Origin of the sequence: Corynebacterium sp. ES2730-CONJ, assembly GCF_024834055.1 — a bacterium.
Taxonomy (GTDB): Bacteria; Actinomycetota; Actinomycetes; order Mycobacteriales; family Mycobacteriaceae; genus Corynebacterium.
Genome location: NZ_JANUXZ010000001.1, coordinates 1 through 57,671 on the forward strand (window position 1 = coordinate 1; position 57,671 = coordinate 57,671).

Sequence of the window (57,671 nt, forward strand, 5' to 3'; positions counted from 1 at the left end):
GTCGGTGGTTATTGCGTCAGGGGTACGCCCGGTCCCATTCCGAACCCGGAAGCTAAGCCTGGTAGCGCTGATGGTACTGCAAACGGGAGTTTGTGGGAGAGTAAGTCACCGCCGACCTAAAACTTAACAGTGAACAATAGAAAGCGTGACGTGTTGAATGCTAAGGAATAGCCCTTAATATTCAATACGTCACGCTTTTTGTATGTAGAAAATGGATATCATGACTCAACACAATGACTCTTCAAGAAACTCCCGGAGGCCCGGATCTGGTCGACAAGACAACGGCCATCGCAGTGGAGCGCCGCGTCGGAGCACTCCGCAGCGCAGATGGTCACGCGACGAAGAGGGGCGAGGTAGGCCCCGTGACGAGGATAGGCGCGGTCGAGACGACGAACGCCGCCGGAGTAATGACCGTCGAGACCGCGGCGGTGATAGGCACAGCGAGGATGATAGGCGTGGTGGCGGCGATCGTCGTCACGCTAATCGCGCAGGCGCCTCTCGCCCTGAGAAGCGGAGTTTTCACGCGCAGCGCCCCGGCTATCGCGAGGAGCGCATTAATAAGCGCATCAATGAGCCGCAGATCCCCAGCGACCTTGACACGTCCGTTCTGGACCCAATGATTGTGCAAGATCTCAAGGTGCTATCGAAAGATAACGCAGATGCTGTGGCCAAGCACTTGGTTATGGCCGTCACATGGCTCGCAGATGACCCCAAATTGGCGCTATCTCACGCCCGCGCAGCTAAAGATCGGGCGGGTCGAATCGCGGTCGTGCGGGAAACCTGCGGCATAGTTGCCTATCATGCCGGCGAGTGGAAGGAAGCCCTGTCTGAGCTTCGTGCGGCACGACGGATGTCAGCCGGACCCGGATTGGTCGCAGTTATGGCAGATTGCGAGCGCGGACTGGGGCGTCCAGCTAAAGCAATTGAGCTGGCACGCGAGGAGCATGAGGGGTTGGATCGGGCTTCCCAGATTGAGCTCGCCATCGTGGTAGCCGGAGCTCGTAGCGATCTCGGTCAGATTGATTCTGCTGTCACAACCTTGCAACAGGAAAATCCCGATCCGCGACAGATCGACCCTGCCTATGCCCGTCTGTCCTATGCCTATGCCGATGCTTTAGCTCAGGTGGGACGTACCGAGGAAGCGATAGAGTGGTTCAGCCACGCCGATAAACAAGATGTCGATCGTCTTCTCGATGCCGATGAGAGATTGCGAGAGCTATCCTAGTAATATAGTGCGCATGACGAAATGCGCCCTCGATCATTACGACAGCCTACTGCTCGACCTGGACGGAACCGTCTGGGAGGGCGGTAGGCTTCTCCCTTATGTTGAGAATGTGATCAACGAGACCACAGTGCCGGTTATGTATATTACGAACAACGCCTCCAGGCACCCCAGTACGGTTGCCTCCCTGCTTTCTAAGATGGGTGTTCCCACGGGTACGGAGCAGATTCTTACCTCCGCCCAAGCAGCGGTGGAGATGGCGGCTGATCACCTACAACCTGGTGATTCCGTTTATGTGTTGGGAACGGATTCCTTCAAGGACTTGGCCACCACAGCTGGATATATAGTTGTCGATTCCGCCGACGATAACCCTAAAGCCGTCCTGCACGGCCACAATCCTCAAACTGGTTGGGCTCAATTATCCGAAGCGGCCTTAGCAATCGCACAGGGCGCTAAGTATTTTGCTTCCAATTTGGACTCGACCCTCCCCATGGAGCGGGGGCTGATGGTGGGTAATGGATCGATGATCCAAGCCGTCGTTCACGCGACTGGCATCGCTCCCACGTCCGCGGGCAAGCCGGAGCCTGCTATGTTCTATTCCGCCGCGGCCAAGCTCTCATCTAAGCGTCCTTTGGGCGTAGGCGATCGCCTCAATACCGATATCGCTGGCGGAGTGGCTGCGGGTTTTGACACTCTCCACGTACTTACTGGCGTCTCTAAACATTTCGCACTTCTGCGAGCACCTCAGCACGAGCGCCCTACATATATCGCTCGGGATTTCAGCGACGTCCGGCAACCGCTGGAAACGCTGAAGCCAGGGGCGCAAGGCGGTTTCGTGGCCCATTGGGACGGTGATCATATCGTGCTGTCCGGTGGAGATTCTGAGTCGCGTCCTGATCAAGCGTTGCGTACTGTCCTTCAACTCGCCTGGCACCAAGAGTCAGCCTTCTCTGGAAGTATAAGTGTCAAGGGTGAGAGCGCAGCCAAGGCAGTGGATCAGTGGCAATAGCGAAGATGCCAAAACCCGGTCCGGAGAGCACCTCAATCGACCCCAATGAACTCAAGCGCACGGTTGTCGACGTTTTGGCTCGTCCTACTGCTAGCCTAGATGATGAGTACGAAGTCTTAAACGCCGCCCATGAATTACTTCATCGGGCCTTGCAATAAGGGGGCGAGAACTCGTGGCCGTAAACAGAAAACGTTTAGATGCAGAGCTCGTCCGGAGGAAAATCGCTCGATCGCGCGAGCATGCCGTCGACATGATTCGCGAACAGCGCGTCTTTGTGGCGGGAATACTCGCACTCAAACCGGCAACTCAGGTCGACCCCGATATCTCGATTCGAGTCGTCGGCAGTCAGTTGGATACCTGGGCTTCGCGCGGAGCCCATAAGCTGCTCGGGGCATTAGAAGCTTTCGAGCCTTTAGGCCTCGATCTTAAAGGGAAAAAGGTTCTCGACGCTGGAGCCTCCACCGGAGGGTTCACCGACGTGGTGCTGCGTCGGGGCGCCGCCGAAGTTGTGGCCTGCGACGTAGGGTACGGACAACTCGTGTGGCGCTTGCAAAATGACGCTCGCGTGCGAGTTTTAGATCGCACGAATATTCGACACCTCACACCCGAGATGTGTGGAGGTCTCTGCGAGGCAATGGTAGGAGATCTTTCTTTTATTTCCCTCACTCTCACACTACCCCCCATTATTGAGTGCTTAACTATGGGCGCAGATTTACTTCCTATGGTCAAGCCCCAATTTGAGGTCGGTAAAGAACGACTAGGGAACGGCGGCGTAGTGCGCAGTAGAGAGCTGCGAGCAGAGGTTACCCGCGATATCGCGTTATTTGCTCAAAGTGTAGGGTGCTCGGTAAACGCCGTCGTGGCATCGCCACTACCTGGACCATCAGGAAATGTAGAGTATTTCTTGTGGCTACGCAAAGATGGAGCCGCACACCTGCGATCGGAAGACGAGATAACAACGATGGTTCAGCAAGCCGTATTAGAGGGGCCACAGTGACCCACCAGCCCACTAGTGTACTCCTCGTACCCCACGCCGGCCGTGCCGCCAATATCAACTCTGCTGCTGTTGCAGCGCGTATGATGCGTGAGGCAGGAATAGCTGTCAGGATTCTCATTAACCCCGAGAATAAAACCATTGCCAGTCACCCTGTTCTCAGGAAATTTCCCAGTGTTACTCACGGTCCCGGCGCTGTGGAAGGCATTGACCTCGTCTTCGTTACGGGTGGCGATGGCACGTTCTTGCGGGCTGCTGATCTCGCTTATTTCGCTCAATTGCCAGTTCTAGGCATCAATTTAGGCCATATCGGCTTCCTCGCAGAGTGGGAAAAAGACTCGCTAGAAGAAGCAGTCCTAAGGGTCATCTCCGGAGATTACCGGATTGAAGAGCGAATGACCCTCAATATCTCGGCTCTGGGCCCGGCAGGTGAACCTCTCGGTTCCGGCTGGGCTCTTAATGAGCTCAGCGTTGAGAACCAAACTCGAACTGGGGTACTCGACGCCATCCTTGATATTGACGGGCGGCCGGTTAGTTCTTATGGCTGCGATGGAATCATCGTTTCTACCCCCACTGGTTCAACCGCCTATGCATTTTCAGCCGGTGGCCCAGTGCTTTGGCCGGAACTTGATGCCATCCTTGTTGTACCCAATAACGCCCACGCGCTATTCACAAAACCACTGGTGGTGGCCCCAGGGTCGACGGTCGCAATTGAATCGAGTGCATCAAGCCATCCCGCCTACGCCGTGATGGACGGATTCCGCACCATTGAATTACCCCCGGGATTCCGTGTTGAAATCAGACGCGGTCAACAAGGCATCCAGTGGGTACGGTTGGATGATCGTCCCTTTACCGATCGTTTAGTGAGCAAGTTGAAGCTACCCACTCAAGGGTGGCGTGGCCCCATTCAAACACGATGATCATAATCGCATATATGTGCGAATTCTCGGTAGGATAGTTATATGCTCGCGGATATCAGTATTGAAAATCTCGGTGTCATTCCCAAAGCCTCAGTGGAGCTAAGCTCAGGGCTCACCGTTCTCACCGGAGAAACAGGAGCTGGCAAGACTATGCTCGTTACCGGCCTGCGCCTGCTCACGGGTGGTCGAGCCGATGCGAGCCGAGTGCGTACCGGTTCCAAGCAGGCTGCGGTAGAAGGACATTTCAGCCTCGCTGGGATTGAAGAGTCTATCTGCGAGCAGGCTCAGCGCGTGGTTGACACAGCTGGAGGGACAAGCGATGAAAATGGCGAATTTATAGTAACCCGAACAGTGAGCGCTGCTGGTCGTTCTCGAGCATATCTAGGAGGCCGAGCAGTTCCAGCTGCCAATATTTCGGATTTTAGCGCTAATATCCTCACCATTCATGGCCAAAACGACCAATTAAGACTGCTTGCTCCCGAACGACAGCTCGAGGCGATCGACAGGTTAGATCCAGCCATCCAGAAGGCGGCCGACGAGTATGCTGAAAAGTACAAACAATGGTCCCGTCTCAAAGCGGATCTTAAAATGCGCACTGAGTCGCGGCGCGAATTAGCTCAAGAGGCTGATCGGCTCGACTTTGCTATTGAAGAGATCAGAGCCATTGATCCGAGCCCTCATGAAGATCAAGACATTCTCGAGAAAATTAGGCGTTTACAAGACGTAGACGAACTCAGAGAGCATACTGTTGGGGCACTGTCAGCGATCGACGGCTCTGGAGAATTCTCCCAGTTTGATACTGAGGAAGTCCAAGGTGCCTCGGATCTGCTCGGGCGAGCGCACACATATTTGAATTCCAGTTCTGATCCAGTTCTTAACGAATTGGGGTCGAGGTTGCGGGATATGACAGGCTCGCTGAGCGATATCTCGGCGGAGTTAGGTTCGTACCTGAGTGCTCTACCAACCGACGACCAGGAGTTGGACAATCTGCTGAAGCGTCAGCAGGATTTAAAAGCACTGACCCGAAAATATGCGCCCGACATTACCGGAGTGCTGAAATGGTTGGCTAAAGCGGAAGCGAAGCGTCAGACTATCAATATTTCCCCTGACGCCTTAGACGCGCTCAGAGAAGACACCCGTATTGCCGAGCAAAAGATGCTGGAGGCAGCGAAAAAGCTGTCCCACAAGCGCGTAAAGGCAGCTGCAACTTTAAGCAAGCAGGTAAGCAATGAGCTCCACGGTCTAGCCATGTCTAAGGCGGTTTTCAGTGTGCAGATGAGGCGTATAGAACCAGGCAAGACGGGGATCGATGAGGCGGAATTTTTACTTGCAGCTAATAGCGCGGCCGAACCCCGCCCCTTGGCGTCGTCAGCCTCGGGTGGTGAACTATCTCGCGTCATGCTGGCTCTTGAAGTCATCCTGGCAGCGAGCTCGCACGGTACCACATTAGTTTTCGACGAGGTCGATGCCGGAGTCGGAGGTCGTGCTGCAGTCGAGATTGGCCGTCGACTCGCCCGCTTGGCTACCCATCACCAAGTGATCGTCGTGACTCACCTACCCCAGGTAGCAGCCTATGCTGACACCCATATCCACGTGTCGAAAGAAGTAGGCGAGGCCTCAATTGTCTCCGGTATTTCCTCCCTCGATCATAATCAGCGTATAGAAGAACTGGCGCGAATGCTCGCGGGACTTGAAGATACCGCCACTGGGCGTGCCCATGCTCGTGAGCTACTCGAAAAGGCCCAAGATGAAGTGCGCATGATGCGCTAGAGAAGCATCAAGGGAATTTTTAGGACTTTTTGCTGCGTGGCTCACCCTATTGGGCATCGAAAAGAGCAAAGATTGAGCGCATGGGTTTATTCTCTCATTCCTCAGACCTTCCCGGACTCCAGGGAGCTACACGCGATCTATCCATCCACGGCAAGGGTTTTAAGCGCTTGCGTGAGGGTGATATCGCGGTTATCGATGTCGCTGATATCTCTCGCAGCTTGGCGCAGCGTCTCATCGATGTGAAACCAGCTGCGGTTATCAATTCCCAGCGTTTCAGTACAGGCGCGATTCCTAACTTCGGCCCGCAGTTATTGCTCGACAGCGGAATTATGCTGGTGGAAGCTACTGGAGCCGGAATCTGGGAGAATCTTAAAGATGGCAAGAAGGCACGTCTCACCGATGACGGCAAATTATATTACGGTGAGCGGCTCATCGCAGCCGGCGTTCCTATGACTATGACTGCAGCTAGTGTGCTTTTCGCCGATGCGCAGCAGAATTTGCTGGACTCTATGAATGCCTACTTTGGTAATACCATCGAATTTATCAATTCCGAATCCCCTTTGCTGATTGATGGTTTGGGTATACCCGAGGTGGGGCGCGAGATGTGGGGGCGAAAAGCTCTCGTTGTCAGCCCTGGCATAGGGGCCGCAGAGCAACTAGCTAGCCTGAAGTTCTTTATCCGAGAATATGAGCCGGTTATTATCGCTGTCGATCAAGCCGCGGATATTTTGGTCAACCATGGATATACCCCGGAATATATAGTTGGCGATCCACTGGTCGTGGGTAACGAGGCGCTGCGCTGCGGAGCGCGGGTTATTTTGCCAGCTGATCCTGACGGGCATGCAGTTGGTCTAGAGCGGATACAAGACCTCGGTATCGGTGCAATGACCTTCCCCTCCGCTGTGGATAGCTCTACTGATCTCGCTCTTCTTCTGGCCGATTATCACGGCGCAGAGCTCGTGGTGAGCGCCGGTTCCTCGTTTAGTCTTGATGGGCTTTTTGCCCAAGCTGCCAGCGCCAATCCCGCTCAGTTATTAACGCGCGCCAAATTGGGACCCAAGCTTGTCGACGCTACGGCGATATCGAGTCTGTACTCGGTCAGTGGTGGCTCGCGTTTGGGCTGGTTGTGGGCTCTGCTGGCGTTTCTCGTTTTCGCAGCTACTGTCATTGTGATCGCAGGATTCGGCGGTGATGCGTCCTTTACGGATAATCTCGTAAACACATGGAATAATATCGCCCTTTCCTTCCAAAACCTCGTGAAAGGACAGTAGAGATGAAAACTGGTCGCGGACACGCTGTTTTAACTGGTATCTGGTTGGGTCTTGCAGGCGGAGTCTGCCTGGGTACCTATATATTGGCCCCCCATCTCCCAGCAGGCAGTGCAATACGGGTAGGTTCCATTGCAGCCGAACGGGATGCTGCACGTGAGGATGTCGCTATAGCTCAGGCTCAATCGAAGAGTGCCGATGCCATTATCGACAATATCTCAGCCGCAGCGGTGCGAGAAGCACTTATTGATCGCGGAGTCCTGATACTAGCTACTGCCGAAGCCGATAAAGCCGATGTGGAAGCAATGCGCGCCCTGCTGGATCAGGCCGGAGCTGGTAATTCTGGCACAATCTATTTCACCGAGAAATTCTTTGATCAAGCTGGAGCTGACAGTTTAAAAAACACCGTAACTCTCACTCTTCCCGCTGGTGCTCAACTGAGTGTCGATAAACTTGATCCCGGCACCCATGCAGGGGAGTCCTTGGGATCGACTCTGATGTTCGAGCCCGTTAGGGAGGGAACTGAGGAGCAGAAGCCTCAAGCAAGCCCGGAGGAACGCGCGATCGTCTTGGGTGCGCTTAAGGAGGCCGGTTTTATTAATTATGAGGACGGCAGCATCTCACCAGCGCACGTCGCTGTCCTCCTAACGGGGGATAATCCTGGCTCTACCGATGATAATTTCACGGTGACTACTCAGGCGGCTTTTGCCGAAGCTATTGATGCCCGTGCGGGAGGTCTGGTTGTGGCTGGCCGGGTGCACGCTGCGAGCGACACTGGTTTAATTGGGGTTCTAAGGTCTAATCCGAGCACGCGCTCTGCAGTCTCAACGGTCGATTCCATCGACCGAACATGGGCCAAGATCGCGACTGTCCTAGCGCTGAAGGAGCAGCTGCGTGGTTCCTCTGGCGCATATGGTGCAGCCGCTAGTGCCGACGCAGCTTCACCAGCACCGCGCATAGGATAATGACTGCACATCAGTTTACAGTGGTGGGCTCCGAACTACTGGTTGAAGCCCCTATCATCGCGGTGCGCCGCGATCAAGTCATGATGCCAGGTGACACACTCGCTTATCGTGAGGTCGTTGAGCACTTCGGCGCAGTAGCAGTGGTTGCGCTCGACAATGACCGCGTTCTCCTCATAAAGCAGTACCGCCGAGCGGTCGATCAGCGCCTATGGGAACTACCAGCTGGACTGTTAGATATCGCAGGGGAAGATCCCCTTGAGGGGGCACGTCGCGAACTAGCTGAAGAAGCGGGTCTGTCAGCAAACCGGTGGGGGCTACTCTGTGATACGGTGACCAGCCCCGGCTTTTGCGATGAGGCGGTGCGCATCTATCAAGCTGAGGAGCTCAGTCTCGTATCTCAACCTGTAGCCCACGACGAAGAGGCCGATATGAGCGTTCTGTGGGTTGATCTTAACGAGGCTATTGAGATGATTATGAAAGGCGAGATCGTCAATTCAATAGCTATAGTAGGGCTCATGACGGCGTGGCGACTGCGCAGTACTGGTCAGGCCTTAAGATCTGAGACGAGCGAATTTTCGCTACGCCCAGTGAAACTGGCGCAGCGTCGGCAAGCTATGGGCCTGACCGGTGATATGAAAAAGAAAGACGCACAAGGTGACCACTAATGCTGAGGCCGCTCAGCAGTGGTTGAGTTATCTAACAGTTGAGCGAGGTCTGAGTGCACACACTCTCAGCAACTACCGCCGCGATGTGGATCGCTATCTAGGGTGGCTGAGCGCGGCACAGCGCCGTGATCTTAGCGAGGTTACCACCGCCGATATCGAAGCTTATATCTACGATTTGCGCAGCGGAGCGATTGCGAAGCCACTAGCTGCTGCGTCTGTTGCGCGAGCGTTGGCAGTGGTGCGGGGTTTGCACAAGTTTTGTTTTCTCGAAGGTTTACTCGAGTCCGATGTGGCGGCGGAAGTCTCGCCGCCTGCTCAAGGACGTCACCTGCCTGATACACTCTCCATCGCCGAGGTTGAGTCTCTCATTGAAGCTATTCCACACAGCGAATACGCCTCCATATACGACCTTCGCGATCGCGCACTCGTGGAATTGCTCTACGCAACGGGTGCCCGTATTAGTGAGGTTGTTGCACTTTCGGTTGACGATATCTCCGAATCTACTGGGATGCTGAAACTAAAAGGCAAAGGCAGTAAGGAACGCATCGTCCCTATCGGAAGGATGGCACGCGAGGCGATTGAGCACTACCTCATCAGGGCGCGACCGGCTTTGGTCCGGGGCAGCGGCCCTGCTCTCTTTCTCAATAAACGCGGAGGTACCTTATCTCGGCAGTCGGCATGGGCGATCTTGAAACACGCCGCGAATCGGGCTGGAATTGACAAAGATATTTCGCCGCATACCCTACGGCATAGTTTCGCGACCCATATGTTGCAGTCAGGGGCGGATATTCGAGTGGTGCAAGAACTCTTGGGACACTCCTCGGTCACTACTACCCAGATCTATACTCATGTCACTGTGGAGGACTTACGGCGAGTGTGGAGCAGCTCTCACCCACGGTCGACTGCACAGAAGAAAAGTCTCAAGTAATACTTTATGGTGGCAAAACACCTTCTGCAATCGCTAAAATAACCACCATGTGATTTATCATATAGGAAGAAAGCGCAGTAATCGGTGGGCAGACGTAGAAGGATGTATTGATGGCTGATAATGGTCTTTTCCAGACCCCGGACCGCACGGTCGGTCTCACCGGACGCCCATTACGCCATATTCCAGAACCGGCCGCGCTCGACAAGCACGGCCCAGCTACTATTATCTCGATGTGTAACCAAAAGGGTGGCGTGGGAAAAACGACCTCCACCATCAATCTCGGCGCTTGTCTTGCTGAGGCGGGACGTCGAGTACTCTTAGTCGATCTCGACCCGCAAGGAGCGCTATCCGCGGGTCTGGGGGTCCCTCACGATGAGTTGGATCTCACCGTGTATAATCTTTTGGTAGATCACAGCGTCAGCATCCACGGCGCTATTCATTCAACTGGGGTACCCGGTCTTGATCTAGTGCCCGCAAATATTGATCTCTCTGCTGCTGAAATTCAGTTGGTCAACGAGGTTGGCCGCGAGCAAACCCTAGCTCGTGCGCTCAGGCCGGTCATGAAAGATTACGACTATATTCTCCTTGATTGTCAGCCCTCCCTAGGATTACTGACTGTCAATGCCTTGGCCTGTTCCCACGGGGTCATCATTCCCATGGAGTGCGAGTATTTTTCCCTCCGCGGTCTAGCTTTATTAACTGACACTGTGGAAAAAGTTCGTGATCGTCTCAATTTCGATCTGGATATTGTTGGTATCTTGGTCACAATGTTTGATCGGCGCACCACCCATGCGAGAGAAGTGATGTCGCGAGTGGTGGAAGTATTTGACGACAAGGTATTTGACACGGTGATTACTCGCACGGTGCGCTTCCCTGAGACATCTGTTGCTGGAGAACCGATCACCACGTGGGCTCCATCGTCGGCTGGCGCTGCCCAATACCGCCAATTGGCTCGTGAGGTTATCGAGCGCACACACGGTTAAATGCCTACAATTCCGCATCGTGCGGTGCAGCCTGAGATTACTGGCTTCCGCATAGTGTTAAATAACTTCGAAGGCCCCTTTGATTTGCTTCTGCAGCTCATTAGCGCCAAGAAGATGGATATTACCGATATCGCTTTGGCCACAGTGACAGATGATTTTGTAGAGTACACCAAGCAGCTCGGTGAATTTTCTGGTCTCGATGAGGTCACCGAATTTCTAGTTGTTGCGGCGACCCTCCTGGATCTCAAGGCAGCTCGACTACTGCCGCGTGGTCAGGTGGAAGAAGATATTGAATACCTCGAGCTTAGAGATCTTTTATTTGCTCGCTTACTGCAATATCAGGCCTATCAGAAGGTAGCCGAAGAATTGCGGCAGTGGCAGCGCCAAGCCCAGTTGTCTTATCCCCATGCCCTGAGTATGGATCCTCAATTCGTCGATCTCTTAGCACCAGTCAACCTAGGTCATACGAGGGAGAGCTTCGCGGAGTTCGCGGCAAGTGTATTCCGGCCGAAACCTGCTGAGGAGGTCGCTACAGCGCATATTCACCATGTGAGCGTTTCAGTACCTGAGCAAGCAGGCACGGTTCTTCAGATCTTGCACGAGTATGGCCCACACCAGTGGGTTAACTTTTCTACTTTTGCCGATTCCCGCAGCATCATAGTGGTGGGTAGGTTTCTTGCGCTTTTGGAGTTGTACAAGGCACGTGCCATCCTCATGGAGCAGGACGAGCCGCTAGAAGATCTGCGGATTTCCTGGACTGGGCTGGATGTTGATCCCGCAGTGGTGGCGGCCAGTACGTGGGAATGAGCAGCGACATTGATTCAGGCGTGCAGACAGTTACTATAAGAGGGGTACAGGAAAGAGGGGCTACGATAATGCCAGCACTTGTGGTTTCGGGCCTAGCTTCTGGGGTAGGCAAAACAACGGCAGCAGCCGCTATCGTTAAGGTACTCAAGGACCGCGGCGAAGACGTTATACCTGCAAAGGTTGCCGCGTTGAGCGCTTGGACCCCCGATATTGGCACCATTGAGAGACTCACCGGGATTAAAGGCAAAGATTTTTCCCAAGACCCCGATCCCATCGCCTCAGTGCGCGAACTAATCGATGCTGGTAAGACTGTGGTGGTCGAGGGCTCCGGTGGCCTCGATGTTGAGCTCTTTGGGGCAAAGACCATTGCCCATATCGCTGCGGATCTTAATGCCCCGCTCATCGTAGTTTCCGGAATGGATGAGCAGGCCGTAAAGATAGCTTTGCGGGCCGTCGATTTTGCTACCGCTTGTGGCGCTACGGTGGGTGGTCTTTTGGGTGGCAAACTTCCCCTTGGGGCTGATTTGAAGACGCGCCTGATTCTGATGGATGCTGTGGCGCGTACGGGTGTGCCTTTTTTGGGGAGTCTGCAGGACGGAATCGGGTCTTTAGGGCCCGACGCTTTCGCGGAGGCTACCCGGACTATTTACTTGCCGAGTGACTTTTAGGTTGAGAACGCGTTGCGACTAATGTCAGAGCGCCGACGACCAGACCTGTGACTGCGCAGCCTAAGAAGTAGCGAATCTCTGCCTCAGCACTGCTGGGGTCGTAGAATCGCGAAATTGTCCCCGCCAAGGCGGTGCCTATAGCAAGGGTAAGGAAAAAGAGCGCTGAGAACTGAGTGCGAAAAGCATTGGGTGCGTGAGCTGCGGTCGCGGCCATCCCTATTGGTCCGCAGAAAAGTTCACCCATAGCTGCGATCCAGATAGCAAAGACCACGGCGATGAGAGGGGTGCTATTTGCCGTACCACCCGCATGAGGTATGAAAACCAAAAAACTCAGAGCTGTGATCATGACTCCGATGGATAGTTTATTGGCAGAGGAGGGAGCTCGGTTACCGAGTCGGGCGAATATATAGGTCACAGGAGCGGAGAAGACGATAACAAATAGTGGGTTGAGCGATTGGGTCCACGCTGCTGGCACTATGAACCCAAGGAAGCTGCGATTGAGTCGAATATCGGAGTACACTGCGAGAACCCCATAAGTTTGGTTCATCATCGCCCAGAAGCACACCGAGGCTATAAAAATTGGAACGAACCTCCACACCTGTGTGCGCTCAGATTCGCTTACCTGAGCTGAGCGCAGGACGGTAACAAAGAGAACCACGGCCACTGAGGCAGTAGCTGCAAGCAGAAGCACAGCAAGGTGGTGTGGATTGATACTTCCTCGTGAAGCCAGTCCGACGAGGACGGCGAGAAGAGCTAGAGCTCCAGCTATAACTGGAAGCGCGGTGCGAAGAGAGTAGGGTTGAGCGGGGTACATTACCTTTGTGCGTGCAGCGTTATTGAGACGAGTGAGCATGAGAGTGCGCAGGAGAAGGTAGATCCCCATACCAATAAACATAAGAAGAGCCGCTGCCAAGAAGCCAAGGTGGAATCCCCATGTCAGCGCGAGCCATCCCGTTAGGAGAGGACCGAGAACCGCTGCGACTTGAATACCGAGATAAAAAAATTGAAAACCTACCTCGCGATCCGAGTCTGAGTCAGAACTGTATACAGCGCCCAGGATGGTGATAGCGGCGGTTTTGAGCAATCCAGAACCTAAGGCGATAAGACTTAACCCGAGGGCGAGTCCTAGTACTGGGTGGATGAGGGATAGTATAAGGTGTCCCAGGCACAATATGGTTGCTCCGCCTAGGAGAGTTTTTTCGGGACCGAGTAGATGATCGGATATCCATCCGCCCGCAAAGGTACAGAGATAGACCAAAGCCCCGTAGGCGCCTATGAGCGCAGTCGCGTGCGCCTTGTCTATGCCTAGTCCTCCCTCACCGGCCGAGTAGTACAGGTAGTAGGCGAGGATAGCTTGCATGCCGTAGAAGCTGAAACGCTCCCAGGCTTCAATGCTGACCACACTCACGGTGGCTAGGGGATGACGCGGACTCGTTCTTGAACGCTGTTTAATCGAGGTCATAGTTGAAATTATCCACAATCAGCAAGCCTTAGGTGGCATATTCGCTCTTATTCTTGAACGGTGTTTAAGATAGGTTGCAGTCAAGGAATCGAGGAAATATGAACCTACCCACTGTTGCGCACCTCATCGAGAAGGACCAACGCCATCTCTGGCACCCCTATAGTTCGAGTCCCGCACCCATAGACCCATATATCGTGAGCTCAGCCGCGGGAACGATCATTTCCCTGGCAACGGGGGAGCAGCTCATTGATGCCATGAGCTCGTGGTGGGCCGTAGCCCACGGACATAACCACCCCAGACTCGTCAGCGCAGCCACTACCCAAATCTCTCGGATGAGCCACGTCATGTTCGGAGGTCTCAGTCACGAACCAGCTATCGACTGCGCCGCCAGCTTGGTGAAACTCCTATCTCGTTCGTGCCCTTTAAAAGACCCGGGTCTCGAAAAGGTATTCTTCTGCGATTCTGGTTCGGTCGCTGTGGAAGTAGCCATGAAAATGGCATTGCAATATCAGCGCGGTAAAAACCACCCAGAGCGCCATCGTTTCCTCACATGGCGCCGCGGTTACCACGGGGACACCTTTGCGGCGATGTCAGTATGTGATCCCGATAATGGCATGCATTCCATGTGGAAGAGGATCATCGCCGAGCATATATTCGCACCGCCACCACCACCGCGCGGCTCAGACTCACAGGAGATAGCCGAGTATCTCGACAAACTAGAGTCGCTGCTCGATAATTCGGTGGCTGGAATCATCATCGAGCCCAGGGTGCAAGGCGCAGGAGGCATGCGTTTTCATGACGACGAGGTTGTCCATGGTGTCCGAAAAATTTGCGACCGCCACGAGCTCGTCATGATCGCCGATGAGATCGCTACCGGCTTCGGACGAACCGGCACGCTCTTTGCCACCCTTAGCGCCGGAATTGTGCCCGATATTATCTGTTTGGGAAAGGCTCTCACGGGAGGATTCATGAGTCTAGCAGCAACGATCACCACCTCGGCGATAGCCCAGGTCATCTCAAGTCCCCAGGGTGGAGGGGCGCTGATGCACGGCCCTACTTTTATGGCGAATCCCTTAGCCTGCGCCGTAGCGAAAGAAGCAATACATATGATTGCGGAATCGTCGTGGACAGAGGCAGTACAGCGCATTGAACACCAGCTTCAGATCCAGCTTCAGCCACTCGAGAGATACGACATCGTTGCAGATATCAGGGTTTTGGGAGCCATTGGTGTTGTCGAACTCAAGGCACCAGTTGACATGGCTGAAGCCACCGCTATCGCCGTTAGCCACGGGGTATGGCTGAGACCATTCGGCACGCTGGTCTACACAATGCCGCCCTATATCGCGACCGAAGCAGAAATAGCAAAGATCACCTCTGCCATCGACGCGTTGGTCTACAACGAAAATCAGCGCTACCGCAAGACCTACCTCACTAAGAAATGACGGGAATAACATGAATATCCTTGCCATCACAGGAACCAACACTGGGGTCGGCAAAACCATTGCCACCGCTGCACTCGCCGTCGAATATCGACATGCGGGCTATGACGTCCGAGTGGTAAAACCCGTCCAAACCGGGGAGCCCGAAGGATCGGGCGATATTTTCACCATCGCGCAGCTTAGCGGAGTGAAAGCAGTGGAGTGTATTCGCTATCCAGAGCCACTTTCTCCACATCTAGCGGCCCGGCGCGCCGGGCAACCCGCTCTAAGCGTTGCCGAAATGGCCCATCATATCTCCACTATAGAACTCGGGCATCCAGGAGTGATCCTCGTAGAAGGGGCGGGCGGTTTGCTGGTGCGCTACAACGACACTGAGTCCTTCGCTGACCTCATCGCAGCGCTCAATGCCAAAGTGGTGGTGGTCACTAGCTTAGGACTTGGTTCTCTCAACCTCGCTGAACTCACCGTTGAGGTGGCGAGGCTACGCGGCCTAGACGTGTGCGGTTTGATTGGAGGCGAACTAGCCCCTCATCCTGATCTAGCTACCCGATTGAATCTCGAGGAACTCCCCATTCAGTGCGGGGTCCCACTCTTAGGAGTTCTACCATCAGCGATGGGTCAGATCGATGGGACGATCCCTCCGGGGTTGATTCGGTTGCCTGATAGTTGGGACACCGATTTGTAGAATGGCCAAAGTCTGGAAAAGTAGAGGACACTAAAAGCCTTCAAAAAAACATTGTCGGGAAAGGATTGGTCTGTGCTCATTATGATCGCGGTCATCGCGCTAATCGGGGCCACGGTGGTGATGGTGGCCATCGGCGAACGCACAGGCCTACCATGGCCCGCCCTCTTGACCGTCGTCACAGGCGCAGCTATTCTCTTTCCCGGCATACCAACCGTAGAGATTCCACCGGATCTCATTCTGCCGATTTTCATCCCGCCGCTCCTGTGGGCCTTGGCTAGGCGCTCAAGTTGGGGGATGGTCAGACGCCAGTGGTTAGAAATCGCCCTACTGGCGGTGGTGCTCACTGTTGTCTCCTCAGTCGCAATCGGGATAAGCGCGTATGCTCTTATCCCGAGTCTATCCTTGGCCGGCGCTATGATGATTGGTGCCGCGATCGCTCCCACGGATCCGGTAGCTGTAGATGCCGTAGCCAAACCCGCCGGCGTTCCCTACCGCATCAGTAATACCCTGCAGAATGAAGGGCTCTTTAATGACGCCGCTTCGATCATGATCTTTTCTATGGCGCTGTCGGTGATTGTGGAGAAGAAATCCCCGAGCTGGTGGGAACCAATTCTTGCATTTATATACGGAGCCGGCGTTGCCGTCATTGTTGGGTTGATGATTGGATTCTCCTCGGCAAAATTCGTAAGCTGGGTGCAATCTTCCACTGCTCGAAACGCGCTCACCTGGACCATACCGTTTGCCACCTACCTGGTCGCGGATGCGCTCGGGGCATCTGGGGTGGTAGCGATTGTGGTAGCTGCAGTGGAATACAATTCCAAAGTTGAAATCAATGCTCAAGACCGACTCTCGGGTACATCTTTTTGGCAAACGGTGGAGTTTCTTTTCACCGGTGTAGCCTTCGGTCTCATTGGCACCACCGTCCGCCGAGCTATCTCAGAGATGGGCTCGGGACTGCTCGAAGCGGTACTCGTGGGAGTGGCGCTCTCGGTTGTCGCCATTGTCGTGAGAATGAGTTTTCTCTTAGTTATTTATAGGTTCAATACCACTGGTAAACGTAAGACTGCCTCGCCCCTGCGCCTCCAGGAAGTTCTTCTTCTGACTTTTGCTGGTATGCGCGGGCTGGTAACTCTCACCCTTGTCTTGTCCATTCCATCGTCAACCTATTTTAAGCTCTATCATGAGCTCCCCGTCATCGTCCTTGTGGTTTTAATTATGACCATGGTGATCCCGGGCCTAGCGCTTCCCGCACTCATGAAAAAGCTCAACTTAGACGCAGATCCCGATGCTTTTGGCGACCGAACCCGCACCGAGCTCGCCAGTCGTGCCCGCAAAGCTGCCCGAGGGGTCATCGACGCTCACGCTAAAGATCTACCGCAAGATCGTCTTGAGCTTGTCATGCAGCGCTTTGAAGAATTTATTCATTACGAGGACGATGCAGTGGTGGACCCAAAGACTCTCAGGGATCACGCCCGCAAAGAAGCTACCCAAATGGCTCAGATCAACCTTGAGGCGCTACGAGCAGCGCAGCAGGAACTTTTGGCCGCCCGTAATGAAACCAAGGTTGATCCGGTTATCCTGGACGAGGTCCTCTACGACGTCGACCAACAGATTCTAGGTATCGTCCGGGGCATCGAACTCCGCAATTCAACGTGGGACGATTCGAGCGAGCGGTAAGGACGATAAAATGAATCCGCTATCCGCTCTGCGATCACAGATCGAATCCATCTTGCTCGTCTCTGACTCCCCGATAACTGCGGGAGCTCTCGCGGCCGCACTAGCGCAACCTGAAAGCCACGTCAGCGCCACACTCAAAGAGATTAGCGCGGAATTTCATCAACGTGGTAGTGGTTTCGACTTGAGGGAAAGCTCGGAGGGGTGGAGGCTTTATACTCGTCGTGAGAATGCCGAGTGGGTGGAAAAATTTCTGCTGTACGGTTCGCAATCGAAACTATCACGGGCGGCGATGGAGACCCTCGCGATTATCGCTTATCGCCAGCCCGTAGCTCGTGCGCAGATCGCTGCCATTCGGGGAGTCAACGTCGACGGGGTCGTACGCACACTCACCCTGCGCGGTTTAATACGCGAGGCTGAAACGAAGGCGATCACTGGCGCCCAGCAGTATGAAACCACGGCTCTTTTTCTCGAGCTGCTGGGCATTGAGTCGCTCGAAGAATTGCCAGCTCTAGCACCTCTGCTCCCTGATATCGATAGTATTGACGAGTTCGATCAACCCTAAGACTCGAGCTTTACTGTGGGAGGTGGTATTACCCGTGGCAGTAGACTAGGGTGGGAATGTTATTTGACACTTGTACTGAAAGTAGGCGACATATGTCTCCAACCGCTCGCCGGGATGGCACACCGGGAAAACCACGTTCGAAACGAAGTGGTGCACAACAATCAGGCCGCGGAGGATCGGGATCGCGACGCAAGCCATCGCGATCAAGCGATGACAAGCTCTATATCTCCAATGCAAAGCCAGCGCGGCACCAGCATAAAACCGCATTCGACAGGGGGCCAGTTCACCGTAGTGAGGGGATTCGTCTCCAAAAGGTGCTTGCGCAAGCGGGCGTAGCATCCCGTCGTCACGCGGAAGTGCTCATTGATCAAGCCCGTGTAGAAGTTAACGGAAAGATCGTGCAGGAACAGGGACTGCGAGTTGATCCGCAGAACGATCTCATACGGGTGGATGGGGTGCGGGTCAATGTTAACGAAAACTATCAGTACTTCGTCTTGAATAAGCCCCGAGGCGTGCACTCCACGATGAGTGATGATATGGGTCGTCCCTGTATTGGAGATCTTGTTTCTGAACGCGTCAGCGCTGGCCAACGCCTCTTTCACGTAGGTCGGCTCGATGCGGCGACGGAGGGGCTCATTCTTCTTACCAACGATGGAGAACTAGCCAACCGCCTCATGCACCCCAGCTACAAGGTCTCGAAAACTTACCTCGCCACGGTACTTGGCGAAGCCGACCGCAACTTGGTTCGTACCTTACTCAAGGGAATCGAGCTTGATGATGGGCCCGCACGCGCCGATCACGTTCAGATTGTTGACACCTACCAAGGTAAATCCCTGATTCGGCTGGAGATCCACGAGGGACGTAAGCACATAGTGCGTCGCATGCTGAAGGAAGCTGGCTTCCCCGTGCAGGCTCTGGTACGCACCAAGCTGCATAATATCCAGTTGGGCGAGCAAAAGCCTGGCACGCTGAGGGCCCTCAATACCTCGGAATTAACCAGCCTGTATAAGGTGGTGGACATGTAATGGCTGATCAACTGATCATTGCCGTCGATGGACCTTCGGGGGCTGGAAAGTCTACGGTGTGCCGGCTGGTTGCCCAGCGTTATCACGCGCACTATCTCGACACAGGCGCCATGTATCGAGTAGCGACCTTGCATATTCTACGCCTGGGTATCGACCCTCAGGATGCCACCGCTGTTGCCACAGCAACTACCAATCTGCCACTCGACGTTAACGAGGATCCACTAGCCACAGAGGTGATTCTTGGTGGCGAGGACGTTTCAGAGGAGATACGTGGCACTGCGGTAACCCAGGCAGTCTCGGCAGTATCATCGGTAAAAGAAGTGCGCGATAACCTTGTGGGCTTGCAGCGCGATTTGGCGCTAAAAGCCCAGCGCTGCGTAGTTGATGGGCGCGATATTGGCACGGTTGTCCTTCCTCAGGCCCAGGTGAAGATCTTTCTCACAGCTTCTGCTGAAGTGCGAGCTCAGCGCCGTCTTGACCAAGAACTTCGATCAGGCCGCGAGGCGGAGTTTGATGCAATTCTCGCTGCCGTACAGCGGCGCGATGAGCTAGATTCCACGCGGTCGCTTAGTCCCCTCGTACCGGCTAAGGACGCTCACGTGGTCGATTCCTCACATCTATCACTTAACGAGGTCGTTGCCGTGGTGACCGAACTCGTTGACAATACAACTGCGGCTAAGGAGAACACCCATGACGAATAAAAATCAGCACGAGACAGAAGAAGAAACAGTATTTGTCTATCCCACACGTCACGGTGAGATTCCAGCCGATCAAGCCTACGAAGAAGAAGACATCGAGGTCGTGGGCGGTGGCTATGCCGCCCGAGATTTTGACGCTCAAGACTTCGACTATGACGACCCAAAATTCCTTGGTGAAGAGTTCGATGAAACGGAGTTCTCTGATCCCGATTTCGGCGACGATTATTCCGAGCAGGATTGGGAAGAGGTTGAGCGTGCCTTCGGCTTCGAACGCGATGATACAATCTCCGAAAAACTGTGCACCGTTGCCATTGTAGGCCGACCCAATGTGGGAAAATCTTCGCTCGTTAATCGTTTCTTAGGGCGCCGTGAAGCTGTGGTCGAGGACCATCCCGGGGTCACGCGCGATCGCATATCCTATATTGCCGATTGGGGCGGAAGTCGCTTCTGGGTCCAGGATACTGGCGGCTGGGATCCAAATACCAAGGGCATCCACAGCGCAATCGCGCGTCAAGCAGAAGTAGCCATGTCCACGGCCGATGTGATAGTTATGGTGGTGGACACGAAGGTGGGCATCACCGAGACCGATAGTGTCATGGCGCGAAAACTGCAGCGCTCCGATGTACCCGTTATCCTCGTAGCCAATAAATTTGATTCCGATAACCAATACGCCGATATGGCTGAGTTCTATGCTCTCGGTCTTGGGGATCCGTGGCCAGTTTCTGCCCTCCACGGCCGAGGTGGTGCCGACGTGCTGGAGGAAATTTTACGTTTATTCCCAGAGGAACCTCGACATTCCTCGATTACCGAAGGACCGCGGCGTGTAGCCTTGGTCGGTAAACCGAATGTCGGTAAGTCCTCGTTGTTGAATAAGATCTCTGGTGAAGAACGCTCGGTGGTAGATAATATCGCCGGCACCACCGTCGACCCAGTGGATTCCATCGTGCACCTCGACCAGCAAACCTGGCGCTTTGTCGATACTGCTGGACTGCGTAAAAAAGTGAAAAATGCCCAGGGCCACGAGTACTACGCATCTCTACGCACCCGGGCCGCAATCGATGCAGCCGAAGTTTGCGTGATGATGATTGATTCCTCCGAGCCCGTTAGTGAGCAGGATCAGCGGGTACTCAATATGATTTTGGAATCGGGAAAGGCATTGGTGCTCGCTTTTAATAAGTGGGATCTCATGACCGATGACCGCCGGTGGGAGCTCGACCGCGAAATCGATCAGCAGCTAGCCCATATACCATGGGTGACGCGAATCAATATTTCAGCGGAAACCGGTCGCGCACTCAACCGCTTGGAGCCGTATATGATCAAGGCTCTCGAAAGCTGGGACCAGCGAGTAACGACGGGGCAGCTCAATAACTGGTTGCGGCAAGTCATTGCGCAAAATCCGCCTCCTATGAAGGGCGGACGAGTGCCCCGGGTACTTTTCGCCACCCAGGCGTCCACGAGGCCACCAGTAATTGTGCTTTTTACAACAGGCTTCCTCGATGCTGGTTACCGACGCTATTTGGAGCGAAAATTCCGAGAGTCCTTCGGTTTCGAGGGTTCGCCAGTTCGCATAGCGGTGCGAGTGAGAGAACGCCGCGGACGTAAGTCCTAAAAAATGCTGTGATCCAAGAGATTTCTGGATCACAGCATTCTTCTATCTTCTGCTCATCTCAGCGGGCTTTCTGCAAAAGGAAAGCATCAACCCTATAGGGCAGCGCGAGCGGACGGGCAGGATCTAATTCAAGTTTTTCGAAGAGATACCACGTCAAATTTTTTGTGAGGCGTTCGCGATCCTTGTCACGAGCCCGCAGCCAGTAGGAGCGGGTCTGGGCTAACTCTAGGAGTTGTGGAGGGTAGATGATCTGATCCCAAGAACCGCGGTAGTCCTCGACAATGAGCCAAGGCGGAGCGACCTGGGGGACGAAGCCGCGCTTGAGCGTATCGCCTGAGTGCATAATGCGGCTGAGCCGATGCACCCACGGGATATCGACATCGAGTGTATTCCACACCAAAAGAACTGAGGCATCAATCGTCGAGATCCGTGCGAGTTCTTTACTAGCCCGCTCATTATCCATCCAATGCCATGCTTGAGCAACAGTTATAAGGTCGAAAGAGCCCTCGGTACACGGTATCTCCTCTGCGTTCGCCCTGAGAATTGGAATCTGGGGTAGGGCGCGAGTAAAACTACGTGCCATATCGGCGCTGGGTTCGAGCGCATAAATCTGCTGGAATCTAGAGTCTTGAGCTAAAAGCTCGGTGAATTTTCCCGTTCCAGCTCCTATGTCGAGGACTTTATCTGCTTTGCCAATGAGGTCGAGAACTTCAATGGGATAGGACGGGCGGATATCGTGATAAAGGGTGGCGCCTGTAATAAACGCTTGGGACATATTCTTGCGATGAGACTGGCCGCGAAAACGGGGGAGATGTCGCTGAGAGATCGAAGGGATAGGCGTTGTCACCTGAGCATAAGGATCTTTAATCAGCGGCTGGAGTGGATCATCGGATCTAGACATGGTAGATAAAGTCTAGCGGACAACACAGGTATCGTGGCACTCTATGCAGGGCCTAATCAACAGTCTGGTAGGTGGTCTCCACATGTAACGCCCGACACATAGTTTCAAGTAGTGAAACCCCACTCCAGCGGTTGCAGCCAGCCTAGGATAGAGAATGGCTCTTCGATACGAACCAGTAATGTCCTTGATGACAGCGCGTAGATAACCGGGTACGGCCGGAAGAGCAATGATGACCGTTGGCGCATCGTAGTATGCCCAAGAAGTAACGACGTTATTTTTACGCGTAACATCCGGCCAATAGAATGCACATAACGTATGAATTACCTTAAGTACCAAACCAGCCACCGCTAATCACCGCAATTTTCTAGCATCTACGGCGGCTTACATAGGTTAAGGACATAAATATACACACTGCCAGGGCAATCAATATTAGTCAGCGTTTCTCCTACTGATTCTTCCAACAATGGAACGAACATCGAGCCATCGTCCAAGAAGTAATCCCATTCCGCAGTCAGGCCGGTCTCGCACGATAATTTTTTTGTAATTTCCTTAATTTCAACAAGCCTTAGCCCCAAGCCCCTCTGACCAATTACATAGTCTTTCACTCCCATGGGAAAGATTGCAGGCTTATTTGAAGAACTCGTACGTAAAGAACGTTTGAGCGAGAAATCAACTATAATAACTCTACCGCCCGGAACTAGATAGTTCGGGAAAATAGATAAAGCGTTCCGTGGATAATCAACTAGAGATAATGTTAGCCTACAAACAATACAATCAAACCATTCATGAAATTGTCGATTATATTCGGCGATATATTGTTGAAGAAACTATGGCCTGAATTCCGAAGAGAAAATTGATTTCTCGCAAAATTCAGGGCCTGGGTGTCTATGTCAATACCCGTATAGTCGGTTTCCCCCATCCCTGGTCTTCCAATGACTTCAAAACATGAGATAATTGCCCAAACTGACAGCCGGCATCCAAAAGATTTTGAGGAGGACTCCCAATTAGGGATGCGCCTAATTGAGCGTAACGGGGGAAGAAAATAGTCATGAACCCGGTTTGCGCCAAAGCTAGTTAGCGGAAATTGGAAACCACTCAAGAGAGTTTTCGCCTAACTGCTAAGGTGTTTAGCAGAGCAAAGCCTGCGGTCCACGCCCCAAACCCGATCAAGGTCGCCGTAGCTAGGTTATTTCCTAGCCCAAGATCAACAATGAGATCTCGCGCGGCCCGTGAAGGTAGCAACAAGCTTAAATCATTCAATCGCTCCGGCATGTAGGAAGGCGAAACCAAGATTCCGCCAGCAAAAGCCAATGTTAAAAAGAGTAACTGGGCAACAGTAACAACGGATTTCGTAGTCAAGATCCTCCCCATGAAGCTGCCGAGCAAACCGAACATCACTGTCGATGCCACCAGGCCGCCGGTCGCAGCCACAAAATGCCGTGTCAGTTCGAATTCGGTAGTAACCAGAGCGCAGCCCAAGAGCAGAGCTATACCCACCACCATCATGAGGCTAACTGTGACGATATGGGCGATATAGCGGGGGAAGAGGCCGTAAGGCAAAGTCCGTAGATAGTTAGCAAACCCAGTCTGCCTATCCTGGGCAATCGAAGTACTAAACCCAAACAAACAGGTTGACATTGAAATCATCACGACCAGCTGCAGCGTCGATTCAGTCGCAAGATGGGCATCCTCTACAACTTGTGAGTTCGGAAGAACAAAGAACACAAAACACAACAGCGGAATGACAATATTTCCAGTCAGAGCCATCAAATCCCGAAATGTTTCCAAAACCACAACTTTGAGATGACCAGAAAAAACCCTTAACGCATTAGTCATTATCGCAGCTCCTCAAAATTGGTGGTTACCTGTTCACGCAATCGTGTCTCCATAGCTTCTTCCAACGACATGGGGTTAGCTCGGAGTTCTGTGAAATTAACTCCGCTGGCAACTAGCTCTTTAACAAAAGCATTGATATTGCTAACGGTAAACTTCAGGCGCCTGCCGTTGCCGTCCCCTGCGCTCATGGAAGGGGAGTCCGCGCCTTGAGAAAGCTCGCAACTGCCAACGCTAGGCAGGCTTTGCACTACTTCGGGGTTATCCACTGTGCATTCAACAACGGTTGCTTGTGACACTCGCAGAAACTCAGCTTTAGTCATGTAACCTTTGCTTCGTCCCTTATCTAGGAGAAGAATATGATCAGCAAGCAAATCCACCTCATCTAAATAGTGTGAAGTTAGCAAGGTCGCGACACCACGCTGAGACTGCCGTTGAATTTTATCCCACATTAATCGGCGGGCTTCGGTGTCTAATCCAGTGGTCGGCTCATCCAGGAGAACCAATTTCGGATCTCCAAGGTAAGCCAAGGCCACACTGACGCGGTGTTTTTGGCCACCAGAGAGGCTACGCAACTGCTTTTTTGCGAATTGCCCGATGTCCCAACTTTCCAGGTGCTTCAAGCAAAAATCAGTATCTGTGGGACTGCCAGGAAACTGCGATGAGACGAACTGCGCCATTTCAAGAGCGCTCAAAGAATCCGGCAGCTTTGTTTCTTGCGGCACTAGACCCAGAGCTTGTTTACTTACGCGAGCTGTTGGCCGTTGACCTAGAACCCTAATGTCACCGCAAGTAGGCTCCTCTAAACCACTAATCAGTCTAATGAGAGTAGATTTCCCGGCACCATTCGGGCCCAGGACTCCCAAGATATCACCACTGGAGATAGTGAAGGTGATGTCATCAAGAACCGTTGTATCCCGGTATCGTTTCCCAATCATCTCCGCAGCCACTGTAAACACTTTTTCCCCTATCAAGTTATCCATAACTAGGTTAATTCATAAATTCTCGCAGATCGAAAAAATTGCACTTGAACGCTCCTGAGGTTTCCAATATGTCCAGAACGTCACTATCTTCAGGCGTGGAAATGACTTGAACCTGGCGCAGATAGGAAAGCACCAATTAGTTACCCTGGCGTCTGCATGTGAAGCCAGGGTTCTACACTAACCTCGATATACCGATGTCTTTATCAGACATCCTTAGGCCCACCTCCGATAGAAAAGAGCAGCATAATTATCAGGCCGAGTGCGAAACCTATCCCAACCACAGCTATGGATTTGGCAACGTCGCCTTCCATTAGATAGTTGGCTCCGCCACCGAGCAGTCCTGCAGTGACAGATATTAATAAGCCCCGTTTAAATGATGCTTTCAAAAGCTAAACCTTTCTATATTTGCATATTTACTTCTTAAAGAAAATAGACTAGCCTGCAACTTACTTTTTTACCCTCAGGTACCTTGGGGTATAAACCCTACTTTAGGGCCATCTCCCACACTTAGGTTAGCAAAAGCAATCCTAATTTGCACTTTATGCGTTAATAAATTAAATTTCCCCGCCGCGGGCTAAGGGACAAGAAGCGTGTATAGATCGGCCCGAAAATAGCGGGTTATGCGGCGTTATGTAGGTGCCTACTCCTCCCGGGGGTCGCTCGGGCTGCTTGTGCCGAAATCCACGCTTTTTGTTCCAGATGTGATATTTGGGTGTCGTTTTCTAGCTTTAAGCTATGGCAAATCTATATACCAAATGGCCCACCACGTAGCGGACTTCAGTGCGAGAAGTAAGAATCTTCTACACGGGAGCTATCCCAGGTGCCGCACCTGTTCACTGAACGCAGGCAACCTCAAGAACCATTTTTTGTGTATTCCAAGGGTTGTAAGTGAGATACGCAACTTTTTACCGTTGCACGGTATGACGAAACAGTAGTTCCATCAGACGCTGTGTTCCGGGCACCTGATGAAGACGGACTACTGATCGCTTTAATTTCTTCTTCCATGTTCATCACGTGGCAAAGAACCGTAGGGGGTCGGTTGGAATCGCGACTACGCTTTTCAACACGCTTACGTGGAATACCTTCCCCGTGCCTGATTTGGATGAGGCAACAAGGGAGCGGATTATCAACGCGGGCAAGAAAGTTTTAGCTGCCCGGGAGTTGTACCCGGAGCGTTCCTTGGCTAATCATCACACTCCGCTAGCGATGTCGCTTGAGTTGGTGAAGGTGCATGACGCATTGACCGTGAGGTTGATAAAGCGATGGGAGCGCCTCGCAAACTCACGAGCGAGAAGCAACGCCAAGAGGTCCCATTTAGTAGCTACGCTGCGCTTTTTCATGGTTAAGCTACCGCGGGGCTTCGCCTTAACTTCCGCCAATGGAGGGCAGGCAGACCGCAGCCAAGCGCTGGCAAGACCCCAACAGTGACTACGCGAAGAAAGAACGCCAGAAACTCGCAGCAGCCAACAAGCGTTAGAAACTGGCGGGCAACGAAACCCGCGCGAGAGTCTTAGCCGTCTATGCTGCCGAGCTAGCCCAGACCGGCAAAGTGCTTTCAGGCGCGGCTATTGGCCGTGAATTAGGCATCACTTGCAAGACGACAAGCGCTCATTTACGCGAACTTAGGGCTGCCGGATTGATTGGCTAAAAGTGCAACCCGCCGTAAGCAATATACGCTTCCCCCGGGCGGTAGCCGGTTGGTTACTATCTTCGATTAGAAAACCTTTAGTAGTAGGGGTGTGTTTTCCCTAGGGAAAGTACTTACCTAGAGGGGATTGTTTGGTGAGTGCTTGGGTGGTGGTTGGTTGTGTCGGGGCGGGTGGTTGAAGAGAGTTTCTCTCACCCCCTGGGCAGCAGGGAGACTTCTCATTAGTATGTGCTTCAAGTCATACTACAGAGAGGCTAAAATTCTGGAACCCAGGTTGCTGTTTAACAGCCCAAGCGTCGAAGGAAGAAAAAATGGAAATCCTCGTCATTGGGGCTACTCCTTTAGTTCCTGTTCTTATAATTTCGCTTGCTTTTAAAGGGGCGCAAATGCTGATTAATCTTCAAAAAGAAGTTAATCACATCTCGAAAGAACTTCGGAGCAGAGATACTTAACCAGCTTCACAAGCAACGACCCGGAACTCATTTAGCTTTGTTGGAGCGGGGGGGTTGTAGCAAGCTTTGTGGCGAGTCTGCCGGGTTCTTGGAGCACCGGTTGTAGCGTTAAGTGCACGCTTTGGAGAAAGAGGGCGCGCACTTTTCGTTATGCGTGCACAGGGGCGCGTTTGAAGAAGAAAGCGGCGCGCGCTTTCGGCGGACGTAGGGAAGCTCGGGCAGAACGCGCAAAAGTGCCACGAACGCCGTAGTTGTAGCCGCGAGTTTGGGGCAGTTTAAGACGTTCTCGGGAATGGCTTAGGTATCGCGCGGGGTGAAAATGTTTCACCGGTTTTCCTCTCGCGCGGGGTCAGTTGTAGCGCTGGTTTGGGTACGGCGGTCAGTGCGCGCACCCCAAGGCTCTTGGAGTGCATATGGTGTGTGGCAGTTTCGAGGATCAGAGTCGACGCCATGCGCCGAGCAGTAGAGCTAGGGAGAGCGGGGGCAGGGAATCCGAGAGGGTCGGAGAGCGTGCGAAGCCTAGCCAAACAATGCAGAAATAAACGGTGATAAAACGTTATGCCAGGTTGGCGTCCGGCAGACGACTTTACTCGCCGGTTATTCCTGATGACTGTTTTTGACGTGATTGACCAGTACTGCCGCAACTATGGCGAGCAGTATGAGGATGGCAAATCCGAGGATCGACCTGTTTGAAATGGCGACATAACCTGAGATTGCCAGCCCAAATAGTGCAACGACAATCGCATTGGGCGATATTTTATGCCTGTTCATGAGTCATCTTTCGCACTTGATCGTTAAGTACACTCGCTGTTACGAACCGCTCCGGCCCTTGTGTAATTGATCTTTATGCGATTATTGCACATATTGTGGTGGCTGAGAACCACTGTTGCCCCGGTGATGATAGCTCTAACGACGGTGCAGGTAGCTCACCCGACACCGGGAATGGCGCAGATGGCGGCCCCTAGGGCAAACCCCGATCCTCTAATGATCAGGTCCTTCTCAAGAGGGGTGAACTCTACCCAAAAGCCCCCTTCTTCATTCCCTCCACTTGCGTAGGGGGTGATGGCATGTGAATCCTTCAACGTTAGATCCATGTGCTCGAGGTCGAAGGTTACGGGGGAGTCGTCATTTACAGTTCGGGGAACATCCGAGTTGATCAGCTCCTCAAAAGCTTGATCCAGAACCTCCGGAGTGACTGATGTCTCTGCATCGGTCTGTTATTGGAACTCCTGAAGGGTTAAAGGATCGTCTTTTTCGGCAGCGACGGCTTGACCCTGACCAGAGAAAAGGATAGCGACGGAAGCTAGTTAAGCCAGGGATTTTGATCGAGGTCTCATAGTGTTTCCAATCCTTAGAGAGGGGAGATTCGTGATCTAGGTTACATACGATCCAAATTGTCTTCAACATTTTTAGGAAATGTCAGATCATGGGTCGTTAGGTCGACCAATAATCATCATCAGGCGGTGATAGAGGGGAGCGAAGAAGCACGCTAGAGAGTCACCTGAGGATAGCCTGAACTCCTACCTTGGTTTGGCCGCGCGCGAGCTTCACCTCGATCACTCGCGCGTTGACCACTACGACCCGTTAGCAATGGACCATGCCCTTGTTAGAGCTCACGATGATCTAGATCGGGAACTCGATAAAGCGATGGGAGTTCCGCGCAAGCTCACCAACGAGCGGCAGCGCCAAGAGATTCTGTTTGCGAACTATGCTGATATGTCTCGCGAGAACTAGCGCAGGTCCAGGAAATCTCTTTCGGGCAGAGTGCGCACACCGGTGTGAGAGCATCCGAGCACGCCTACAAGATGGCACAATCCCACGGCGGAGCCGGGCGGCCCGGGGACAAGCCACCAGTGTCAGATCGTCTAACCATTGCCAGGCGTGTGCGTGGATACGTCACCACGTCCTCAAGCCCGGATTATCAAGGCCACAGCGCTAGCGAGAAAGCCACCAGCAGCGAACGCAAAGCACTCGCCACCATGAGACACAAAGGCTGTAAGAAAGCCGCAGAGTGCTGGGAAAACGATCCTAATGGAGAAGATACGAAAGCAGCGCGTAAGAAGCTCCAAGCTGCCAATGCACCTCGCCAGAGCCAGGGAAAAGGAACCCGAGGGCGGGTGCTAGCAACAGCGATGGATGTCTGAACCCAGACAGGAAGCTTCCGTCAGGACGAACCGTAGGCCAGGAACTAGGCATTACTCGGCAGCAAGCTAATCGTCATTTGAACGCTCTAAGGGAGGCTGGTCTTATTTAGCCAAGGGGTGGAACATGCCGTAAGCAATAGACGGTTCCCCTGGCGCTAGGCAGTGAGAGTAAGAAGATTACGTGCTTGATAGTTTAAAAGAGCTAGATGGGGGTGTACTTGATAATCCACCTTCGTGTGGAACTTGGGGCTTGCTTGCATCTGGGCAAACGGTGGCTGCATGCTTTAGGCCGATGTTCGCCTTGGATTTTTCCTGGTCCGTGAAACTTGAATTGTTGTGGACTGTTTCTTTAATCCAGGAAACTCGTGGCACAACGTGGGTATGCCACATGGGGCGGTCTTTTCCATCGTTGCATTCGGGGTTGAATCCGCCGGCAATATGCACTGCGTAGAGGGTATTGTCCTTGTAGATGGGGGCTCCTGAGTCTCCGCCACAGGAACGTGAAGCAGTTGCGGATGTCCCTTTGAAAACAGCTGTGTATGTAGCGTTCCCGAAATCCAGGGAGTCAACTTTTTTAGAAATGACTGTCTTAGCTGAGGAGGCATAGTCTTGGCGCTGCGCGTACCCGGTAAGTACGGCTTGATCCCCAATGGTTAACGGCTCATTAGCAAGGATAAAGGTATCTGCGTGGATTCCTGTGCCTACTTTAATGAAAGCAACATCATCGTTTGGAGAGTTGGTATGGATAGCAGCGATACCTGCTACTTCGCCGATGAACTCATCACTCCAGATGGAATAGGACTCTTCAATGTCTTCGAACATGGGATGATCTACTGGACACCGAAGACAGGAGCGCAGGCTGTTTATGAACCGATCTTGTCTAAGTGGGCTAAAGTTGAATACGAAAGAAGCCGCTATGGATATTATCCTGTAGCACCGCAGGAAAACATTGGAGAGTGGCATGTGCGTCAACGCTTTGAGCGAGGCGAAATAGCATCCTTTAATGAAACTATCTCTAGTTTGGCCAAGTCTTTTGGCTTAGATGGTCAAGGGGCGCAAGAGATATTTGATGTGCTAATGAAAGACTTTGCAGATCACGGTATTGATAGCAAAATAGGATTTGAAAATCCTTTAGCGAATTCTCTTAAGTCGCTTGAATTTAATCAATCCAATCTGCTCGCAGCGCTAGTTGAAGCTCCTGTTTTGCAATCGAACAGCGATAATGAAGCTGCGGGTTGCAGTTATATTCCACCTGGAAACTCGAATACTCTTGCCGGAGACGTATTCTATTCTGTGGCTACTACTCATACTTACAATCGTGGCCATAATGGCATCTTCGTTAAAGAGGGGGCCACAACGGAAGAAATTGAGACGGTGGAAGCCGTTAATCCTGAGCGAGGCGTCCAGAGGCTTTTAGGGAGCATTCAAGAAGGTGTATGCGCTCCGAGACTCTTGCACGTTAAAACCGATGACGCCACTCGAGCAGGTGCCGTAGCCTTTGCTAAGAAGCAGGACCAGGGAGGAAAAGGCTATAACAAGAAGTCTCTCGCAACTCGTATTGGGCCGTTAGAGCAAGATGCATACAATTGCGCACAACTGGTATGGGCTGCATATAAGAAAGCTTCTGGTGGTGGTCTTGATATCGGCGAAGAGTATCCCTATGAACCTTATAGCCAGCTGTTATGCCTTCTGACATTTTGAAGTCGCATAATACCTACGAATACTGATCGGAAGTCAACATTGCCCAGAATGCTATTTCGAAAGCTTCTAACGGTTTGGGCTTTGGGAGCGAGCGCATTTGTTGTATCTTCATGTGCGCAAGAGACCCCACAGCAATCAAAAGCTCTTGTTTCTTGGGAATGGGGTGGTATCGCTAGAGCTGTTTCTGTGGCTCCTTCCGCAAACAACCATAACTACGTTTTTGGATCAAACGCTGACGAAGTGGATTCTCTTTCTGAACTTGCTTCGGTGTATAACCCTTCGATAGAGAGGCTTGGTGAAGGGTACATGGCACCAGATATGGATCAAATGGTTGTTTTTGATTCGCATTTTCACAAGCAATCTGAGAGACCAATTGAAGGTTTAGTATTACCGACCCAAACGACTTCTGCTGGTTCAGCAAACAACGAAACAGCAGTGTTTGTTTTTAATGAAAGTAAGAGTGGTAGTCCGTACGCTAGCCGCATCGTGCTTGCTACTGAGGACACTACAAATGTGGTAACTCGTGATATGAGGCCGATCGCATTGAGGGCTTGTACTGATAAAACAGCTGTCTGGATAGAACGCGATGAAGATGATGGCAGCGGATTAACGCTTGTGCGTATGGGAGTTGATGGATTACTGTCTGAGTCTCGTCTCAACGGGCCTACTGGAATAGTTGCCTCAGAATTTTTCTCCGTTCTTGGGTGCTGGAAAGAAAATTCCTATATTTCATTTCCTGACGAATTTAGTAGTGCGGATGTTTTTTCAGTCGATGGTCTAAGCAAGAAACAAACCTTGAAACATGAAGGAAAACTCGAGGAGCTACCAGGACCAGGTGTACATAGGTCTTCTCGCTACGAAGAAGGAAGTGTGTCATACTTTTCGCATCGAAGAACGCTCCTGGAAGTCGATCTTGTGCATCAGGAAATTAGAGAAACTGAACCTCTTATTGGTGCAGATCGTCGCCCTGTATCTGCAACGAGCGACGGAGAGAATCTGCGTATTGTGACTCAGCCGCTCGACGGTGCCGAAGAGCTTCTCGTGCATTCATTTTCGTTTGAAAGTCCCGCTCCGGATGAGGTCGGCACCCATATCGCAAAGCTTAGCCAGCTTATGCGCGGCGGTACTGCAAAAGATGCATATGCGATTCCGATGTCTATTTACCCTTATTAGTCGCTGTGCGTGGTGCTAGTCCACGGGTTTAGTTCGGGCAAGGAAGTCGCACAAGCGACTTCCTTGCTCTGTGTCACTATCCCGCCTTAAAAGGGTGTTCGGATAAAATAGTGGGCAGCTCCACCGTCAAGGTGAGCTACCCACCACAATTGGGCTGAGATTTATAGTCGATCGTTTTTTCAGCCATTTTTTCTTTGGTTGTCGTGATCCGCGTCGTGTGGTGGCGTCTAGTCTTGATCAGTTGGTCGCTGCTCGTGCGAGTAACTCTCACCAGTAGCACTCAACCCCAGTGAGTTCAAGATAGATGTACTTCAGCCATTACAGGTAGGCATGAGATAGACCGTGGTGATAAGTGACCCCCCTAACCCCGAGGTGAGGTGCTCACGAGTACTGAGCGCCGTGGGCGACGGGAGGGTTATAGTGATCTTCGATTTAAATGGTTAGCCTCTGACGAGGTGCGGCTAAGAGCGAAGTCTGAGAGTCCTTGGTGAGTACAGGGCCTAATCAAAGCTAATGCCGAGTAAAAGCCCATGCCGCACGGGGCAGAGTACCCAGATAGGTATAGGTCAATCGCAGTGGTTAATTTTCCTAAGTATTCACTTAACCCACTGCAGGGCTCGGCTACAGCCTGGGCCGCTGCAACGGCGGGGTAATTTGGGCGATCTCATTGTTTTCTTATGAGAGGAGGACAAGGTTATTAATCAACAAGATCACCGGCTTGCCTTCTTTTCGCCAGCCCTGTCGGCACTGGCACAGATAATCCTCTACATTGGTGGAAGACACTGTAGGCAAACCAGAAAGGATTCAATATGTCCTTAGCAGACAAAGCTAAGCAACTTCTCAACAGCGAGCAAGGTGAAAAGTTCAGTGATGCGGCTCTCGATAAAGCAGCCGATTTAGCCAAAGAGAAGCTTGGTGAGGATAAGGCTGCCAAAATTGACTCCCTACGCGAGAAGGCTGATAGAAAATTGGGCAACCAATAGCTAGAAAAAGAAAGATGCTTTCCGTGTAGACAACCGCACGGGAGGCATCTTTTTGTTTTTGGGTCACCCGAGAGCTTTTAACTACTAGACTGAAATAATGAGTTCAGATAATTCTCCTACACTAGATATGAAGGCTTCTAACCCCGATCGACTGGTGCTCGTTACGGGTGCTACTGGATATGTTGGCGGTCGCTTGATCACGGAACTTCTGGCGGCCGGTTTCAGGGTTCGAGCATCCTCACGACGCATTTCAAGCATGCAACGCTTCGATTGGAGCGATGATGTCGAGCTTGTCGAAGCTGATCTCGCTCACGAGGGTGATGCCGAGCGCATACTGGAGGGCGTTGATGTAGCGATGTACCTCGTGCATTCGATGGGCGGTAAGGATGAGGATTTCGAAGTAGTTGAACAACGGACCGCTACCTCGTTCGCCCGAGCGGCTGAGGCAGCCGATGTCAAGCAGATTGTCTATCTCTCGGGCCTGCACCCATCGCACAAGAAACTGGATGAACTGTCAAAGCATATGCGTTCGCGCGAACGTGTGGCACAAATTTTCCTTGAGAGCGACATCCCCACACTGGTTTATCGTGCCGCTACCTTGATCGGATCTGGGTCGGCTTCCTTTGAGATGATCCGCCATCTCACCGAACGCCTCCCGATTATGGTAGCGCCAAGTTGGATCGTCAACCGTATTGAGCCCCTCTCGATCCGGGATACCCTCTACTACCTAGTGCAGGCGGCAGACCTAGACGAGCCCGTTAACCGCGGATATGATATCGGCTGCGGCAAGGTCTACAAATTCATGGATTTGCTTAAACTCTACGGTAAACAACGCGGACTCAAACGTTATATTTTCCCAGTTCCGTTGCAGCTCCCCATGGATCTGCTCTCAGGTGGCTGGATCGGGTTGGTAACCCCTGTACCAGCAAGTCTTGCAATCCCACTGGCGCAATCAATGGCTGAAGATGCGATCACTGAAGAGCATGATATCGAGCAGATTATTCCCGATCCACCCGAGGGGCTCATTGATTATTCCCACGCGGTTCAGTTGGCGCTCAAAGCAGAGGAGGAGCGCGGTGTGCCAACATCCTGGGATAATAGTTGGAGCTCTGCAGGAGACGCCGCTGACAGCCTACCTACTGATCCACAGTGGTCTGGCTCCACAGTCTATGAGGATACCCGCCATGGACACTCCGATTTGCCCCCCGAGAAGATTTGGGAGGTCGTCGAGGGGATTGGTGGTTCGCACGGGTGGTATTCCACTCCGGTGCTGTGGCGAATTCGCGGTCTCGTCGACCGGTTGATCGGTGGCCCTGGTCTGCGGAGTCGTCGTGATCCCTGGCATCTGAAGCCTGGCGATCGTGTCGATTGGTGGCGCGTGGCAGAAATCGATGCCCCGCATCGATTGGTGCTGGCCGCCGAAATGAAATTGGATGGACGGGGGTGGCTAATTCTCGAAGTAGAAGAAACCGATACAGGCTCTCGCTATACGCAACGGGCCATATTCCAACCAACAGGACTCCCGGGTCGGCTGTACTGGTGGTCGCTCATTCCTTTCCACTCACTCATATTCCCGCTGATGCTCCGCAATATTCTTAAGAAAGCAGAGGAATTGAACGCTTAGTGATGGTCCTCGTGGGAGTGAGGTCGATCTAACCACGTGTGGGTATGGCTTATGGTGTGAGATTCCATGGCTATATCAGCCTCCTCCCGGGGATGAATATGGCGGTGATCGTGATGGTGCACATGGGCGTGAGAGTGCAGTAATCCGTTAGCGTGACGGTGACTATGAGTGTGCTCGTGACCGTGCTGGTGCGAGTGTTGCAAACCGATGGAATCGCGAATGAGCAACCATGTGGCTATGACCATGATGCCCAGCGCCGCATAGAAGTTCCAGGCCGGTTTCTCACCGAAAATGACGAAAGAAAAAGCTACTCCGAGAAAAGGGGCAATTGCATAATAGGCGCTGGTTTTAGCCGCGCCTAAATGCTTTTGGGCCAAGATATACGTCGTGATACTGAGCCCATAGGAAATAAAACCGAGCAGCATAGCTAATACCACCCACAACCAAGGGGGTGCCCCTTCGCCGATTGCGAGGGCGATGATGAGACTACCCAGGCCTGAGAAAATCCCCTTGATGGTCACGATATGAGCTGGATTCTTTGAGGACAGCCGTGCGGTGCAGTTATTCTCCAGGCCCCAACAAGTACAAGCACCGAGTACGAGTACTGCGCCCCAGTTGAGGCGGAAATCAGTGGCTTCAACGGTGAGCAATATGCTCGCCAAAGTGAGAAGAACGATGGCGATAGTGAGTTTGCGACTCAGCACCTCCTTGAAGATAACCCAAGCGATGAGAGAAGTGGCCACAATCTCAAAATTGTTCAATAAAGAAGTGGTCGCCGGGGTGGTGAGAGATAATCCCCAAACCAATAAAATGGGTGCGGCGATATCCAGGACCACCATTGCCACAACGAAGGGCACATCTGTCCTGTCGAATGGTTCAGCCTGAGCCAATTTTCGGCTCAAACCAACAGTTGTGATCACGCCCATGCCCACGCCAGCACCCAAATACAGAAGTCCCGCCAGCATAGTGGGATCGACCTGTAGGAGAAGGACCTTTGCCGCTGGAGCCGATAAAGCATAAAGTGCTGCTGCGAGAATGGCCAGGCCGATGGCACGATTCTTTGAAGAGTTAATCATGGAACGATCCTTTGGTGGGAAACTGAGGCTTCTCTATCTTAAAGTGCCCAAGGCGCGCAGAAGTTAAGTCTGCTGAATATTATGGGAGGCGTCACTGCAACTTTTAATTTAGACTTATATCACGAGCTAAATCTGATGGTTTCTACACCACAACCGCATAGATCGGAGAGGAATTCGATGGCAGATCGAAATAAGCATTATATTGCTGCAATTGACCAGGGAACGACGTCGACGCGATGCCTCATCTTTGACGAGCGCGCGGAGCTGGTGGGCAGCGGTCAGTTCGAACATGAGCAGATCTTCCCGCAACCGGGTTGGGTGGAACACAATGCACTAGAGATTTGGGATAATACCCGGCGGTGTGTAGCACAGGCGCTAGCAGAGGCAAATATCGCCCGCGAATCAATAGCAGCGGTGGGGATAACTAACCAGCGTGAAACCACAGTGGTGTGGAATAAGGTGACCGGCCAGCCCATTAGCAATGCGATTGTCTGGCAGGATACCCGCACCAGGTCACTGTGCCAGACACTCCTTCAAACCCACGATGAATCGTGGATTCATGAAAGAACCGGACTGTTTGTCAACTCCTATTCATCGGGACCCAAGCTCAAATGGCTACTAGATAATATTGAAGGTGCCAGAGATCTCGCCGAGCGCGGAGAGCTACTTTTTGGGACAATCGATTCGTGGTTGCTATGGAACCTCAGTGGCGGTGCACAAGGCGACAACGGCCAGCCCGCGCGCCATGCCACAGATGTCACCAATGCTTCGCGCACCCTGCTTATGAATATTCAAACCCTCGAATGGGATGAAGAACTGTGCCAGGCTTTGAATATACCGATGCAGATGCTGCCTGAGATTCGTCCCAGCGTGTCTACATTCGGACACGTGAGACAACGCGGGACACTCGGTGGAACCCCTATCACTGGAATTCTAGGCGACCAGCAAGCTGCTCTATTCGGTCAGGCTGGTTTTCATAAAGGCGATATCAAGAGCACTTACGGTACAGGTCTATTTTTACTGATGAATACTGGCAAAAAACCTCTTTTAAGTTCGCACGGACTCATCACCACGGTGAGTTACCAGATCGAGCGCCAGAAACCTCACTACGCACTTGAAGGATCGGTGGCTATGGGCGGCGCCCTCGTACAGTGGTTACGAGACAATCTCGGCACAATCAACTCAGCGGGGGAACTGGAAGATAGTGCTCTGAAAGTGTCTGACAACGGCGGAGTTTATATAGTCCCGGCATTCTCTGGCCTGTTTGCACCTCGGTGGGAGAGTGAGGCCCGCGGCATCATTGTTGGTTTGACGCGATTTGCCAATAAACACCACCTCTCTCGCGCAGTGATCGAAGCGACAGCTTATCAAACGCGAGATCTCATTGAGGCGATGCGAGCAGATAGCAACCAGGCTCTCGATACGCTCAAAGTGGACGGGGGAATGGTTCACAATGATCTGCTGATGCAATTCCAGGCAGATATTTCGGGCATGGAGGTGCACCGTCCTCAATTCGTCGAGACAACCGCTCTCGGAGCGGCTTTTGCAGCTGGATTGGGCGTTGGCATTTTTGATGACCTCAAGGATTTGCATAGACACAGCTCCGTGGAGAGGACCTTCAAACCCAAGATGACCGAAGAGACAGCGAAAAAACTCTATCGACAGTGGAACAGGGCTGTGGAGCGATCACTTGACTGGGAAGAGTAGTGCTTCGCAGCAGTCGCCCGGGAACTAGACCCGTTAAAATAGTCGACCGCGGGCTAAGTCCAAGCACACTCTGGGGATATGTCAATTGTAGTGCCAGTTGACTGCGACCCAGGACTGATGAATCACCGAGGAGCGCTAAGCGGAGTAGCTGCTCTACACAAGTTCTCATTGACTTCTCCGGACTTTCCTATAGGCAAGGGTGGGTGGTACGGGTATGAGAATAGAACGGTTGGGCCTTAGTTGTTGGCCCCCGACAGCCGCTCTGAACTTCGAAAAACGCTCTTCGCAGGCACTCATGCCGTGCAGGCTGGGACCACCATGGTCGAGGTCGCTTCTTAGCAAACTAGAACCTAACCAAGTTCAGTAAGAAAAAAGGCTCTCCATAAGGAGAGCCTTGATCAATTGTCGGACTGACAGGATTTGAACCTGCGACCCCTTAACCCCCAGTCAAGTGCGCTACCAAACTGCGCCACAGTCCGCCGTTGCTCACGTTGAAGCAACGATTTCATCATACAGGACGAGGGGAATAAGTTAAAATATCGCGATGATCTGCAAGTTTGACTGTGCTTACTAAATTATTTCAGGGCGCTGCTATAAACCCACCGTCCCTGGAACCGCCTAAATACCGAAAGCTCTTCGAGAGTCTCGTGGCGCGGGGCATGACCTGCCGCTGCGATCGTATAGTGAGCCTTAAAGTGAACTAATCCGTTTGAGTCCATAAGCCCACCGTGCGTAGTGGATAGAACCTCAAGACCCGTCCACGAGATAGAGGGATCGATATCAACGAGGGGTGGGGCAGTTAATGGATCCCACGAATAGATAAGGTAGTCGGCATCGCCAACGCAGAATGCGGTATACCTTGATCGCATCAACGCAACCGCGGTCGGGGCCTTGCGATGTCGGGCAATGAGTGGCCCACAACAGTCGTCGAAACCTAACCCGGATTGGCAAGGGCAGTATTGTAGCGGCAGCAGCGTCGACAACTGTGTGAGCCTTTCGGTGAGTCTGATCGTGAGTCTTATCGCGGTGTATCGGCGATAGGTGGGTAGCCAGCGTACTATGGAATCAATAATAACGGTCGGATGATACAGGAGGGTACCTCAGGTGGCGGGCTTTGATTGGTTTTGGAATGCTCTCGGGGGAACGAAAGGGCGTAACCAAAAGCGTAGTAAGTCTATAGTCAAACAAGCCTCCGCCCAGATGGACAGCTTGACCGCCTTGAGTGACGCCGAATTAGCGGCGCGCGCGAGGTCGCTTTGTGCGAACGGCACCATCAGTCAGCCCGCAGAACTTCTCGCGATTTTAGCAATTGCGAGCGAGCGCACCTTAGACCTGACTCCTTTTGCGGTGCAGTCTCAGGCAGTCCTGAGGCTCCTCGAAGGCGACGTTATCCAGATGGCAACGGGTGAGGGGAAGACACTGGTGGGGGCGATGGCAAGCACTGGCTTTGCTTTGATGTCTAAGACAGTCCATTGCATTACCGTTAACGATTATCTAGCGAGTCGAGACGCTGCGTGGATGGGGCCTCTCGTCGAGTTCTTTGGCCTAACAGTAAGCGCCATTACCGAGGATATGGACGCCCGTGAGCGTAGACAGGCGTATCAAGCGGATATTGTTTACGGGCCTGTGAATGAAATTGGCTTCGATGTTTTACGCGATCAGTTGATTACCTCGCGTGCAGATGCAATTTACCGCCAGGCAGACGTCGCCCTCGTTGACGAAGCCGATTCTGTGCTTGTTGATGAAGCTCTTGTTCCTCTCGTTCTCGCTGGGAATGAACCTGGGCAGGCGCCGGGAGGTCGCATTACTGATCTCGTAAAGCGGCTCGAGGAAGATAAGCACTACAGCGTCGATGATGAGCGCCGTAACGTTTTTCTCAACGATAAGGGCGCTGAAGTTATCGAGCACGCCTTAGGGATCGACTCTCTCTACGATGACGAGCACGTTGGCAGTACCCTCGTTCAAGTTAATCTTGCGCTACACGCTCAGGCCTTATTGATCCGTGACGTGCACTATATAGTCAAAGATGGCAAAGTCGCTTTGATCGATGCCTCTAAGGGGCGCATCGCTGATCTCCAACGCTGGCCAGATGGGGTACAAGCTGCTGTTGAAGCTAAAGAAGGGCTTGCCGTAACCGAAGGGGGTCGGATACTCGATACCATCACGCTGCAAGCTCTCATGGGCAGATATCCGCTGGTGTGTGGAATGACCGGTACAGCTGTGGAGGCCACCGATCAGCTACGTAGTTTTTATGGGTTGAAAGTATCTATCATCGAGCGCAATAAGCCAGTACAGAGGTTCGATTCGGCGGACCGCATTTTCGCCACGATGGGGGAAAAAAATCGGGCGATCATCAGAGAAATTATAGATATACACCGTACTGGACGACCCGTTCTAGTAGGCACCCAAGACGTAGCCGAGTCCGAGAGTCTGGCGGCAGAGCTGCGAAGCTACGATATAGACGTTAATGTCCTTAACGCGAAAAATGATGCAGAAGAAGCTCGTATTATCGCTGAGGCTGGAGATCTGGGGCGAGTAACGGTATCGACGCAGATGGCTGGACGCGGCACCGATATTAAACTAGGGGGTGCCCATGAAACTGATCGCGACCAGGTGGTGGCAGTAGGGGGTCTAGCAGTATTGGGAACCTCACGGCACCGCAGCTCCCGCCTCGACAACCAGCTCAGGGGAAGAGCTGGCCGTCAAGGGGACCCTGGGTTGAGTCAATTTTTTGTTTCCTTCGAAGACGATATGGTGGCTGTCGGGGGAGCTGGAGAAGAAGTCACAGCTCAACCCGATTCCAGTGGGGAAATAGGAGCCCAACGCATTCATGATTGGATCAATCACTGCCAAAGGGTGACCGAGGGGCAACTGCTGGAGATTCACTCGCAAACATGGAAGTACAATAAGCTCCTTGCCGATCAGCGCGTTATTATCGACGAGCGACGCGCGACAATCTTAGATACCCCACTAGCCTGGCAAGAACTTTCTCAGCGCGAGCCGCAGCGGGCAGCTGAAATTTTGTCAGCGGTCTCTGCTGACATCGCGGAGCAAGGTGCTCGAGAGATCATGCTCTACCACCTTGATGCTGGATGGAGTGACCACCTTGCTCTTATGAATGATGTGCGCGAGTCGATTCATCTGCGAGCTATAGCCAGGGAAACTCCGATTGATGAGTTTCACCGGATCGCTGTCCGAGAATTTAAGCAGCTTGCACAACGAGCGGTCGACCGCGCGGTAGAGACATTCACCGAGGTGGTCTTTGATAGTGAGGGGGTACATCTCGAGGACATGGGATTGGCACGACCATCAGCAACCTGGACGTATATGGTCAGCGATAATCCGCTAGCTGGCTCAGGGAATTCGGTTCTTAAGGGAATCGGAAGTATTTTCAAATAGCTGGAGAAGATACGAAAATACGATAAAATCAAGCTTGCTAGCTAGACTTTCCCATCAAGGGCTGCTCTCTATTAAAAAGCCGCTATCATATGAAGTATTACTTGAAACTTTGGCCCCGCGCATCGTATCGACGAGGCTGGGGTCCGATTTATCCTAGAGATACCACGGAGGATCAACGATGAGTGAGCGCCAGATTTCGCCCGATGCCCAGGCTGAGACGACCTCGGTTTTTCGCGCCGATTTACTAAAAGAAGCGGAGAACGGGGCAGCTGTGCATTCCGGCGCCACCAATATTGTCCCGCCTCAGGGATCCGGGATGCTGATAGTAAAGAGAGGGCCTAATGCTGGTGCTCGCTTTTTGCTCGATCAGGAAACAACCACCGCCGGACGACACCCGGAATCTGATATTTTTCTTGATGATGTCACCGTGTCGAGGCGACACGCGGAATTTCGCACCCACGATGGGGTATTTGAGGTGGTCGATTTAGGCTCTCTCAACGGCACTTACCTCAACAGGGAGCCTCGTAACTCCGCTGTTCTAAGCAGCGGTGACGAAATTCAGATTGGTAAATTCCGCCTCGTTTTCATTGCTGGCTAGAACCAACTCTTTCGATGAGAGTTCACGAAAGTCCAGCTAATCCTTGCTAAAAAACTACTGAGAGAAATATGAGCGCCCTTCCGCAACCGCATGCAGAATCTGCACCTGTCAAGAGGCAAAAAACGATGTCCATTGGGGTCGTGCTGAGGCAACTGACTACCGACTTTCCCGATGTGACCGTATCGAAGATTCGATTCTTAGAGTCCGAGGGGCTCATTTCGCCCCAACGGACAGCCTCCGGATACCGCCGGTTTGTACAAGCGGACTTAGATCGTCTGCGGCTGATTTTAACTTTGCAAAGAGATCGTTATATGCCGCTTCGGGTTATCCGCGAGGAATTGGACAACGGCAATGCCCATAACTTAGCGGTCATCTCCTCGGTTCGACAGGCGCAGCCTATGATTGGGCCAGATGAGTTCCGTGCGCCTATTATAACTCGTCTGAGCGCTGAAGATGTCGCTGAGCAGGCAGGGGTTAAGCCTGATTTTGTTCTCGAGCTCGACAGGGCTCACGTTATCAAGGCTGATACTTCGGGATTTTTCACAGCCGATGACGTTAGGCTTGTATCTACCGCTGCGGGTCTAGCTGAATTTGGTTTTGAGGTGCGACACCTGAAAGCCCTGACTAATGGTGCAGCCCGCCAGGCGGCCCTACTTGCACAAGTCATTGAGCCTGTGGCGAAATCGAAATCGGATTCTGCTAAGGAGCGTGCTGAAGAAATGAGTTCGCAGTTGACGGCGCTAATGGCGTCGCTGCATGCCGGTTTATTGAAGAACGCGGTGCGTGAGCAGAGCGCGCTATGACCCAGTATCATTCCCTCGAGTACGTCCAGACTTCCTTTTTCAACGAGGACCACTGTTGCGCTTTGCTGCACTGGCCCGAAAAGAATCGCTATGTACCCATATGGATCGGCACAGCTGATGCAGTCAACCTTTTGATTCGAGAAGCCGGGGAGGTACCTCGCCGGCCCCGGGCTCTAGACTTACTCCTGGATGTTCTTAGTCAGCTGGACACGAGGTTGACTGAGCTTCGAATCTCTTATTACTTTGATGGCATCTTTGTGGCCCAGTTGGTGACCGAAAATGGAGAGGAATTCGACTGTCGCCCCTCTGACGGGTTAATGCTGGCAGGCCTGACGTCGCTTCCTATCTCAGTCAGCCAAAATGTTCTCGCGCAAACCGCTATCTTTATTTCTCCTTGCGATCTCGATGAGTGGCTAGGTATCGAAATTGATGATGCCTCTATGAGCGAGGCTCCTGCGGTGGAGAATACCCAAGCGGATCTAGATTTTAGTGAACTGATGCGCAGTATGGGAGTTAATGAAGAGGATTTGAGCGTGGGTTTGCCGGATTCAGAATTTAATATCTCTGATGCTGGTGGTACTGATGTTACTGAAGATGACAACGATGAGATTTAAGTCTAAACTTCAAGTTGAGGTTTAAGTTTACGGTGTGTCGCAAGTTATCTTGTGCGTCGCTTCGCTAATCTAACCTGAGTAATACATACCGCAGGTATCACGTGCTCGATCATGTCCGTCTACCCCAGTGTGTAGACTGAGACACCAGAGCACCGCTAAAGGAGTACGAACGATGTCTAAGCGCCCAGTACAAGAAGCCCTCTTCGATATGGGGCCCGATGAAGAAGTGGGTTACCGCGTTCCCACAGCTTGTCAGGTCGCCGGAATCACCTATCGGCAGCTTGATTACTGGGCACGCACAAAGCTGGTGGAGCCATCCATCCGTACCGCCCGCGGTTCCGGCTCCCAGCGTCTTTATTCCTTCCGCGATATATTGGTGCTCAAGATTGTCAAAGGGCTGTTGGACACAGGAATTTCACTTCAGAATATTCGTTTAGCAGTCGATCGTCTCCGCGACCTAGGTGTCGATGACATCGCCGAGATAAACCTTTTCTCCGATGGCACAACAGTCTATGAGTGTCGCAGCAACGAGGAAGTGATTGATCTTCTCGAAGGAGGACAGGGTGTCTTTGGAATAAGCGTTCCGGGTCTTATGAAGGAACTAACCGGCTCAATAGCAGCCTTCCCCTCCGAGCGTATACAGCAGCCGTATGATGACTCCGTCATTGCAATCGATGAGCTTGCTGCTCGACGAAACCGGAAGAGCTCTTAGAAGCTTTAATCAGAGACCTACTGCTGCGCGCAGTTCTTCTTCGGCTTGGGCTGAATCAGGTAGAACAGCATGGTATTCACTCAGTCCAATTAACTCCTGATCAATCGCGGAATTACCTATGTGGAGAACGCTGAGAGTTACGCTCGATCCAAAAATCCCTTGGAGATTTTCAAGTGGTTTCATATCGGCTGAACCGGTGGTTATAAGCACTAGGCGTACTTTCCTTCCCATACGAGCGCTGTAGTCGTTCGCGTATTGGCCGGCTGCCTCGAGTGCCTCCCTTGTTAAAGGAAAGCCTCCAGTACCAAAGCCAATTGCGCGTTGAGCCACCACTTGCCCAGAGTCTCCAGTGCCAAAATCAACATTTCGCCGCCACCCTTTAGTGACACCTGGGTTGAGTGGGGAGGAGTAGTTCCACAAACTCACAGCATGATCGCGCTCGGTGATGCGGGGTGCAACCGAAGCGATAGCTCTGCTGATGAAAGAAAAATCCTGAGGTTGCAGAGCAGCCGAGGTATCGAATAGGAAGAGAGTGTCCTCAACCTCCCTTGGTTCTGCAGAAGTGTCTACCTCATCTACCGGTGTGAGGATATTGCTGGTATCAAAGGCATGCAAAGCCTCTTGAGCAGTAATTGCAGTAACCCCAGGTGAGTATCGAGCAGCAATACGGGAACTGGCACCGAAATCAGCCCCAGCACGAACGACCTCTTCAGAAACCATTTCGGTGGTATTCAGTGCGATTATTCGTAGATCCTGTCGCAATCCTTCGATGGGGGTAAATGCCCAGCCTTGGGGTGTATCATCTTCCGATATTGCGATAGCTCGATCAGAGTCTGCAGATGTCTCAGCAATGGATCTTTGGGCATTCGCATCAAGAAGTTCCGTTATCTTGTTAACGTCGGTACCTAGGTAATGACTGGCAACGAGCGCAGCGGCAACAGAATTATCAGCTACCGGGAAATCCACATCCTGGATACTACCTGGTTGAATTGCTTTTTTCGCCGCAACTCCCACCTTGTATGCTGCAGCCGAAGGCCATTCCAGCGTAGCCGCACTTCGCCCAGCTTGCTTGAGGGTCGCGGTTACTTTGCCATCTGAGTTTTTGGAAACAAAAGCTCCTGCCTGGGAAAGATCAGGAGTATAAGTTGCGGTAACGCAGTGATCGCGCACAACCGGGGAAGAATCGTTATAGGAGGCTATAAGGTTGGCAACTTCAGCTTCGTTATCGGCAGCCACTGGGAGAATGAGTTCACCTTGGATGCAGGCACGTCGAGCGCTCGGTTCAGGCTCGGGATCATCGCTCAGACACATCCATCCGCCTAGAAGTGCACCTACCACTCCCAAAGCCAAGGCTGAGGTGACAAGCGATGAGGAGACCCGCATATTATTTTTACCGTTGGAATGGCGACCCATATGCTCTTTTGGACACTCCCTTCAAAACTGCTACCTATTTGACTTCTACTATAGAACTATAGAACACAGGCAATAAGATTAATGAGCTGCTCGCGTAAAACTTTTCCCCGTTCAGCAAGTTCGCGCTGACGACCCACGTACTCCTGCTTACCGGCGGTCTCCTCGATGGGAACTACACCCAGCCCATATGCGCGACAATCGTAGGGCGAAGCCTCCATATCGAGAATACGCGCGTCCCACGCAAGCTCGAAAGTGTCAAGGAATAACTCACCGGGCACCAGGGGCCCTAGTTTCATTGCCCATTTATACAAGTCCATGGTCGCATGTAAACATCCCACCTGCTCCCATTCGACTTGACTGTGACGATCTAAAACCGTGAGGTTGAGGGGTCGAGCTGGGGGAGTGAAGAAACGATATGCATCGAAGTGGGTGCATCTGATTGAGTGATTCTCAACCACTTTGTTGGTTTCGCTCGAACCGAGCCGAAGCGGTAGATCGTGGCGCGGTTGATCGGTACGGTAAACCATCGCCCATTCATGCAGACCAAAGCAATCAAAGTGAGCCGGATTGGATACCGTGGTGCTGAGTAACCGGTGAATGAACTGAAGCGTTTGTTTGCGTTTCGACAGGTAAGAATCGATATCTACACTCGAGATCCCATTGACAGTGGAATAGTACCTCCATTGAGCCTGTGGTGAGGTGCCTGCATCATCAAGTCCGCGACCCCAGCCAGGGTGCCACCGCTCCAGGTGCGCTGCTCGGGTGGGATAGTATTCAAAAAGAAAATCGAAGACGGGGTGTTTGATACCCTGACTCCGCCTGTGGAGGTATGGCGTCGTATACCGACGCGCACGGCGCACATGCGCCGCCTCGAGATCGTTCCACGAGGTTAGGATGTCCATTTATTGCCCGTGCGTCCAATCAGCAAAGGTGCCTACGTACTCCTCGATAATATCTTCTAAGGTAACAATTCCGATGAGTACTCCTCGGTCACGAACCTGAGCCATATGTGCTGATTTAAGGTGCATGGCAGTCAGAGCCTCATCCATGGCACCGGAGGCATCAACTATGGTGAGAGGTCGGATTTCGGCGGAGTGGATGATGGAATCGGCACCGTAATCATTCCCGTCCAAGAACCGATCCAAAATATCCTTAACGTGGACGTAGCCCTTAAAGGCCCCCCGGTCATCGACGACGGGGAAGCGCGAAAACCCTGTTTCCACGACCGCTTGCTCCAAGTCACTTAGTTGTGGCCCGCGTACTCCGTAGTTGAGGGTGCGAACCTTTTCGAGAGGAATGAGAACATCAGCAAGTGGACGGGCTTCCACGTTCAAGGCCTTGCTCAGACGTTCGTGCGCGCGTTCATTCAGAAGACCCTCCGAGCGTGACTCTAAAATCATAGATGCCAGCTGATTGTTATCTACTGTGGCGGCGAGCTCGTCTTTTTGCTCGATGCCAAATAGGAAAAGCGTGCGGCGAGCAGCTGAGTTCATCAGTGCGATGAATGGCCGGGCGAGCTTAGCAAATGCCAAAAGTAGGGGAGTCAACCATATAGCCAGGGTCTCAGGCCCTGCTAGTGCGATATTCTTCGGTACCATTTCGCCGAAGAGAATGTGCAGGAAAGTAATCAATCCCAGTGCAATCGCGAAGGAAATGGGGTGGAGTAATTGATCGGGTATATGAACCTCATGAAAGACTTCTTCAAGAAAATGCGCGACTGCAGGCTCAGCGACCTTACCTAAAATTAGAGAGGCTATGGTAATACCAAATTGGCAGGCGGCGAGCTGTATCGATAACGTCTCAATTGCGTGCAGGACTCGTTGTGCTCCAGGGCGTCCCTGAATAATCAGCGACTCAATGCGATCGCGGCGAGAAGAGATAAGAGCGAACTCGGCGGCCACGAAGAAGGCATTAGCCAAAAGCAGTACGCTGATCATGGCGATGGTACTAATGAGTCCCACTATGAGACCTCTTCCTGGTTATCAGTGGATTTAAGGCGTGCATCCTCAGGGCTGATCGGCATTAAGATGACTTTGTCGATGCGGCGATCCTCCATGACAATAACTTGGGCCTGCCAGCGGTCGGTGAAACCAGAGGTAAATTCGGCTAGTCCTGGACTATCAGATTCTGGAAGCACGAGTGTGTCGTTGACATCGGGGATTCGCCCCATCTCAGCCATGATGAGCCCGCCGAGGGTTTCGTACGGCCCTTCGGGGGCGATATATCCAACATTTTCGGCCAGTTCATCGAGACGTACTAGACCGGAGACTTGCCAGTAGGTTCCAAATTTTTGGAAATCCTTTTCTGCTTCCAGATCATCGTGTTCGTCATAGAAGTCGCCGAGGATTTCTTCCACGACGTCTTCGACGGTGATAATACCGGCGGTGCCACCATATTCATCGGCGACCAGGATCATTTGCGATCCGGCAGCCCTAATCTCGGCCAGCACCGCATCACCATCAAGGCTCTCCGGAATCGCTTTCACCGGGCGAGCGATTTCCTTCAAGGTTGTGGTGCCTCGTTCGGCGGAGGGAATAGCGAAAGCATCGCGAAAATGCACCACTCCGAGGGTTTCGTCGAGGTCGCCTCGAATGACTGGGAACCTGGAATGACCTGTGGAATGAGCAAGGGCGATGAGATCGAGAACCGTCTCGTCATGGGACAGAGTCTCAATGGTTGAGCGTGGAGTCATAAGTTCCTCCGCGGTGGTTTCACCGAAGCGAAGTGAGCGATCGAGAACCAAGGCGGTATTTTCATCCAATTCACCTTGCTTCGCTGAGTTGCGGACCAAAGCCGTGAGCTCCTGTGTGGAGCGCGCGGTAGCTAATTCGTCTGCAGGCTCAATACCAATCTTGCGCACAAGGAAATTCGCTGAGGTATTGAGGAATCGAATAAAGCCCTTAAAGATCACGTTGAAAATGTGAACCGGGGTGACCACTAGTCTTGCTGTTCCTAGGGGATCAGTAATCGCGAGGTTTTTAGGTACTAGTTCGCCAAAGACCATTGATAAGAATGTAGCGATGATAAGAGCCAAGACGAGCGCAATCATAGGGGAGATATCCATCGGAACCCCAAGAAATCCCAGGAGAGGATTGAGGAACTTAGCCAAAATGGGTTCTGCGAGGTATCCCGTCGCCAGCGTCGTAATTGTGATGCCGAGCTGTGCTCCAGACAAGACGAAAGAGAGATTACTGTAATCTCGTTTAACCGCATGGGATAATTTATCTCCTCGAACTGCGAGGTCATGATCGATGGTGGAGCGCTCAAGGCCGGTGAGAGCGAATTCCACGGCAACGAATAAACCAGTACTGGCGGTTAAAAGTACAAATCCGACCAGTCCGAGGATGCTACTGAGTATTTCCATTGTAGGAGTTTTTTCGAATGCATTAATGCATCCGAGAAGAAAGCTACCTTTCTCATAAATAGGAGTACCGCGTTACGGGAATATCATAGCCTAGCGGGTGCCACGATTTCTTGATTGACTGTGCCTCGAACCCCGAGCGCGCCTGGTATTCCCTCCACCGCTAGCTGAAGAACGCTTAGTTCTGCTACCACGGCCGCGACCGTCGCTAGCCTGAGCCTGTTGTCCGAAAGGTGCCAGCGGTTTATACGTCGGGCTTTGTGCGCCTGTAATGGTTGCGAGCTCAACAGAGTGAGCATTGACGCGGTGTGTTTTAGCGCTCACCCCCGCTTTACTCAGAAGTTTTTTAACCTCGTCTATTTGCTCCTCGGTCACCAAAGTTACAACGGCACCGCTAGCTCCAGCGCGGGCGGTGCGCCCAGCACGATGCAGATAGGCTTTATGCTCCGCTGGAGGATCGATATGTACTACCAAATCCACATCGGAAATATCTATACCGCGGGCGGCGATATCGGTAGCAACGAGAACAGGTATCTCACCTTCACTAAAGCCCCCAAGGGCACTCTGACGGGTATTTTGACCCTTGTCGCCATGAAGGCCCACTGCGTTGATGCCAGCACGGCGCAGCTTCTTTACCTGGCGGTCAACGCCGTGTTTTGTTCGCATAAACATGATGGTTTTACCATCACGAGCAGCAATTTTTTCCACAACATCGGCACGGGACTGGCGATCCTTCACTATAAATTGATAGTGCCTCATCGTATCCACACTGGCAGCCACGGCGGCTGTTGAATGAGTAACTGGATTCCGGAGAAAGGCCCGTACCAATTTATCAACGTCGCCGTCGAGGGTGGCGGAAAAGAGGAGACGCTGTCCCTTCTGGGGGGTAGCCCGCATGAGTTTCGTAACTTGAGGCAAAAATCCCATATCTGCCATTTGGTCCGCTTCATCGAGAATAGTTGTCTCGATCCGGTCTAAGTGAAGATAGCCCTGGTCGATGAGGTCTTGGGCCCGCCCAGGGGTGGCCACCAGAAGATCAACGGGAGCCGCTAATGCTCGGATATGTCGATTGATATTCACTCCGCCGACAACGTCTAAGAGGCGAAGACCGAGGGCAGCTGCCGGATCGTCGAGGCGGGTACGAACTTGCGCTGCGAGCTCACGCGTAGGGACTAAGACGAGCGCACGGGGATGCCCAGGTGTAGAGGCCCCCGACTGAGCTAGGCGGCTTAGAGTGGGTAAACCGAAAGTGAAAGTCTTTCCAGATCCGGTGGGGCCTCGACCGAGGATATCCTTGCCTGCTAGAGCGTCGGGAATGGCCGCCTCTTGGATAGGAAAGGGAGTCTCGATACCTTCTTTACGCATCGCCTGAACAATGGCGGGGGGTAAACCGAGATCAGCAAAAGTAGTCATTAGGAAGAGCCTACACCTTATCTACAGCAAAACCAGCTTATAGCCCGCGCCCCCCACACGTAGCGGGCGCGGGCTGGGCGGTAAACCTAGGAGGTTTCGATTTCAGTACGGTCACCAGACCATAAGGTATGGAAGGTGCCCTCCTTATCGACGCGACGGTAGGTGTGCGCACCAAAGTAATCTCGCTGCGCCTGAATTAATGCAGCTGGCAGCCGCTCGGCTCGAAGTGAATCGTAGTAGGAAAGCGATGATGCAAAAACCGGTATGGGCTGACCAATATGAGTTGCCACGATTACGATACGACGCCACGAATCAATGAGGCCACTCAACTCCTCCTTGAAATACGGGTCGAGCAATAAGGTCGTGAGCTCGGGGTTGGCATCGTATGCTTCCCGAATTCTGTTGAGGAATTTCGCCCGGATGATGCAGCCGCCCCGCCAGATCGTTGCCAGGTCGCGGGGGTCCACATTCCAGTTATTCTCTGTCGAGCCAGCTTTAATTTCGTCAAATCCTTGTGCATAGGCGACGAGTTTGGAGGCGTAGAGAGCGCGGCGTACATCCTCGATGAAAGTATCGCGATCGATACCGAGAGTCTCTAACGAGCTTAATTCGCCAGAGGGGAGCGTCCCTACGGTGGCCTCGCGTTGTGCTGCGGCACCTGAAAGAGCTCGAGCGAATACCGCTTCGCCGATACCCGTAACAGGAATGCCTAGGTCGAGCGCTGCCTTGACCGTCCAGCGGCCGGTACCTTTTTGACCTGCTTGGTCAACAATTAAGTCCACGAGGGGAGTGCCGGTTTCGGCATCAACCTGAGAGAGTACTTCAGCCGTAATTTCAATAAGATAAGAATCGAGATCGCCCTTATTCCAGGTGCGGAAAACTTCGGCTATCTCTTCAGGTGACATCTGTGCGCCGTATCGCAACAACTGATAGGCCTCACCGATTACTTGCATATCGGCATATTCAATGCCGTTGTGTACCATCTTGACAAAGTGGCCGGCGCCATCAGGGCCGATATGCGTGACACAGGGTGTTCCGTCAACAACAGCTGCGACAGACTCCAGTAGGGGTCCTAAGGCGTCCCAGGTGCGGGCGGGTCCACCCGGCATAATCGACGGGCCGTTGAGGGCACCTTCTTCACCGCCAGAAATTCCTGCACCCACGAAGTTGAGCCCGCGAGCAGCTATTTCTTTCTCTCGGCGGATCGTGTCCGTGTAGAGCGAATTGCCGCCATCTATGATGATATCGCCTTCATCCATAGCATCTGCCAGCTGGTTGATAACGGCGTCAGTAGCGGCGCCTGCCTGCACCATAATGATTGCACGGCGAGGCTTTTCCAGAGAGGCCACAAAGTCCTCGATGGTTTCGGAGGGAAGGAAATGTCCCTCATCACCGTAATGCTCCATGAGGTCTTCGGTTTTGGAGTAGCTGCGGTTATAGACCGCTACGGTATGTCCTCTACGGGCAAAATTTCGAGCGAGGTTGGAGCCCATGACGGCCAGGCCAACGACCCCGATATGGGCCAAATTGCTGTGGTTACTCATAGTGTCCTAGCATACCTCGTTCGGTGAATGATCCCATATCTCGACTCATGAGAGTGCACGGTTGATGGCTCTGGTTGATAGTTGCGGTTATTTTTTTCCTCAGTAGGGTTGGATCTATGTCTTTAGTTACTGAAAATCCAGATACCGTCACTGAACTTACTCACCTCTTGTCCGAGGTTCCCGAGGTGGGCTTGCATATGCGCGAACTAGCTCAACTTAACGAGCTGCTCGGGGGCTATTCAACCAGTTTAGGTTTACGCTTTACAACGGTAGAACGCGATAAAGTATGTGCCGAGATGCCCATCAGCCACGACCATTTGCAGGCCATGGGGCTGGTAAACGGAGGAGTATACTGCGCCATCGCCGAGACCGTAGGATCGGTTATGGGGCTCATCAAGGCGCCGGGAAAGCTGGTCGCCGGGGTAAACAACAATACTGACTTCTTCGCTCCGGTTCGCGCCGGTGTTCTCAGCGCGGAAGCCAGCATCATCCACGCTGGTGTATCAACTCAACTTATACACGTTGATATCTTCCACCGCTCTACTCTGGTAGCGCGATCGACGCTGCGCACCATGGTTCTCAAGCCCCACGATTAGTTGAAGCTCATCCCACCCCTGCGTAGCCTATCGAGGTAGATATCTCCTAAAGCCGTCGCTGGGGTGAAAAAGCCTCCGCGGATAGGTGCTTCATCTCGGTACTGGCAAGCAAGGGTTTTCGCAGCCTCACTAAGCATCATGGCGGTGACATAGTAACCAGGGTCTCCGAGTGCGCTAGTGGTGACACTGATCTGCCGGTCGGATTCGGTAGTGCCAATGAACTCAATGATAAATCCGCCTTTACGAAGATTCTTTTCCCTAGCACCCTGCCCAGGTTGCGGGATGACGAAAGAGAGAGCCTTACGCAGGCGTGGGCGGCTTAGGAGCGCGAAACCGGCGCCAAGAAGACCGGTAATAAGGTCACGAACAATCAGCCCTTTCAATCCATGCCCGCAATCGAGCGCTTCGGTATAACGCATATCACGTCCGTACCGATGGCCCAGTAATGCTTGAGAGCGTCGAACGACACGAGTATTAAAGGGCGCCATAAAGAACGGAGCTAAGTACCGATTCTGGTATTGTTCGCGAACTAGGTCTGGTTGTCGGAGACCTATGCTGCGGGCACGGTCGCGCTCGGCCGTCGGATCGGGATTGAGCGCGAAAGGATTGTGGATCAATGAAGCAATCCGGCGATCTGCGTGAGCGGCAGCACTCACTGCTTGCATCGACGCTATCGTTCCGCCGGATAGAGATCCCGACAGCTTCCGCACTATCATACGCACTTCTCGAAGCGGTTCCTCTGCTTTTTGAGCTAGCCTGTAAACTCCCATATCACTGGGAACTGAATCGAAACCACAGGCAGAAACGAGGACCGCTCCGGATTTTACTGCATCTTTTTGGTAGCGATCGATCATGCTTCGAATAAAAGGAACTTCTCCGGCTAGATCCACATACCCCGTACCTCTGTGCGCGCAGGCCTTGATGATCTCTTCGCCGTAGTGGCTATAAGGCCCCACCGTGGAGATGATGACCCGTGCGCGCTGTGCGAGCAGATCCATATCTGCGCTATCAAGGGCATCTGCAATGATGATTGGAGGAGTCGGTTCCTCGAGACGATTAACGAGGCCTGCAAGCTTATGGTGATTGCGACCAGCTATCGCGATGCTGAGCTGCTCCGAGTGTGCATGAAGGTACTGGGTTACTAGTTGTCCGACGTAGCTACTGGCACCGAAAATAATGATATCGAATTCACGTGAGGCATCCATGACTCTATCCTAGCGATGACGGCCCAGCTTGATGATGGAAGTGGGCTAAAGCCAATTCCATTTTTTGAATGCGAGCCACATCGCTATCACGAGCGAGACCATGATCGCAAGGACGATGAAATATCCGTATTGAGTCTCCAGCTCAGGCATATTGGCGAAGTTCATACCATAAATACCGGCCACAAGGGTGGGTACCGCCGCCATCCCAACAAATGCAGAAATGGAACGCATATCCGTATTTTGCTGCAACGTGACTTTTGCGACAGCGGCGGTAATCAAGTTCGTGAGGCGTTCATCGCAGCTCGCAATCTCGTCTTTGGCTACAATCTCGTGATCCAGAACATCGCGAAAATAAGAGTGAATTTGGTCATCAATGAGATCTGCATTATTGCCAAGTAAGCTGCGCAATGCAGGGGCTAGGGGATCGATGGCATGACGCATTTCTAAGATCTCGCGCTTAAGCAAATAAATTTGATCAATACTGAAATCAGACTGCGGAGTGAAAACTTCTTCCTCGAGCTCGTCGACGTCTTTGGTCAGTTCACGCGAAATCATCATATAATCGTCGACCAAACAGTCAGACATGGCCCACGCGATAGCCATGGGCCCGTAGCTCGTGGTGTCCTGGTGAACTAAGCGCTTGGCCACATCAGGGAGCGGGGTATTATGCCGAATGGTGATTATGGATCGCGGCCCCACTACCATTTGAACTTCGCCCGTTGAGATAACTTGGCGGGTGCGCACCACGGATTCTTCGTTGATATCGAAATCTGTGTACTTAACGCTGCGCACGACTACAAAAAGCTGATCGTCGTAACGCTCTACCTTGGGGCGCTGATGCGCAGTCACGGCGTCTTCGGTAATGAGTTCGTGGAGGGCTATATGCTCAGCGATATCCTGCATTTGAGCATTGGAGGGCTCGACCAAACTCAACCAGAGGAAGCGATTATCTCCCGTTTCACAGGTCGAAATGACCTCGGCCAATTCTTTTGGCGATCTGACGGTGAGTTCCTCGTTTAGGATTCCATCTTCGTATATATAGAGATGATCGATGATCGCAGCAAAATCGGGGTGGGCATGAGCAAGGGAGGGCACTAAATTTAACTTTCTACCTAGAAAAGAGGAGCGCTTGTCACAGGATAGACTACCGCTAGCGGCATGCACGAAAAAACGCTGGGAGAGTGGTGTGTCCCAGCGTTTTTTGGTTTAACTCGTATTAGGAACGACCAAAGCGGGAGGTATCTCGAACCTCAATGGGGGCATCTGTATAGTCGTCGACGTTGGACATGAGTTTCTGCAATGCAGTGCGCGAGTGCATTTGCTGTCTTGTGGTAGCCAAGTGCCAGCGCTTGCGCGACATGGCATTAAGGCCCCACGAGATCATTGAAATGAACCGGTTACGGAAGCCCACGATGAACATGAGGTGGACCACAAGCCAAAGTATCCATCCGATAAATCCGGTGATTTCAACCTTGCCGAGCTTAACAACCGCATTAAAGCGCGAGACTGTAGCCATGGAGCCCTTGTCGAAGTATTCGAATTCAGGGCGTTCCTCAGCGGAGCGACCTTCTACTTCAGCAGCAATTTGATCTGCTACGTACTCTGCACCTTGGATAGCAACCTGGGCAACTCCTGGCAATCCGTTGTAGTTCATCATATCGCCAATGACGAAGACATTTTTCTCATCGGCCACGGTGAGATCGGAATTGACCGGGACGCGGCCTGCGCGATCTACCTCAACCCCAGCCTGATCGGCAATGAGCTTGCCCAGTGGGGAAGCCGCGACACCGGCAGACCAGATCTTGCAATAGGAGTCAATGGTGAAGCTTTCACCGCTCACGGTATCTTTATAGGTCACTGCACTGCTGGTGACATCGGTGACGATTGCATTGAGTTTGACTGTTACGCCAATTTTTTCCAAGGAACGCTGGGCGTTGCGGCCGAGACGTTTGCCAAACGGGGGAAGAACCTGCGGTGCCCCATCGAGCAGGATGATGCGGGCGTTGGCGGGATTGCAGCGACTATACGCCCCCGATAGAGTACGATGTGCGAGTTCTGCGATCTGGCCAGCCAATTCCACACCGGTAGGTCCGGCACCCACAACGACGAAAGTTAGGAGACGATCGCGCTCTTCGAGATCTTCTGATAGTTCCGCGCGCTCGAAGGCGCCCATGATTCGGGCCCGGAGCTCGAGAGCATCGTCGAGAGTCTTCATACCTGGGGCGAATTCTGCAAAGTGATCATTGCCGAAATAAGACTGTCCTGCACCTGCGGCCACGATCAAAGAATCATAGGAGACCAATTTATGGAAACCGCCAAGTTCGGTGCGAACCGTCTTGGTTTGCAGGTCGATATCGGTCACCTCGCCCTTGAGAATATTAACGTTCTCCTGTTCGTTGAGAATCTGGCGCGTCGCTGGTGCAATCTCACCTGACGAGAGAATGCCCGTAGCCACTTGGTAGAGCAATGGCTGGAAAAGATGGTGATTCGTGCGGTCGATCAAGGTGATATCCACATCCGCATTCTTCAGGTTGTTCACAGCGAATAGTCCACCGAATCCGGAGCCGATGACGACGACGTGGTGGCGTCCACCCTCGGGGCGGAATGGAGTTTCAGGCATGAAAATTTTCTCCTCATACATCGGTTTTCATCAAGATGAAAATAAAGGATGTATTCTTAGTTGTTTGACACTAGTGTTTTCGCACCACACTGACAGCGTGGTGTGATTTTTAACATGTTAGTCGCTGCCACACTCAATTTCCTATTTGAAAACTAATTCGATTTTCGTCTTCGTGAATTTTCCGCGAATTCCAAATCCAGGAATTTTACCCGGTGACTGTTCCGTGTGCCGCGCCTGGGTACACCCGTATTGCCCTATAAAATAGAAAAAAACTGTGCACTCGAGAAGCGGAGGGATGCGTCATCGCGATATTTAGCTCTGTGCACCGCGATTTTGCGGCGCACCTCGAATATATTGACGCCGAGGCGTGGCCTGGTATTGCCCACATTCCATCAGGGCGACTTATGGCCGCTCGAGCTAGGCGCAGCGAAGCCGAATTTGCCGCAGCCTGTCAGAAGGCGGAAATCGCTCTGACGGGGGATCGGCCGGATATCGTTGTTGCGCGTGAAGAGCTCTTTTATCGGATTGCTCATGCTGGTTGGTTGGGTTTTGCCGAGGGGTTTATGGCGGGCGAGTGGAGTGCGCCAGACCTCCCAGCAGTGCTGCAAAAACTTATTGAGATTGAGTATCGCCCGCGCCATTTTCGGCAGATTGTGGGTGGCATATACGACGGATCGGAGATCCCAGCAGCTCTCTACAAGCATTTTTCCGGGGATGGGATGAGCCCTCACGGCACACTATTTTCCTCGGGAGTGCCAACGACACAGCGTATCAATGTGAAAAGCTACGCGCCTGGCGCTCGACGCGGCCGAGAGTCAGCAGCACATTTCGTTGACCTTACCGAGGTGTCGCCGCCTGCACATGTAGAGCGTGCTGATTTAGCGGATGCTCAGTGGCGAGCTCTCCATGAACTTCTTCGGTCTGCCCACGTGGGCACTGGTACACATATTTTAGATTTTCCGGCCTCGGGGCCAGCGATGGCACTCGCTGCGGCACATGTAAAGGCCACGGTGGACATTGTCAGCAGCGACATGGAATACGTGCGCTATATCCGCCGGATACTCAATTGTGAAGATTTAGCGGAACTGAGTCAAGCGGTGAGAGTGGAGCATATCGACGGTTTATTTCCTTCACCCAAGACGTGGTCTCGCAATTATGATGCGATTGTTTCAGTGGAGAAGTTGGAGCATATGGGAGGGGGTGCGAAAAAAGCATATATGAAGTTCATAGACGATGTTATTGCCCCTGGTGGTTATATAGCGATGCAGACTGTGGTCGCCACTGAAAGGCGATCCAAGGCTAGTGAGGAGAGCCTCGCAGTTTTGAGGGCTTATGTGTCACCAGCCTTGGATTATTTAAGGACCGAGGACATTCACCGTCTGGTGGACACTCACACTCACTGCAGAATCATATCGCAAACACATAGTGGTAGTCATTATGTCGAAGGCTTGAAAATGCAACGCGAGATCTTTGAAGGCAAGTTACGAGAAGCGGCCGCGGATGGTTTTGATATTACGTATCGGCGCTTGTGGATTTTCCAGCTTGCCTTGCGGGAAGCCTTGATGCGCTATGGTGCCTTAGATGCCGCCCAGCTGGTGTTGACGACACGGCGCGGTTCGCGGCGTCGGTGATCCTTGGGGAAGTCAGCTAAATGACATAATGTACATTATCGGACAATTTTTGGGTTTAGGCCAAGATGAAATAATGCCCGCTATTATGTCACAGTGACACAATAGCGGGCATTGTTTGTGTGCTCGCATCTCTACTTGCTAAGACTGTCTCTCATGGTTTTTCGGATTCTGTATAGTTGGA

At 52.5% G+C, this 57,671-nt stretch carries 53 protein-coding genes, 1 tRNA gene and 1 rRNA gene (1 of these 55 running past the window's edge); 36 read left to right on the forward strand and 19 right to left on the reverse strand.

Going from position 1 to position 57,671, the window contains the following annotated elements:
* The 14 genes from rrf to NXS13_RS00070 all read left to right on the forward strand — a co-directional run bounded on the left by rrf (position 1) and on the right by NXS13_RS00070 (position 12,199).
* Positions 1–117 (forward strand): 5S ribosomal RNA (gene rrf / locus NXS13_RS00005).
* 103 nt (positions 118–220) lie between these two features.
* Entirely contained in the window at positions 221–1,225 is a 1,005-nt protein-coding gene (locus NXS13_RS00010) for a hypothetical protein (protein ID WP_259289187.1), read from the forward strand.
* Between the two features lie 13 nt (positions 1,226–1,238).
* Positions 1,239–2,231 (forward strand): HAD-IIA family hydrolase, encoded by a 993-nt coding sequence (locus NXS13_RS00015; protein ID WP_259077076.1) that lies wholly within the window; start codon positions 1,239–1,241, stop codon positions 2,229–2,231.
* Positions 2,222–2,389 (forward strand): hypothetical protein, encoded by a 168-nt coding sequence (locus tag NXS13_RS00020; RefSeq protein WP_259077074.1) that lies wholly within the window; start codon positions 2,222–2,224, stop codon positions 2,387–2,389. Before NXS13_RS00015 ends, NXS13_RS00020 begins: the two co-directional genes overlap by 10 nt.
* Positions 2,390–2,403: 14 nt before the next feature.
* Positions 2,404–3,228: a TlyA family RNA methyltransferase gene (locus tag NXS13_RS00025; protein ID WP_259077072.1), complete on the forward strand. Its 825-nt coding sequence runs from the start codon at positions 2,404–2,406 to the stop codon at positions 3,226–3,228.
* Positions 3,210–4,145 carry an NAD kinase gene (locus tag NXS13_RS00030; RefSeq protein WP_396124705.1) on the forward strand — a complete coding sequence of 312 codons (936 nt, stop codon included), beginning with the start codon at positions 3,210–3,212 and terminating at the stop codon, positions 4,143–4,145. The genes NXS13_RS00025 and NXS13_RS00030 overlap by 19 nt, the downstream gene beginning before the upstream one ends.
* 42 nt (positions 4,146–4,187) lie before the next feature.
* Positions 4,188–5,915 (forward strand): DNA repair protein RecN, encoded by a 1,728-nt coding sequence (gene recN, locus NXS13_RS00035; protein WP_259077068.1) that lies wholly within the window; start codon positions 4,188–4,190, stop codon positions 5,913–5,915.
* A gap of 80 nt (positions 5,916–5,995) precedes the next feature.
* The gene (gene steA, locus NXS13_RS00040; RefSeq protein ID WP_396124696.1) at positions 5,996–7,186 is read left to right on the forward strand and encodes a putative cytokinetic ring protein SteA; all 1,191 of its coding nucleotides are present in this window, start codon (positions 5,996–5,998) and stop codon (positions 7,184–7,186) included.
* A gap of 2 nt (positions 7,187–7,188) precedes the next feature.
* On the forward strand, positions 7,189–8,148 hold the full coding sequence (locus NXS13_RS00045) for a copper transporter (RefSeq protein ID WP_259077066.1): 960 nt from the start codon (positions 7,189–7,191) through the stop codon (positions 8,146–8,148).
* On the forward strand, positions 8,148–8,813 hold the full coding sequence (locus NXS13_RS00050; protein ID WP_259077065.1) for an NUDIX hydrolase: 666 nt from the start codon (positions 8,148–8,150) through the stop codon (positions 8,811–8,813). The genes NXS13_RS00045 and NXS13_RS00050 overlap by 1 nt, the downstream gene beginning before the upstream one ends.
* Positions 8,803–9,741, forward strand: coding sequence for a site-specific tyrosine recombinase XerD (xerD, locus tag NXS13_RS00055; protein WP_259077063.1), 939 nt, complete (start codon positions 8,803–8,805; stop codon positions 9,739–9,741). Before NXS13_RS00050 ends, xerD begins: the two co-directional genes overlap by 11 nt.
* Before the next feature lie 110 nt (positions 9,742–9,851).
* Positions 9,852–10,724 (forward strand): ParA family protein, encoded by an 873-nt coding sequence (locus NXS13_RS00060; RefSeq protein WP_259077061.1) that lies wholly within the window; start codon positions 9,852–9,854, stop codon positions 10,722–10,724.
* A complete protein-coding gene (locus NXS13_RS00065) occupies positions 10,725–11,531 on the forward strand; it encodes a ScpA family protein (protein ID WP_259077060.1) in 807 nt (268 codons plus the stop codon). It abuts the gene before it with no gap.
* 68 nt (positions 11,532–11,599) lie between these two features.
* Positions 11,600–12,199, forward strand: a complete 600-nt coding sequence (locus tag NXS13_RS00070; RefSeq protein WP_259077058.1) for an AAA family ATPase — start codon at positions 11,600–11,602, stop codon at positions 12,197–12,199.
* On the opposite strand, the gene NXS13_RS00075 is transcribed toward NXS13_RS00070, so the two are convergent.
* Entirely contained in the window at positions 12,174–13,661 is a 1,488-nt protein-coding gene (locus NXS13_RS00075; protein WP_259157840.1) for a peptide MFS transporter, read from the reverse strand. The genes NXS13_RS00070 and NXS13_RS00075 overlap by 26 nt on opposite strands.
* A gap of 98 nt (positions 13,662–13,759) precedes the next feature.
* Here NXS13_RS00075 and NXS13_RS00080 point away from each other — a divergent pair, with 98 nt between their 5' ends.
* The 7 genes from NXS13_RS00080 to der all read left to right on the forward strand — a co-directional run bounded on the left by NXS13_RS00080 (position 13,760) and on the right by der (position 21,356).
* On the forward strand, positions 13,760–15,103 hold the full coding sequence (locus NXS13_RS00080) for an adenosylmethionine--8-amino-7-oxononanoate transaminase (RefSeq protein ID WP_259077054.1): 1,344 nt from the start codon (positions 13,760–13,762) through the stop codon (positions 15,101–15,103).
* A gap of 10 nt (positions 15,104–15,113) precedes the next feature.
* A complete protein-coding gene (bioD, locus tag NXS13_RS00085) occupies positions 15,114–15,785 on the forward strand; it encodes a dethiobiotin synthase (protein ID WP_259289188.1) in 672 nt (223 codons plus the stop codon).
* 81 nt (positions 15,786–15,866) lie between these two features.
* Positions 15,867–17,462 carry a cation:proton antiporter gene (locus NXS13_RS00090; protein ID WP_396125056.1) on the forward strand — a complete coding sequence of 532 codons (1,596 nt, stop codon included), beginning with the start codon at positions 15,867–15,869 and terminating at the stop codon, positions 17,460–17,462.
* A gap of 10 nt (positions 17,463–17,472) precedes the next feature.
* Positions 17,473–18,024 carry an SMC-Scp complex subunit ScpB gene (gene scpB / locus NXS13_RS00095; protein WP_259289190.1) on the forward strand — a complete coding sequence of 184 codons (552 nt, stop codon included), beginning with the start codon at positions 17,473–17,475 and terminating at the stop codon, positions 18,022–18,024.
* A 92-nt stretch (positions 18,025–18,116) separates the two neighbouring features.
* Positions 18,117–19,049 (forward strand): pseudouridine synthase, encoded by a 933-nt coding sequence (locus NXS13_RS00100; RefSeq protein WP_259157837.1) that lies wholly within the window; start codon positions 18,117–18,119, stop codon positions 19,047–19,049.
* Positions 19,049–19,750: a (d)CMP kinase gene (cmk, locus tag NXS13_RS00105; protein WP_259289191.1), complete on the forward strand. Its 702-nt coding sequence runs from the start codon at positions 19,049–19,051 to the stop codon at positions 19,748–19,750. Before NXS13_RS00100 ends, cmk begins: the two co-directional genes overlap by 1 nt.
* Entirely contained in the window at positions 19,740–21,356 is a 1,617-nt protein-coding gene (gene der, locus NXS13_RS00110; protein ID WP_259289192.1) for a ribosome biogenesis GTPase Der, read from the forward strand. Before cmk ends, der begins: the two co-directional genes overlap by 11 nt.
* Before the next feature lie 58 nt (positions 21,357–21,414).
* On the opposite strand, the gene NXS13_RS00115 is transcribed toward der, so the two are convergent.
* The 3 genes from NXS13_RS00115 to NXS13_RS00125 all read right to left on the reverse strand — a co-directional run bounded on the left by NXS13_RS00115 (position 21,415) and on the right by NXS13_RS00125 (position 25,073).
* Entirely contained in the window at positions 21,415–22,257 is an 843-nt protein-coding gene (locus tag NXS13_RS00115; RefSeq protein WP_259289193.1) for a class I SAM-dependent methyltransferase, read from the reverse strand.
* A gap of 1,095 nt (positions 22,258–23,352) precedes the next feature.
* Complete coding sequence (locus tag NXS13_RS00120) at positions 23,353–24,093, reverse strand: ABC transporter permease (protein WP_259289194.1); 741 nt, start codon at positions 24,091–24,093, stop codon at positions 23,353–23,355.
* Positions 24,093–25,073, reverse strand: a complete 981-nt coding sequence (locus NXS13_RS00125) for an ABC transporter ATP-binding protein (RefSeq protein WP_259289195.1) — start codon at positions 25,071–25,073, stop codon at positions 24,093–24,095. Before NXS13_RS00125 ends, NXS13_RS00120 begins: the two co-directional genes overlap by 1 nt.
* A gap of 949 nt (positions 25,074–26,022) precedes the next feature.
* On the opposite strand from NXS13_RS00125, the gene NXS13_RS09325 reads away from it, so the two are divergent.
* A complete protein-coding gene (locus NXS13_RS09325) occupies positions 26,023–26,223 on the forward strand; it encodes a type IIL restriction-modification enzyme MmeI (RefSeq protein WP_310593313.1) in 201 nt (66 codons plus the stop codon).
* Between the two features lie 1,547 nt (positions 26,224–27,770).
* Here NXS13_RS09325 and NXS13_RS00130 read toward each other — a convergent pair.
* Positions 27,771–27,944 carry a hypothetical protein gene (locus tag NXS13_RS00130; protein WP_259077036.1) on the reverse strand — a complete coding sequence of 58 codons (174 nt, stop codon included), beginning with the start codon at positions 27,942–27,944 and terminating at the stop codon, positions 27,771–27,773.
* 759 nt (positions 27,945–28,703) lie between these two features.
* On the opposite strand from NXS13_RS00130, the gene NXS13_RS00135 reads away from it, so the two are divergent.
* Positions 28,704–28,907, forward strand: coding sequence for a type IIL restriction-modification enzyme MmeI (locus NXS13_RS00135; protein WP_259077034.1), 204 nt, complete (start codon positions 28,704–28,706; stop codon positions 28,905–28,907).
* Between the two features lie 44 nt (positions 28,908–28,951).
* On the forward strand, positions 28,952–29,317 hold the full coding sequence (locus NXS13_RS00140) for a hypothetical protein (protein WP_259289196.1): 366 nt from the start codon (positions 28,952–28,954) through the stop codon (positions 29,315–29,317).
* A gap of 177 nt (positions 29,318–29,494) precedes the next feature.
* Here NXS13_RS00140 and NXS13_RS00145 read toward each other — a convergent pair whose 3' ends face one another.
* Positions 29,495–30,139, reverse strand: coding sequence for a trypsin-like serine protease (locus tag NXS13_RS00145; RefSeq protein WP_259289197.1), 645 nt, complete (start codon positions 30,137–30,139; stop codon positions 29,495–29,497).
* A 3-nt stretch (positions 30,140–30,142) separates the two neighbouring features.
* Here NXS13_RS00145 and NXS13_RS00150 point away from each other — a divergent pair, with 3 nt between their 5' ends.
* The 4 genes from NXS13_RS00150 to NXS13_RS00165 all read left to right on the forward strand — a co-directional run bounded on the left by NXS13_RS00150 (position 30,143) and on the right by NXS13_RS00165 (position 34,798).
* A complete protein-coding gene (locus NXS13_RS00150) occupies positions 30,143–31,018 on the forward strand; it encodes a hypothetical protein (RefSeq protein ID WP_259289198.1) in 876 nt (291 codons plus the stop codon).
* A gap of 48 nt (positions 31,019–31,066) precedes the next feature.
* Positions 31,067–32,191, forward strand: coding sequence for a hypothetical protein (locus tag NXS13_RS00155; protein WP_259289199.1), 1,125 nt, complete (start codon positions 31,067–31,069; stop codon positions 32,189–32,191).
* Positions 32,192–33,000: 809 nt separating this feature from the next.
* Positions 33,001–33,174 carry an Rv0909 family putative TA system antitoxin gene (locus NXS13_RS00160; RefSeq protein ID WP_259289200.1) on the forward strand — a complete coding sequence of 58 codons (174 nt, stop codon included), beginning with the start codon at positions 33,001–33,003 and terminating at the stop codon, positions 33,172–33,174.
* A gap of 97 nt (positions 33,175–33,271) precedes the next feature.
* Complete coding sequence (locus NXS13_RS00165; protein WP_259289201.1) at positions 33,272–34,798, forward strand: SDR family oxidoreductase; 1,527 nt, start codon at positions 33,272–33,274, stop codon at positions 34,796–34,798.
* On the opposite strand, the gene NXS13_RS00170 is transcribed toward NXS13_RS00165, so the two are convergent.
* Entirely contained in the window at positions 34,795–35,874 is a 1,080-nt protein-coding gene (locus NXS13_RS00170) for a DMT family transporter (protein WP_259289202.1), read from the reverse strand. The genes NXS13_RS00165 and NXS13_RS00170 overlap by 4 nt on opposite strands.
* A gap of 177 nt (positions 35,875–36,051) precedes the next feature.
* Here NXS13_RS00170 and glpK point away from each other — a divergent pair, with 177 nt between their 5' ends.
* Positions 36,052–37,581 carry a glycerol kinase GlpK gene (glpK, locus tag NXS13_RS00175; RefSeq protein ID WP_259077014.1) on the forward strand — a complete coding sequence of 510 codons (1,530 nt, stop codon included), beginning with the start codon at positions 36,052–36,054 and terminating at the stop codon, positions 37,579–37,581.
* Positions 37,582–37,986: 405 nt separating this feature from the next.
* Here glpK and NXS13_RS00180 read toward each other — a convergent pair.
* Together NXS13_RS00180 and NXS13_RS00185 are read right to left on the reverse strand one after the other, a co-directional pair.
* Positions 37,987–38,060 (reverse strand) — tRNA-Pro (locus tag NXS13_RS00180).
* Positions 38,061–38,156: 96 nt separating this feature from the next.
* Entirely contained in the window at positions 38,157–38,564 is a 408-nt protein-coding gene (locus tag NXS13_RS00185) for a YchJ family metal-binding protein (RefSeq protein WP_310593314.1), read from the reverse strand.
* A gap of 121 nt (positions 38,565–38,685) precedes the next feature.
* Here NXS13_RS00185 and secA2 point away from each other — a divergent pair, with 121 nt between their 5' ends.
* The 5 genes from secA2 (at position 38,686) to NXS13_RS00210 (ending at position 43,707) form a co-directional block, all read left to right on the forward strand.
* Positions 38,686–40,980, forward strand: coding sequence for an accessory Sec system translocase SecA2 (secA2, locus tag NXS13_RS00190; RefSeq protein WP_259289203.1), 2,295 nt, complete (start codon positions 38,686–38,688; stop codon positions 40,978–40,980).
* 178 nt (positions 40,981–41,158) lie between these two features.
* Complete coding sequence (locus NXS13_RS00195) at positions 41,159–41,578, forward strand: FHA domain-containing protein (protein ID WP_259077010.1); 420 nt, start codon at positions 41,159–41,161, stop codon at positions 41,576–41,578.
* 68 nt (positions 41,579–41,646) lie between these two features.
* Complete coding sequence (locus NXS13_RS00200) at positions 41,647–42,381, forward strand: MerR family transcriptional regulator (RefSeq protein ID WP_259077008.1); 735 nt, start codon at positions 41,647–41,649, stop codon at positions 42,379–42,381.
* On the forward strand, positions 42,378–42,995 hold the full coding sequence (locus NXS13_RS00205; RefSeq protein WP_259289204.1) for a bifunctional nuclease family protein: 618 nt from the start codon (positions 42,378–42,380) through the stop codon (positions 42,993–42,995). Before NXS13_RS00200 ends, NXS13_RS00205 begins: the two co-directional genes overlap by 4 nt.
* 172 nt (positions 42,996–43,167) lie before the next feature.
* Positions 43,168–43,707: a MerR family transcriptional regulator gene (locus tag NXS13_RS00210; protein ID WP_259289205.1), complete on the forward strand. Its 540-nt coding sequence runs from the start codon at positions 43,168–43,170 to the stop codon at positions 43,705–43,707.
* Between the two features lie 9 nt (positions 43,708–43,716).
* On the opposite strand, the gene NXS13_RS00215 is transcribed toward NXS13_RS00210, so the two are convergent.
* The 6 genes from NXS13_RS00215 to gndA form a co-directional block, all read right to left on the reverse strand.
* Positions 43,717–45,120: a vWA domain-containing protein gene (locus NXS13_RS00215; RefSeq protein ID WP_259289206.1), complete on the reverse strand. Its 1,404-nt coding sequence runs from the start codon at positions 45,118–45,120 to the stop codon at positions 43,717–43,719.
* Between the two features lie 56 nt (positions 45,121–45,176).
* On the reverse strand, positions 45,177–46,022 hold the full coding sequence (locus tag NXS13_RS00220; RefSeq protein WP_259157816.1) for a hypothetical protein: 846 nt from the start codon (positions 46,020–46,022) through the stop codon (positions 45,177–45,179).
* Positions 46,023–47,081 carry a hemolysin family protein gene (locus NXS13_RS00225; RefSeq protein WP_259076997.1) on the reverse strand — a complete coding sequence of 353 codons (1,059 nt, stop codon included), beginning with the start codon at positions 47,079–47,081 and terminating at the stop codon, positions 46,023–46,025.
* Positions 47,081–48,484 carry a hemolysin family protein gene (locus NXS13_RS00230; protein WP_259157814.1) on the reverse strand — a complete coding sequence of 468 codons (1,404 nt, stop codon included), beginning with the start codon at positions 48,482–48,484 and terminating at the stop codon, positions 47,081–47,083. Before NXS13_RS00230 ends, NXS13_RS00225 begins: the two co-directional genes overlap by 1 nt.
* A 90-nt stretch (positions 48,485–48,574) precedes the next feature.
* Positions 48,575–49,894: a DEAD/DEAH box helicase gene (locus tag NXS13_RS00235; protein WP_259076993.1), complete on the reverse strand. Its 1,320-nt coding sequence runs from the start codon at positions 49,892–49,894 to the stop codon at positions 48,575–48,577.
* 86 nt (positions 49,895–49,980) lie between these two features.
* Complete coding sequence (gene gndA / locus NXS13_RS00240; protein ID WP_259076991.1) at positions 49,981–51,438, reverse strand: NADP-dependent phosphogluconate dehydrogenase; 1,458 nt, start codon at positions 51,436–51,438, stop codon at positions 49,981–49,983.
* Between the two features lie 116 nt (positions 51,439–51,554).
* On the opposite strand from gndA, the gene NXS13_RS00245 reads away from it, so the two are divergent.
* Complete coding sequence (locus tag NXS13_RS00245) at positions 51,555–52,034, forward strand: PaaI family thioesterase (RefSeq protein ID WP_259289207.1); 480 nt, start codon at positions 51,555–51,557, stop codon at positions 52,032–52,034.
* Here NXS13_RS00245 and NXS13_RS00250 read toward each other — a convergent pair.
* The 3 genes from NXS13_RS00250 to NXS13_RS00260 form a co-directional block, all read right to left on the reverse strand.
* The gene (locus tag NXS13_RS00250; RefSeq protein ID WP_259076987.1) at positions 52,031–53,239 is read right to left on the reverse strand and encodes a trans-acting enoyl reductase family protein; all 1,209 of its coding nucleotides are present in this window, start codon (positions 53,237–53,239) and stop codon (positions 52,031–52,033) included. The two genes, NXS13_RS00245 and NXS13_RS00250, sit on opposite strands and share 4 nt — an antisense overlap.
* Positions 53,240–53,284: 45 nt before the next feature.
* Complete coding sequence (locus NXS13_RS00255) at positions 53,285–54,334, reverse strand: magnesium and cobalt transport protein CorA (protein ID WP_259076985.1); 1,050 nt, start codon at positions 54,332–54,334, stop codon at positions 53,285–53,287.
* Between the two features lie 121 nt (positions 54,335–54,455).
* Positions 54,456–55,859 (reverse strand): NAD(P)/FAD-dependent oxidoreductase, encoded by a 1,404-nt coding sequence (locus NXS13_RS00260; protein WP_259076983.1) that lies wholly within the window; start codon positions 55,857–55,859, stop codon positions 54,456–54,458.
* A 404-nt stretch (positions 55,860–56,263) separates the two neighbouring features.
* Between NXS13_RS00260 and NXS13_RS00265 the strand changes: the two genes are divergently transcribed.
* Positions 56,264–57,490, forward strand: a complete 1,227-nt coding sequence (locus tag NXS13_RS00265) for a cyclopropane-fatty-acyl-phospholipid synthase family protein (protein WP_259077108.1) — start codon at positions 56,264–56,266, stop codon at positions 57,488–57,490.
* Positions 57,491–57,621: 131 nt separating this feature from the next.
* Here NXS13_RS00265 and NXS13_RS00270 read toward each other — a convergent pair whose 3' ends face one another.
* Positions 57,622–57,671, reverse strand: partial view of a hypothetical protein gene (locus NXS13_RS00270; protein ID WP_259076982.1) — the end only. The gene runs 133 nt beyond the window's last position; 50 of the gene's 183 nt are visible here — the last part of the coding sequence; its start codon lies beyond the right edge, outside the window; its stop codon occupies positions 57,622–57,624.

Coding starts and splice junctions, on each gene's coding strand:
- NXS13_RS00010 (WP_259289187.1), top strand. CDS start 221: ATGACTCAACACAATGACTCTTCAAGAAACTCCCGGAGGCCCGGATCT.
- NXS13_RS00015 (WP_259077076.1), top strand. CDS start 1,239: ATGACGAAATGCGCCCTCGATCATTACGACAGCCTACTGCTCGACCTG.
- recN (WP_259077068.1), top strand. CDS start 4,188: ATGCTCGCGGATATCAGTATTGAAAATCTCGGTGTCATTCCCAAAGCC.
- steA (WP_396124696.1), top strand. CDS start 5,996: ATGGGTTTATTCTCTCATTCCTCAGACCTTCCCGGACTCCAGGGAGCT.
- NXS13_RS00045 (WP_259077066.1), top strand. CDS start 7,189: ATGAAAACTGGTCGCGGACACGCTGTTTTAACTGGTATCTGGTTGGGT.
- NXS13_RS00050 (WP_259077065.1), top strand. CDS start 8,148: ATGACTGCACATCAGTTTACAGTGGTGGGCTCCGAACTACTGGTTGAA.
- NXS13_RS00060 (WP_259077061.1), top strand. CDS start 9,852: ATGGCTGATAATGGTCTTTTCCAGACCCCGGACCGCACGGTCGGTCTC.
- NXS13_RS00065 (WP_259077060.1), top strand. CDS start 10,725: ATGCCTACAATTCCGCATCGTGCGGTGCAGCCTGAGATTACTGGCTTC.
- NXS13_RS00070 (WP_259077058.1), top strand. CDS start 11,600: ATGCCAGCACTTGTGGTTTCGGGCCTAGCTTCTGGGGTAGGCAAAACA.
- NXS13_RS00075 (WP_259157840.1), bottom strand. CDS start 13,661: ATGACCTCGATTAAACAGCGTTCAAGAACGAGTCCGCGTCATCCCCTA.
- NXS13_RS00080 (WP_259077054.1), top strand. CDS start 13,760: ATGAACCTACCCACTGTTGCGCACCTCATCGAGAAGGACCAACGCCAT.
- bioD (WP_259289188.1), top strand. CDS start 15,114: ATGAATATCCTTGCCATCACAGGAACCAACACTGGGGTCGGCAAAACC.
- NXS13_RS00090 (WP_396125056.1), top strand. CDS start 15,867: ATGATCGCGGTCATCGCGCTAATCGGGGCCACGGTGGTGATGGTGGCC.
- scpB (WP_259289190.1), top strand. CDS start 17,473: ATGAATCCGCTATCCGCTCTGCGATCACAGATCGAATCCATCTTGCTC.
- NXS13_RS00100 (WP_259157837.1), top strand. CDS start 18,117: ATGTCTCCAACCGCTCGCCGGGATGGCACACCGGGAAAACCACGTTCG.
- cmk (WP_259289191.1), top strand. CDS start 19,049: ATGGCTGATCAACTGATCATTGCCGTCGATGGACCTTCGGGGGCTGGA.
- der (WP_259289192.1), top strand. CDS start 19,740: ATGACGAATAAAAATCAGCACGAGACAGAAGAAGAAACAGTATTTGTC.
- NXS13_RS00115 (WP_259289193.1), bottom strand. CDS start 22,257: ATGTCTAGATCCGATGATCCACTCCAGCCGCTGATTAAAGATCCTTAT.
- NXS13_RS00120 (WP_259289194.1), bottom strand. CDS start 24,093: ATGACTAATGCGTTAAGGGTTTTTTCTGGTCATCTCAAAGTTGTGGTT.
- NXS13_RS00125 (WP_259289195.1), bottom strand. CDS start 25,073: ATGGATAACTTGATAGGGGAAAAAGTGTTTACAGTGGCTGCGGAGATG.
- NXS13_RS00130 (WP_259077036.1), bottom strand. CDS start 27,944: ATGAACAGGCATAAAATATCGCCCAATGCGATTGTCGTTGCACTATTT.
- NXS13_RS00145 (WP_259289197.1), bottom strand. CDS start 30,139: ATGTTCGAAGACATTGAAGAGTCCTATTCCATCTGGAGTGATGAGTTC.
- NXS13_RS00150 (WP_259289198.1), top strand. CDS start 30,143: ATGATCTACTGGACACCGAAGACAGGAGCGCAGGCTGTTTATGAACCG.
- NXS13_RS00155 (WP_259289199.1), top strand. CDS start 31,067: ATGCTATTTCGAAAGCTTCTAACGGTTTGGGCTTTGGGAGCGAGCGCA.
- NXS13_RS00160 (WP_259289200.1), top strand. CDS start 33,001: ATGTCCTTAGCAGACAAAGCTAAGCAACTTCTCAACAGCGAGCAAGGT.
- NXS13_RS00165 (WP_259289201.1), top strand. CDS start 33,272: ATGAGTTCAGATAATTCTCCTACACTAGATATGAAGGCTTCTAACCCC.
- NXS13_RS00170 (WP_259289202.1), bottom strand. CDS start 35,874: ATGATTAACTCTTCAAAGAATCGTGCCATCGGCCTGGCCATTCTCGCA.
- glpK (WP_259077014.1), top strand. CDS start 36,052: ATGGCAGATCGAAATAAGCATTATATTGCTGCAATTGACCAGGGAACG.
- NXS13_RS00195 (WP_259077010.1), top strand. CDS start 41,159: ATGAGTGAGCGCCAGATTTCGCCCGATGCCCAGGCTGAGACGACCTCG.
- NXS13_RS00200 (WP_259077008.1), top strand. CDS start 41,647: ATGAGCGCCCTTCCGCAACCGCATGCAGAATCTGCACCTGTCAAGAGG.
- NXS13_RS00205 (WP_259289204.1), top strand. CDS start 42,378: ATGACCCAGTATCATTCCCTCGAGTACGTCCAGACTTCCTTTTTCAAC.
- NXS13_RS00210 (WP_259289205.1), top strand. CDS start 43,168: ATGTCTAAGCGCCCAGTACAAGAAGCCCTCTTCGATATGGGGCCCGAT.
- NXS13_RS00215 (WP_259289206.1), bottom strand. CDS start 45,120: ATGGGTCGCCATTCCAACGGTAAAAATAATATGCGGGTCTCCTCATCG.
- NXS13_RS00220 (WP_259157816.1), bottom strand. CDS start 46,022: ATGGACATCCTAACCTCGTGGAACGATCTCGAGGCGGCGCATGTGCGC.
- NXS13_RS00230 (WP_259157814.1), bottom strand. CDS start 48,484: ATGGAAATACTCAGTAGCATCCTCGGACTGGTCGGATTTGTACTTTTA.
- NXS13_RS00235 (WP_259076993.1), bottom strand. CDS start 49,894: ATGACTACTTTTGCTGATCTCGGTTTACCCCCCGCCATTGTTCAGGCG.
- gndA (WP_259076991.1), bottom strand. CDS start 51,438: ATGAGTAACCACAGCAATTTGGCCCATATCGGGGTCGTTGGCCTGGCC.
- NXS13_RS00245 (WP_259289207.1), top strand. CDS start 51,555: ATGTCTTTAGTTACTGAAAATCCAGATACCGTCACTGAACTTACTCAC.
- NXS13_RS00250 (WP_259076987.1), bottom strand. CDS start 53,239: ATGGATGCCTCACGTGAATTCGATATCATTATTTTCGGTGCCAGTAGC.
- NXS13_RS00260 (WP_259076983.1), bottom strand. CDS start 55,859: ATGCCTGAAACTCCATTCCGCCCCGAGGGTGGACGCCACCACGTCGTC.
- NXS13_RS00265 (WP_259077108.1), top strand. CDS start 56,264: ATGGCCGCTCGAGCTAGGCGCAGCGAAGCCGAATTTGCCGCAGCCTGT.